Annotated in this window: 67 protein-coding genes, 1 tRNA gene and 1 pseudogene (1 of these 69 cut by a window edge); 6 read left to right on the forward strand and 63 right to left on the reverse strand. The window is 68.2% G+C overall.

Annotation, left to right across the window (positions count from 1 at the left end; genetic code table 11):
* Positions 1-168: WhiB family transcriptional regulator (locus ACNI14_RS05785; RefSeq protein ID WP_420519424.1), on the forward strand; the 168-nt coding region annotated here is incomplete at its 5' end.
* Positions 169-269: 101 nt separating this feature from the next.
* On the opposite strand, the gene groES is transcribed toward ACNI14_RS05785, so the two are convergent.
* Positions 270-563 carry a co-chaperone GroES gene (gene groES / locus ACNI14_RS05790; protein ID WP_420519013.1) on the reverse strand — a complete coding sequence of 98 codons (294 nt, stop codon included), beginning with the start codon at positions 561-563 and terminating at the stop codon, positions 270-272.
* Positions 564-760: 197 nt separating this feature from the next.
* Between groES and ACNI14_RS05795 the strand changes: the two genes are divergently transcribed.
* Positions 761-1,930 (forward strand): THUMP-like domain-containing protein, encoded by a 1,170-nt coding sequence (locus ACNI14_RS05795; protein WP_420519014.1) that lies wholly within the window; start codon positions 761-763, stop codon positions 1,928-1,930.
* Positions 1,931-1,942: 12 nt separating this feature from the next.
* On the opposite strand, the gene ACNI14_RS05800 is transcribed toward ACNI14_RS05795, so the two are convergent.
* A complete protein-coding gene (locus tag ACNI14_RS05800) occupies positions 1,943-3,634 on the reverse strand; it encodes a glycoside hydrolase family 3 N-terminal domain-containing protein (protein ID WP_420519015.1) in 1,692 nt (563 codons plus the stop codon).
* Positions 3,635-3,638: 4 nt separating this feature from the next.
* Positions 3,639-4,679, reverse strand: a complete 1,041-nt coding sequence (gene tsaD, locus ACNI14_RS05805; RefSeq protein WP_420519017.1) for a tRNA (adenosine(37)-N6)-threonylcarbamoyltransferase complex transferase subunit TsaD — start codon at positions 4,677-4,679, stop codon at positions 3,639-3,641.
* Positions 4,680-4,735: 56 nt separating this feature from the next.
* Between tsaD and ACNI14_RS05810 the strand changes: the two genes are divergently transcribed.
* Positions 4,736-5,341, forward strand: a complete 606-nt coding sequence (locus ACNI14_RS05810; protein ID WP_420519018.1) for a malonic semialdehyde reductase — start codon at positions 4,736-4,738, stop codon at positions 5,339-5,341.
* The gene (locus ACNI14_RS05815; RefSeq protein WP_420519019.1) at positions 5,338-5,667 is read left to right on the forward strand and encodes a DUF3817 domain-containing protein; all 330 of its coding nucleotides are present in this window, start codon (positions 5,338-5,340) and stop codon (positions 5,665-5,667) included. Before ACNI14_RS05810 ends, ACNI14_RS05815 begins: the two co-directional genes overlap by 4 nt.
* 261 nt (positions 5,668-5,928) lie before the next feature.
* Here ACNI14_RS05815 and rimI read toward each other — a convergent pair whose 3' ends face one another.
* Genes rimI through glmS form a run of 6 tightly spaced genes read right to left on the reverse strand, consistent with a single transcriptional unit; the run spans position 5,929 to position 10,899 of the window.
* A complete protein-coding gene (gene rimI, locus ACNI14_RS05820) occupies positions 5,929-6,432 on the reverse strand; it encodes a ribosomal protein S18-alanine N-acetyltransferase (protein WP_420519020.1) in 504 nt (167 codons plus the stop codon).
* Between the two features lie 17 nt (positions 6,433-6,449).
* Positions 6,450-7,064: a tRNA (adenosine(37)-N6)-threonylcarbamoyltransferase complex dimerization subunit type 1 TsaB gene (gene tsaB, locus ACNI14_RS05825; RefSeq protein WP_420519021.1), complete on the reverse strand. Its 615-nt coding sequence runs from the start codon at positions 7,062-7,064 to the stop codon at positions 6,450-6,452.
* Positions 7,065-7,074: 10 nt separating this feature from the next.
* Entirely contained in the window at positions 7,075-7,569 is a 495-nt protein-coding gene (gene tsaE, locus ACNI14_RS05830) for a tRNA (adenosine(37)-N6)-threonylcarbamoyltransferase complex ATPase subunit type 1 TsaE (RefSeq protein ID WP_420519022.1), read from the reverse strand.
* The gene (gene alr, locus ACNI14_RS05835) at positions 7,566-8,675 is read right to left on the reverse strand and encodes an alanine racemase (protein WP_420519023.1); all 1,110 of its coding nucleotides are present in this window, start codon (positions 8,673-8,675) and stop codon (positions 7,566-7,568) included. Before alr ends, tsaE begins: the two co-directional genes overlap by 4 nt.
* Positions 8,672-9,031, reverse strand: coding sequence for a holo-ACP synthase (locus ACNI14_RS05840; protein ID WP_420519024.1), 360 nt, complete (start codon positions 9,029-9,031; stop codon positions 8,672-8,674). Before ACNI14_RS05840 ends, alr begins: the two co-directional genes overlap by 4 nt.
* Positions 9,032-9,033: 2 nt before the next feature.
* Positions 9,034-10,899 carry a glutamine--fructose-6-phosphate transaminase (isomerizing) gene (glmS, locus tag ACNI14_RS05845; protein WP_420519025.1) on the reverse strand — a complete coding sequence of 622 codons (1,866 nt, stop codon included), beginning with the start codon at positions 10,897-10,899 and terminating at the stop codon, positions 9,034-9,036.
* Positions 10,900-10,984: 85 nt separating this feature from the next.
* Here glmS and coaA point away from each other — a divergent pair, with 85 nt between their 5' ends.
* On the forward strand, positions 10,985-11,941 hold the full coding sequence (coaA, locus tag ACNI14_RS05850; RefSeq protein ID WP_420519026.1) for a type I pantothenate kinase: 957 nt from the start codon (positions 10,985-10,987) through the stop codon (positions 11,939-11,941).
* A 19-nt stretch (positions 11,942-11,960) separates the two neighbouring features.
* Here the strand turns inward: coaA and ACNI14_RS05855 are convergent, their stop codons facing one another.
* The 54 genes and pseudogenes from ACNI14_RS05855 to ACNI14_RS06120 all read right to left on the reverse strand — a co-directional run.
* Positions 11,961-12,791, reverse strand: a complete 831-nt coding sequence (locus ACNI14_RS05855; RefSeq protein WP_420519027.1) for a DedA family protein — start codon at positions 12,789-12,791, stop codon at positions 11,961-11,963.
* Positions 12,792-12,905: 114 nt separating this feature from the next.
* Positions 12,906-14,267, reverse strand: a complete 1,362-nt coding sequence (glmM, locus tag ACNI14_RS05860) for a phosphoglucosamine mutase (protein ID WP_420519028.1) — start codon at positions 14,265-14,267, stop codon at positions 12,906-12,908.
* 10 nt (positions 14,268-14,277) lie between these two features.
* Positions 14,278-14,748 carry a 30S ribosomal protein S9 gene (gene rpsI, locus ACNI14_RS05865; protein ID WP_419390615.1) on the reverse strand — a complete coding sequence of 157 codons (471 nt, stop codon included), beginning with the start codon at positions 14,746-14,748 and terminating at the stop codon, positions 14,278-14,280.
* Between the two features lie 26 nt (positions 14,749-14,774).
* Positions 14,775-15,218, reverse strand: a complete 444-nt coding sequence (rplM, locus tag ACNI14_RS05870; RefSeq protein WP_420519030.1) for a 50S ribosomal protein L13 — start codon at positions 15,216-15,218, stop codon at positions 14,775-14,777.
* A 147-nt stretch (positions 15,219-15,365) separates the two neighbouring features.
* Positions 15,366-16,277: a tRNA pseudouridine(38-40) synthase TruA gene (gene truA, locus ACNI14_RS05875; RefSeq protein ID WP_420519031.1), complete on the reverse strand. Its 912-nt coding sequence runs from the start codon at positions 16,275-16,277 to the stop codon at positions 15,366-15,368.
* A 58-nt stretch (positions 16,278-16,335) separates the two neighbouring features.
* The gene (gene rplQ / locus ACNI14_RS05880) at positions 16,336-16,902 is read right to left on the reverse strand and encodes a 50S ribosomal protein L17 (RefSeq protein WP_420519032.1); all 567 of its coding nucleotides are present in this window, start codon (positions 16,900-16,902) and stop codon (positions 16,336-16,338) included.
* Between the two features lie 19 nt (positions 16,903-16,921).
* Positions 16,922-17,911: a DNA-directed RNA polymerase subunit alpha gene (locus tag ACNI14_RS05885; RefSeq protein ID WP_419390611.1), complete on the reverse strand. Its 990-nt coding sequence runs from the start codon at positions 17,909-17,911 to the stop codon at positions 16,922-16,924.
* Positions 17,912-18,065: 154 nt separating this feature from the next.
* Positions 18,066-18,455, reverse strand: coding sequence for a 30S ribosomal protein S11 (rpsK, locus tag ACNI14_RS05890; protein ID WP_419390610.1), 390 nt, complete (start codon positions 18,453-18,455; stop codon positions 18,066-18,068).
* 3 nt (positions 18,456-18,458) lie between these two features.
* Positions 18,459-18,827, reverse strand: coding sequence for a 30S ribosomal protein S13 (rpsM, locus tag ACNI14_RS05895; protein ID WP_419390609.1), 369 nt, complete (start codon positions 18,825-18,827; stop codon positions 18,459-18,461).
* Positions 18,828-18,954: 127 nt separating this feature from the next.
* Positions 18,955-19,068, reverse strand: a complete 114-nt coding sequence (rpmJ, locus tag ACNI14_RS05900) for a 50S ribosomal protein L36 (RefSeq protein WP_009679193.1) — start codon at positions 19,066-19,068, stop codon at positions 18,955-18,957.
* A gap of 52 nt (positions 19,069-19,120) precedes the next feature.
* Positions 19,121-19,342, reverse strand: coding sequence for a translation initiation factor IF-1 (gene infA, locus ACNI14_RS05905; protein WP_061963594.1), 222 nt, complete (start codon positions 19,340-19,342; stop codon positions 19,121-19,123).
* A gap of 129 nt (positions 19,343-19,471) precedes the next feature.
* Positions 19,472-19,810 (reverse strand): hypothetical protein, encoded by a 339-nt coding sequence (locus tag ACNI14_RS05910; RefSeq protein ID WP_420519034.1) that lies wholly within the window; start codon positions 19,808-19,810, stop codon positions 19,472-19,474.
* A gap of 70 nt (positions 19,811-19,880) precedes the next feature.
* The gene (locus tag ACNI14_RS05915) at positions 19,881-20,336 is read right to left on the reverse strand and encodes a variant leucine-rich repeat-containing protein (RefSeq protein ID WP_420519035.1); all 456 of its coding nucleotides are present in this window, start codon (positions 20,334-20,336) and stop codon (positions 19,881-19,883) included.
* A gap of 141 nt (positions 20,337-20,477) precedes the next feature.
* Positions 20,478-21,290, reverse strand: coding sequence for a type I methionyl aminopeptidase (gene map / locus ACNI14_RS05920; RefSeq protein WP_420519036.1), 813 nt, complete (start codon positions 21,288-21,290; stop codon positions 20,478-20,480).
* A 3-nt stretch (positions 21,291-21,293) separates the two neighbouring features.
* Positions 21,294-21,860: an adenylate kinase gene (locus tag ACNI14_RS05925; protein WP_420519037.1), complete on the reverse strand. Its 567-nt coding sequence runs from the start codon at positions 21,858-21,860 to the stop codon at positions 21,294-21,296.
* Positions 21,860-23,158: a preprotein translocase subunit SecY gene (gene secY, locus ACNI14_RS05930; protein WP_420519038.1), complete on the reverse strand. Its 1,299-nt coding sequence runs from the start codon at positions 23,156-23,158 to the stop codon at positions 21,860-21,862. The genes ACNI14_RS05925 and secY overlap by 1 nt, the downstream gene beginning before the upstream one ends.
* Before the next feature lie 99 nt (positions 23,159-23,257).
* The gene (gene rplO / locus ACNI14_RS05935) at positions 23,258-24,010 is read right to left on the reverse strand and encodes a 50S ribosomal protein L15 (RefSeq protein ID WP_420519039.1); all 753 of its coding nucleotides are present in this window, start codon (positions 24,008-24,010) and stop codon (positions 23,258-23,260) included.
* A complete protein-coding gene (gene rpmD / locus ACNI14_RS05940; protein ID WP_420519040.1) occupies positions 24,010-24,192 on the reverse strand; it encodes a 50S ribosomal protein L30 in 183 nt (60 codons plus the stop codon). The genes rplO and rpmD overlap by 1 nt, the downstream gene beginning before the upstream one ends.
* Complete coding sequence (gene rpsE / locus ACNI14_RS05945) at positions 24,192-24,752, reverse strand: 30S ribosomal protein S5 (RefSeq protein WP_420519041.1); 561 nt, start codon at positions 24,750-24,752, stop codon at positions 24,192-24,194. The genes rpmD and rpsE overlap by 1 nt, the downstream gene beginning before the upstream one ends.
* A 25-nt stretch (positions 24,753-24,777) precedes the next feature.
* Positions 24,778-25,149 carry a 50S ribosomal protein L18 gene (gene rplR, locus ACNI14_RS05950; protein ID WP_420519042.1) on the reverse strand — a complete coding sequence of 124 codons (372 nt, stop codon included), beginning with the start codon at positions 25,147-25,149 and terminating at the stop codon, positions 24,778-24,780.
* Positions 25,150-25,152: 3 nt separating this feature from the next.
* Complete coding sequence (rplF, locus tag ACNI14_RS05955) at positions 25,153-25,689, reverse strand: 50S ribosomal protein L6 (RefSeq protein ID WP_420519043.1); 537 nt, start codon at positions 25,687-25,689, stop codon at positions 25,153-25,155.
* Positions 25,690-25,705: 16 nt separating this feature from the next.
* Positions 25,706-26,104: a 30S ribosomal protein S8 gene (rpsH, locus tag ACNI14_RS05960; RefSeq protein WP_420519044.1), complete on the reverse strand. Its 399-nt coding sequence runs from the start codon at positions 26,102-26,104 to the stop codon at positions 25,706-25,708.
* Positions 26,105-26,164: 60 nt separating this feature from the next.
* Complete coding sequence (locus ACNI14_RS05965) at positions 26,165-26,350, reverse strand: type Z 30S ribosomal protein S14 (RefSeq protein WP_062069937.1); 186 nt, start codon at positions 26,348-26,350, stop codon at positions 26,165-26,167.
* Positions 26,351-26,353: 3 nt separating this feature from the next.
* Entirely contained in the window at positions 26,354-26,914 is a 561-nt protein-coding gene (rplE, locus tag ACNI14_RS05970) for a 50S ribosomal protein L5 (protein WP_420519046.1), read from the reverse strand.
* A complete protein-coding gene (gene rplX / locus ACNI14_RS05975; RefSeq protein ID WP_420519047.1) occupies positions 26,911-27,252 on the reverse strand; it encodes a 50S ribosomal protein L24 in 342 nt (113 codons plus the stop codon). The genes rplE and rplX overlap by 4 nt, the downstream gene beginning before the upstream one ends.
* The gene (gene rplN, locus ACNI14_RS05980; RefSeq protein ID WP_420519048.1) at positions 27,252-27,623 is read right to left on the reverse strand and encodes a 50S ribosomal protein L14; all 372 of its coding nucleotides are present in this window, start codon (positions 27,621-27,623) and stop codon (positions 27,252-27,254) included. Before rplN ends, rplX begins: the two co-directional genes overlap by 1 nt.
* A gap of 61 nt (positions 27,624-27,684) precedes the next feature.
* Positions 27,685-27,972 (reverse strand): 30S ribosomal protein S17, encoded by a 288-nt coding sequence (gene rpsQ, locus ACNI14_RS05985; protein ID WP_420519049.1) that lies wholly within the window; start codon positions 27,970-27,972, stop codon positions 27,685-27,687.
* Positions 27,973-27,983: 11 nt separating this feature from the next.
* Positions 27,984-28,226 (reverse strand): 50S ribosomal protein L29, encoded by a 243-nt coding sequence (rpmC, locus tag ACNI14_RS05990; protein ID WP_419390593.1) that lies wholly within the window; start codon positions 28,224-28,226, stop codon positions 27,984-27,986.
* Positions 28,226-28,645, reverse strand: coding sequence for a 50S ribosomal protein L16 (gene rplP / locus ACNI14_RS05995; protein WP_419390592.1), 420 nt, complete (start codon positions 28,643-28,645; stop codon positions 28,226-28,228). The genes rpmC and rplP overlap by 1 nt, the downstream gene beginning before the upstream one ends.
* Positions 28,646-28,648: 3 nt before the next feature.
* Entirely contained in the window at positions 28,649-29,458 is an 810-nt protein-coding gene (gene rpsC, locus ACNI14_RS06000) for a 30S ribosomal protein S3 (protein ID WP_420519050.1), read from the reverse strand.
* Positions 29,458-29,832, reverse strand: a complete 375-nt coding sequence (gene rplV, locus ACNI14_RS06005; protein WP_420519051.1) for a 50S ribosomal protein L22 — start codon at positions 29,830-29,832, stop codon at positions 29,458-29,460. The genes rpsC and rplV overlap by 1 nt, the downstream gene beginning before the upstream one ends.
* Before the next feature lie 32 nt (positions 29,833-29,864).
* Complete coding sequence (gene rpsS, locus ACNI14_RS06010) at positions 29,865-30,143, reverse strand: 30S ribosomal protein S19 (protein ID WP_419390589.1); 279 nt, start codon at positions 30,141-30,143, stop codon at positions 29,865-29,867.
* Positions 30,144-30,155: 12 nt separating this feature from the next.
* Positions 30,156-30,995, reverse strand: a complete 840-nt coding sequence (gene rplB / locus ACNI14_RS06015; RefSeq protein ID WP_420519053.1) for a 50S ribosomal protein L2 — start codon at positions 30,993-30,995, stop codon at positions 30,156-30,158.
* Positions 30,996-31,014: 19 nt separating this feature from the next.
* The gene (rplW, locus tag ACNI14_RS06020) at positions 31,015-31,320 is read right to left on the reverse strand and encodes a 50S ribosomal protein L23 (protein ID WP_420519054.1); all 306 of its coding nucleotides are present in this window, start codon (positions 31,318-31,320) and stop codon (positions 31,015-31,017) included.
* An 11-nt stretch (positions 31,321-31,331) separates the two neighbouring features.
* Positions 31,332-32,009, reverse strand: coding sequence for a 50S ribosomal protein L4 (rplD, locus tag ACNI14_RS06025; protein ID WP_420519055.1), 678 nt, complete (start codon positions 32,007-32,009; stop codon positions 31,332-31,334).
* A gap of 4 nt (positions 32,010-32,013) precedes the next feature.
* Complete coding sequence (gene rplC / locus ACNI14_RS06030) at positions 32,014-32,679, reverse strand: 50S ribosomal protein L3 (protein ID WP_420519056.1); 666 nt, start codon at positions 32,677-32,679, stop codon at positions 32,014-32,016.
* Positions 32,680-32,703: 24 nt separating this feature from the next.
* A complete protein-coding gene (rpsJ, locus tag ACNI14_RS06035) occupies positions 32,704-33,012 on the reverse strand; it encodes a 30S ribosomal protein S10 (protein WP_042213186.1) in 309 nt (102 codons plus the stop codon).
* 304 nt (positions 33,013-33,316) lie between these two features.
* The gene (gene tuf / locus ACNI14_RS06040; protein ID WP_420519057.1) at positions 33,317-34,507 is read right to left on the reverse strand and encodes an elongation factor Tu; all 1,191 of its coding nucleotides are present in this window, start codon (positions 34,505-34,507) and stop codon (positions 33,317-33,319) included.
* A 123-nt stretch (positions 34,508-34,630) separates the two neighbouring features.
* A complete protein-coding gene (fusA, locus tag ACNI14_RS06045; protein ID WP_420519058.1) occupies positions 34,631-36,745 on the reverse strand; it encodes an elongation factor G in 2,115 nt (704 codons plus the stop codon).
* A 44-nt stretch (positions 36,746-36,789) separates the two neighbouring features.
* Complete coding sequence (gene rpsG / locus ACNI14_RS06050) at positions 36,790-37,260, reverse strand: 30S ribosomal protein S7 (RefSeq protein WP_420519059.1); 471 nt, start codon at positions 37,258-37,260, stop codon at positions 36,790-36,792.
* Positions 37,260-37,634, reverse strand: a complete 375-nt coding sequence (gene rpsL / locus ACNI14_RS06055; protein WP_062131472.1) for a 30S ribosomal protein S12 — start codon at positions 37,632-37,634, stop codon at positions 37,260-37,262. The genes rpsG and rpsL overlap by 1 nt, the downstream gene beginning before the upstream one ends.
* A 194-nt stretch (positions 37,635-37,828) precedes the next feature.
* The gene (locus ACNI14_RS06060) at positions 37,829-41,704 is read right to left on the reverse strand and encodes a DNA-directed RNA polymerase subunit beta' (RefSeq protein ID WP_420519060.1); all 3,876 of its coding nucleotides are present in this window, start codon (positions 41,702-41,704) and stop codon (positions 37,829-37,831) included.
* A 15-nt stretch (positions 41,705-41,719) separates the two neighbouring features.
* A complete protein-coding gene (gene rpoB, locus ACNI14_RS06065) occupies positions 41,720-45,199 on the reverse strand; it encodes a DNA-directed RNA polymerase subunit beta (RefSeq protein ID WP_420519061.1) in 3,480 nt (1,159 codons plus the stop codon).
* Between the two features lie 248 nt (positions 45,200-45,447).
* Entirely contained in the window at positions 45,448-47,553 is a 2,106-nt protein-coding gene (locus ACNI14_RS06070; protein WP_420519062.1) for an acyltransferase family protein, read from the reverse strand.
* Between the two features lie 120 nt (positions 47,554-47,673).
* A complete protein-coding gene (rplL, locus tag ACNI14_RS06075) occupies positions 47,674-48,060 on the reverse strand; it encodes a 50S ribosomal protein L7/L12 (protein ID WP_420519063.1) in 387 nt (128 codons plus the stop codon).
* Between the two features lie 60 nt (positions 48,061-48,120).
* The gene (gene rplJ / locus ACNI14_RS06080; protein ID WP_420519064.1) at positions 48,121-48,642 is read right to left on the reverse strand and encodes a 50S ribosomal protein L10; all 522 of its coding nucleotides are present in this window, start codon (positions 48,640-48,642) and stop codon (positions 48,121-48,123) included.
* A gap of 309 nt (positions 48,643-48,951) precedes the next feature.
* Positions 48,952-49,782, reverse strand: a complete 831-nt coding sequence (locus tag ACNI14_RS06085) for a glycosyltransferase (RefSeq protein ID WP_420519065.1) — start codon at positions 49,780-49,782, stop codon at positions 48,952-48,954.
* A gap of 248 nt (positions 49,783-50,030) precedes the next feature.
* Positions 50,031-50,729, reverse strand: coding sequence for a 50S ribosomal protein L1 (rplA, locus tag ACNI14_RS06090; RefSeq protein ID WP_420519066.1), 699 nt, complete (start codon positions 50,727-50,729; stop codon positions 50,031-50,033).
* A gap of 61 nt (positions 50,730-50,790) precedes the next feature.
* Positions 50,791-51,222, reverse strand: a complete 432-nt coding sequence (gene rplK / locus ACNI14_RS06095; protein WP_420519067.1) for a 50S ribosomal protein L11 — start codon at positions 51,220-51,222, stop codon at positions 50,791-50,793.
* 62 nt (positions 51,223-51,284) lie between these two features.
* Complete coding sequence (nusG, locus tag ACNI14_RS06100; RefSeq protein WP_420519068.1) at positions 51,285-52,148, reverse strand: transcription termination/antitermination protein NusG; 864 nt, start codon at positions 52,146-52,148, stop codon at positions 51,285-51,287.
* 28 nt (positions 52,149-52,176) lie between these two features.
* Complete coding sequence (gene secE, locus ACNI14_RS06105; protein WP_420519069.1) at positions 52,177-52,434, reverse strand: preprotein translocase subunit SecE; 258 nt, start codon at positions 52,432-52,434, stop codon at positions 52,177-52,179.
* Positions 52,435-52,490: 56 nt separating this feature from the next.
* A tRNA-Trp gene (locus tag ACNI14_RS06110) sits at positions 52,491-52,563 on the reverse strand.
* A gap of 232 nt (positions 52,564-52,795) precedes the next feature.
* A complete protein-coding gene (locus tag ACNI14_RS06115) occupies positions 52,796-53,374 on the reverse strand; it encodes a hypothetical protein (protein WP_420519435.1) in 579 nt (192 codons plus the stop codon).
* A 129-nt stretch (positions 53,375-53,503) separates the two neighbouring features.
* A pseudogene (locus ACNI14_RS06120) lies at positions 53,504-53,956 on the reverse strand (type IV toxin-antitoxin system AbiEi family antitoxin domain-containing protein); the annotation flags it as partial.
* On the opposite strand from ACNI14_RS06120, the gene ACNI14_RS06125 reads away from it, so the two are divergent.
* Positions 53,847-54,446: the 5' end (the start) of a pyridoxal phosphate-dependent aminotransferase gene (locus ACNI14_RS06125; RefSeq protein WP_420519070.1), read on the forward strand. Its footprint extends 600 nt past the window's final position; only the first 600 of its 1,200 coding nucleotides appear in the window; the start codon lies at positions 53,847-53,849; its stop codon lies off the right edge, out of view. The pseudogene ACNI14_RS06120 and the gene ACNI14_RS06125 overlap by 110 nt on opposite strands.

Consider the following 54,446-nt stretch of genomic DNA (forward strand, 5'->3'; position numbering starts at 1 on the left):
CGGCGCCGTCGGGCCGAGGCGGCCAAGCAGTACTGCCAGCGCTGCCCCGTCCTCGAGACGTGTCGCGAGCGCTCCCTCGCGGCGCGCGAGCCGTTCGGAGTGTGGGGCGGCCTCAGCGAAGATGAGCGACACGCTATCCTTGCCGGTCGACTGAAGAAGGCCAGTTGACAAGTCCTACCCGCCCGCGCATCGGCCGGGCATGAGAAAAGGCCCCGGGGTTTCCCCGGGGCCTTCGCTCTGTGGTGTCAGTTAAGACACTGCGTCGTCGCTTAGGAGACGACACCCAGCAGGTCGCGCGCCGACAGGATGAGAACATCCTCGCCGCCGTACTTGACCTCGGTGCCGCCGTACTTGCTGTAGATGACCTTGTCACCTACCGCGACGTCGATCGGAATGCGGTTGCCGTTGTCATCGACACGACCCGGGCCCACCGCGAGGACTTCACCCTCCTGGGGCTTCTCCTTCGCGGCGTCCGGGATAACGAGGCCAGAGGCGGTGGTCTGCTCGGCTTCTGCCGGCTTCACCACGACCTTGTCCTCAAGAGGCTTGATAGAGACCGACACGCGGACCTCACCTTCCATTCATCCAAGTTCGATACGTGGATCGCGGCCCTCATCGCTCCCTGCCGTCGCGGGGGTCAAGGTGCGGTGCGGGTGCCACGTACTCCGTTCGGAGCGATCTCAGATTAGCACTCGCACTTGGCGAGTGCTAACTCTGTCGCGTTCGCCGGACGCGAAGAGCGCCATGGCAGGATCGACGCATGGACGCCGCCTCCGCACGCCTGCTCGTGTCACCCGAGGGGCGCGCGCTCGTCGACTCGCTGCCACCCTACGAAGGCGACCGCGCGATGACGCTCGCCGCCGAGCTGCGTGCGCAGGGCGCCGATGCCGCGCTGGTCTCCGCCGCCCTCACGCAGTCTCGCCTGCGGGCCGATGCACGGGCCAAGTTCGGCGACTTCGCGTCAGGGATGCTGTTCACGCAGGATGGTCTGGAGCAGGCGACCCGCCTGCAGGTCGCGGCCGAGCACGCGCGTCGCTATCGCGACGCCGGCGTGGACCGGGTGCTGGACCTGACGGCGGGAATCGGCGCTGACGCGATGGCGCTCGCCGCAGTCGGCATCGACGTGACCGCTCTCGAGATCGACGAGGCGACCGCGCTCATCGCCGACCACAACCTGCGCCACTGGGACCTCGCTCGCGTGGTGCTCGGGGACGCGATGGCGCTCGCGCCGAGGCTGGACGCCGACGGCGCGTTCGCCGACCCCGCCCGTCGCACCGCGCGTGGGCGACGCCACGATCCCCGCGACTACTCGCCCCCGCTCGACGACGTGCTGGCGCTGCGCGATCGCTTTCCTGCGCTGGGCGTCAAGGTGGGCCCCGCGATCGACCACTCGCAGATCCCGAGCGACGCCGAGGCGCAGTGGGTGAGCGTCGACGGCACCGTCGTCGAGGCGGCGCTGTGGTGCGGGCCTCTCGCCCAGCAGGTGGGGCATGCGGCACTGCTGATGGGTGCAGGCGGCGTCCACCGCCTGGCCGGGACCACCGAGCGCGCCGACGCCGGGCCGATCGGCGACTTCGTCTACGAGCCCGATGGCGCCGTGATCCGCGCGGGGCTGGTCGGCGAGCTCGCGACGCGCATGGGCGCTCGGCTGCTGGACCCGACCATCGCGTACCTGACCACCGACTCCCCCGTCGAGACGCCATTCGCCCGGGGCTATCGGGTGCTCGACACGATGCCGTTCAAGGTGAAGCCGCTCGCGGCGGCGCTGCGCTCGCGGGGCGTCGGCACGGTCGACATCAAGAAGCGCGGCGTGGACATCACCCCTGAGCAGCTGCGGCCCCAGCTGAAACTCAAGGGCGGCGGCCGCATGACGGTGATCGTCACCCGGGTCGCCGGCCAGCGGACCGCGCTGCTCGCCGAGCCGGCATAGCGACTTCGGCGCTCAACAGGTGCCGTAGGGCAGGTCGATGTCGACCGGCCACTCGCCGAGCGCCTCGGACTCCCCCACCAGCACGTCCGCGAGCCCCGCGAGGGCGCCGGGACTGCGACCGTACAGGCCCACGTACACCGTGGCCCGCGAATCGGCCAGGCCCCACGGACCGCCCATGGCGACCACCACGTCCGCGCTGCCTCGCGCATCGTCCCCGCCCATGAGGAACACGCTCGTGCCGTCGCCGCCGACCGCCACTCCGTGCGACTCGAGCGCGCGGCCGAGGGCGGCACGGTCGTCCTCCCCACCGCCGGAGATCGTCACCTCATCGCCGACCCACGGGGCGGCGCAGTCTCGCGCCGCCACCGTCGCACCCGCGGCAGCGAGCTGGCGCGCGTAGTCGCCGTCCTCATCGGCGACCGGCTCGAGCTGCCTCTGCCAGCGCGACATCAGGATCATCCGGGCCGCAGCCTCGTCCAGCCGCTCGCGGGGCACGTCGCCGGCATCGACCGCCGCCACGATCGCATCCCGCGCGACCCGTGCATCGGGAGGCATGAGCAGCAGGTCCGCGCCCGCCGCGAGAGCCGCAACTGCAGCCTCGCCCGGGCCGTGCGAGGCCTGAATCGCCCCCATGTTGAGAGCATCGGTCATCGCGACGCCTTCGAAGCCCAGCTCCTCCCGCAGGTACGCGTACGCCGCCGGCTCGAGGGTCGCGGGCCCGTCCCCCCATTCAGGGACGCTGACATGCGCCATCATCACGGCCGGAGCCCCCGCGTCGACCGCGGAGGCGAACGGCGCCAGGTCCCGGTTCTCGAGCTCGGCGATCGACACCGGCTGCAGCGGGAGCACATCGTGCGAGTCCTGCGTCACCGATCCGTGTCCCGGAAAGTGCTTCACCACGGGCACGACGCCGCCGTCCACGAACCCGGCGAGCGCCGCATCGACCGTCGCCGAGACGCGTCGCGCGTCGGAGCCCGCCGAGCGCACCCTGATGGTCGGATCCGCCATCCCCACCGTCGCATCGGCCACCGGCGCGAAGTCCACGGTGAAGCCCATCGCACGCATGTCGACCGCCGCCTGGGCGTACGCCTCGCGCACGGCGGACTTGTCGCTCGCGGCTCCGGCGGACATGAAGTTCGGCAGGTCGGGCATGAGGCCCCGCAGGCGTGAGACCACCCCGCCCTCCTGATCCACTCCCACGACGGCGCCCCAGTCGCGGTCGCCGCGGTCGGCCCCGGATTGAGCAGCGGCCGTGAGCGCACGCACGCCGTTGACGTCGGTGACGGCGCCGCCCATCACGATCACGCCGCCCAGGCCCAGTTCGGCGATCATCTCCTCCGTCGCCGCGGGCTCAGGGGACGTGACGGACGCGACGATGACCTGGCCCGCGGCCGCCTCGAGCGGCAGCGCCCGGGCGGTCGCGAGCGCGGCCCGCCAGTCGGCGACCGTCGGGCCCCACGCGAGCTCCTGGGCGGACGGCGTGGGGATCGGGACGGCCGATGCACGCAGCGGCACGGTCATCGGCGCTGCGGCTTCCGGCGCGACGATCGACGGCACGGCCTCGATGGGTGACGTGCTCCGGGCCGCAGTGCTCGCGAAGCGTTCATCCAGCTGCGCGGCGGGCCACCAGGCGACGGACACCAGCAGCGCAGCCACGAGCGCAGCCGCGCCCATCGCGAGGGGCGCGCGGCGTCGACTGGGCACGCTGCTACACGGAGACCGTGGCGAGCGGCATCGAAGAGTCGACGCCGATGCTCAGGGAACTCGGGGAGCCGCCCCGGCGCACCACGGCGGACCCCAGGGCGGCGATCATGGCGCCGTTGTCGGTGCAATAGCGGATGGGAGGGATGCGCACGTCGATGCCGGCGGCCTCGCCCCGAGATGCCGCCATCTCGCGCAGCTGCGAGTTGGCACTGAAGCCTCCGCCGATCACCAGCGTGTCAACGTCGTGCTCGCGGCACGCGGCCAGGGTCTTCATCATCAGCACGTCCCCGACCGCGTCAGCGAACGAGGCCGCCACGTCCGCCAGCGGGATCTCGCGGCCGGCGTCGCGCTCGGTCTCGACCCATCGCGCGACGGCGGTCTTGAGGCCAGAGAACGAAAAGTCGTACGCGTGAGTGGCCTTGAACTTGGGCGCCGTGAGGGCGCGCGGGAACGGGATGGCGGTGGGGTCCCCGTCACGGGCCAGGCGATCGATGTGCGGGCCGCCCGGGTAGGGCAGGCCGAGCAGGCGCCCCACCTTGTCGAAGGCTTCTCCCGCGGCATCGTCGAGCGTGTGGCCGAGCTCTCGCACGGTCACAGCCGAGCCCTCGATCAGCAGCAGCGATGTGTGACCGCCGGAGACGACCAAGGACATCACACGGTCGGGGAACTCCCCGTGCACCAGCTCGTCCACCACGGCGTGGCCGATCACGTGATTCACACCGTGCAGCGGGCGGTCCAGCGCGAGAGCGAGCGCCTTGGCGGCGGCGTTTCCGACGGTGAGCGACCCCACCAGCCCGGGCCCAGCCGCGACCGCGATCGCGTCCACGTCCGCGAGCGTGCGGTCCGCACGCGCCAGCGCCTGCTCGAGCGTGGGGATGAACGCCTCGAGATGGGCACGCGAGGCGACCTCAGGGACGATCCCGCCGTACCGCGCGTGCTCGTCCATGGAGGACGCGGTGACGTCGACCAGCAGGTCGGTGCCCTCGACGAGGGCGACCCCCGTCTCGTCGCATGTCGACTCGATTCCGAGCACCAAAGGATTCACGCGATCAGCCTAACGGCGGTCGCGGGCACCACCGGGCGTGCGAGAGAATCGAGGGCATGCCCACCACCTTCTCGATCGATGCCGACGCGCGCTCGCTGCTGTTCCTCGACGCTCGCTCCAACGTCAACTTCGCCGACCGCCCTGTGTCCACGGACGTGGTGCGCGAGGTGTGGGAGCTGGTGAAATGGGGCCCTACGGGCAACAACACGGTGCCGCTGCGCCTGCTCGTCGCCGAGTCCGACCAGGCGCGGTCAGCCGTGATCGCCCATGCCCTCGAGGGCAACCGTGCCAAGCTCGCGCAGGCGCCGCTGCTCGTGGTCGCGGCACACGACGAGCGATTCCACGACACCTTCGATGTCACCGGCGCCGGCACGTCCTCCACGTATGACCGGCTCGAGGCGGATGCGGGGCGCCGCAGCTCGATGGCGCACTCCGGAGCCATGCTGCAGGCCGGCTACCTCATCGTCGGCCTGCGCGCGGCCGGTCTCGCGGTGCGGCCCTACGGCGGCTTCGACAAGGCCGGCATGAACGATGCGCTCTTCGCGGACACGTCATGGCGGTCCGAGGTGCTGTTCGGCATCGGCTACCCGCACGAGGACGATCACGGCGCGGGCGAGCGGCGCGGCCGGCTCGGAGCCGACCAGGCGGTGAGGGTCGCGTGAGCGCGCCGATGCCGACCGACCGCATCGGCCGTGCCTTTGTCGTGGTCGCGATCGTCGAGGCGATCACATGGACGGGTCTGCTCGTGGGAATGCTGCTCGAGCACGTGCTGGACGTCACGAGATGGGGAATCACCGTCTTCGGGCCGCTCCACGGCGCGGCCTTCCTGATCTACCTGGTGATCGCGCTGCTGGCCGCCGTGAGATTCCGATGGACCTTGGGGGTGTGCGCGCTGGTGGGCCTCGCCGCCGTGCCGCCGCTCACGACCATCCCGCTCGAGCGCTGGCTGCGGCGCACCGGGCGCCTGGAGCGTCCCGCGGCTGGGTAGACCCGCGCCACCCGCTCGGCCGCACACCACGTGCGCCACCCGCTCCGGTGCACCACCTGCTCGGCCGCACCACCCGCTCGGCCCTTTCGAGCCGCCGCAAGTGTCGATATTCATGCACCTTCAGCCTCGAAAATGCACAGAAATCGACACTTGCCGGGGAAGCCTGTAACGAGGAGGCCCTTGCCGGGGAGGCCTGTACCGGGGAGGCCCTTGCCGAGGAGGCCTGCGCCGGGGAGGCATCGGCCGCGGGAGCCGCCTCCGTCAGGACCGGTCGGCGAGCCGGACGCGCATCACGAGCGCGTCCACGCCCTCGGGCTGGTAGTAGCGCCGCCGCACGCGCACGTCCTCGAAGCCGTGCCTGCGGTACAGCGCGAGCGCGGCATCGTTGGTGACCGCGACCTCGAGCCACGCCTCCGGCGTCTCCAGGCGTCGCGCCTCGGCGAGGAAGTCGCGCATCAGGGCGAGGCCAAGTCCGCGCCCACGCCAGGAGGGCTCGACCGCCAGGTTCATCAGATGGAAGGCGTCGCCCTCGAACCCGTAGACCGCGTACGCCGCGAGCGCGCCGTCGGTCGAGGAGCCGTCGTCGATGCCGCGCCAGCGCGAGGCGCCGTAGCGGAAGTCCTCTCGAATGAGCGCGAGCGACCACGCTGACGACCCGAAGATCTGCCGCTCGAGCGCGGCGACCTGCTCGAGGTCGCGCTCCTCGAGATCGCGGATCGGTACGGCCGATGCGGGGGCCGGGTCCGAGCCGGCAGTGTCAGACATGAAGTGGCCCGGTATGCCTAGGGCACCCGGACGTCCGCGTTGCCGTGCACGTCCGGCCGGCGCAGATACAGCGGCTCGACCGGCAGCTCGGTCTCCCCAGCGGCCAGGCGCTCGACGGCGACGCGGGCCAGCCACGCCGGATCGGGATCGGCGGCGACGGCCTCGGGGAACACGCTCGGATACAGCCCCGCCCCGCGGCCCACGACCGCTCCGGGCGGCACGACCGATTCGGGGGAGCCCACCTCAGGACCCTCGACACGATGCCCGGCGCGGTAGCGGGCCCAGTAGATCTCCTTGCGGCGCGCGTCCGCCACGACGGTCACGTCCCCATGCTCGGCGCCCAGCGCGTCCAGCGAGCAGACGCCGTGAACCGGCACCCCCCACGCGAAGCCGAGCGTGCGGGCCGTCACGAGTCCCACGCGCAGCCCGGTGAACGGTGCCGGACCGGTGCCCACGACGATGCCCTCGAGGTCTGATCCCGCCGCCCCCGCATCGGCCATCGCGTCGCGCACGAAGGAGCTCAGCAGCTCAGCGTGCCCTCGCGGTGCGTACTCGGCGCGGGACGCGACGGTGCGCTCGCCGTCCACCACGGCGACGGCGACGGCGGCGGAGGTGTCGATCGCGAGAATCACAGCATCCAGCCTAGAGGCCGGGGAGGGCCATGCCCTCCCAACGGTCGCCGTGCGACGTGATGCGCACCGACCGGGTCCCGCCTGCGGGGTCGTCCATGTCCACGACCCCGCCGCGCGGGCGCAGGATCGTGAGGTGCAGGCGATCCTCGGACAGCGCTGCCGCGTCCTCGCCCCACTCGACTACGGTCACGGCCCCGTCCAACGATGTGTCGAGATCCAGGTCGTCGAGCTCCGCGAGGGAGCCCAGTCGGTAGGCGTCGACGTGCACCAGATCCGGGCCGTCTCCCAGGCTGGGGTGGGTGCGCGCGATGATGAAGGTGGGGCTCGCGACGTCGCCGCGCACGCCCAGAGCACTGCCGAGCCCCTGGGTGAACGTGGTCTTGCCCGCACCCAGGTCGCCGGTGAGGATCACCAGGTCGCCTGGCCGGAGCATCGGCGCGATGACCTCCGCACCCAGAGCGCGCATCGCCTCCGCATCGGCCGCCTCGAGAGTGACGTCGATCATGCCGTGCTCTTGTCTCGCAGCGCGCCGAACCGGCACACCACCTCGTAGTCGATCGTGTCGATCGCGCGCGCCCAATCGGTGGCGCTCGGCCCGTCCGGACCGAACAGGGTGACCTGGTCGCCGACGCGCACCTCGGTGGCCGGGCCCAGATCCACGACGAACTGGTCCATGCACACGCGTCCCGCGATGCGATAGCGGCGCCCGCGGATCGAGACCTCGGCACAGTTGCCCGCCGAGCGGAACACCCCGTCGGCGTAGCCCGCGCTCACGAGTCCCAGCGTGGTCGGGTAGGGAGTCACGTACTCGTGGCCGTAGCTCACGCCGTGCCCCTGGGGCACGTCCTTGACCAGGATCACCTCGGAGCGCACCGTCATCGCGGACGCGAGACCGAAGTTCTCCCCGTACGGATCGGAGACCGGCGGCAGCCCGTAGATCGCGATCCCGGGCCGCACCAGGTCGAAGTGCAGGTCGGGCCGAGTCAACGTGCAGGCCGAGTTCGCGAGGTGGCGCACCTCGAGGCCCACGCGGCGCTCCTGCGCGAGCGAGAGCGCCTCGCGGAACACGTCCGCCTGGGCGTCGATCGTGGGGTGGCCCGGGGCGTCCGCCCACGCCAGGTGCGACCACATGCCGACGATCCGCACGAGCCCCTCCGCCTGCGCCGCGATCGCGAGGTCCAACAGCGCCGGCAGCTCAGTGGGCGTGACGCCCTCGCGCCCCAGGCCAGTGTCAACGCAGATGTGCAGGCGCGCGGGGATCTCGTTCTCGCGCGACACCGCGACGATCTCCCCCAACACCTCGGGGGACGACACCGACAGGTCGATGTCGGCGGCGATGAGCGCGCGAGCGGGCACCTCCGGGCCGTACAGCCAGGTGAGGATGCGGCCGGAGTCACCGGCTGCGCGCAGCGCGAGCGCCTCGTGGGGCTGCGCGACGCCCAGCCATGCTGCTCCTCCACGACGGGCCGCCTGGGCCGAGAGCACCAGCCCGTGACCATAGGCATCGGCCTTGACGATCGCCATCACGTCGGCGCCGGTGGCGTGGCCGCGCAGGATCTCGACATTGCGCGAGATCGCCCCGTAGTCGACGCTCACCTCGAGAGCACTCACCGCTCTCCCTCCGCCACGACGACCGCGGACGCGATCCCCGCATCGTGCGAGAGGGACAGGTGGAAGCGATCGATGCCCAGTTCGGCGGCGCGGGCGGCCACCGTGCCGCGCACCTCGAGGCCGGGGCGTCCGCCGTCGCCGCGGTGCACCTCCGCATCCTGCCAGTTCAGTCCGGCCGGCGCGCCCAGCGCCTTCGCAAGCGCCTCCTTGGCCGCCCAGCGGGCGGCGAGGCTGTGCTTGCCCAGTTCACGCTCCGCAGGCGTGAAGACGCGTTCGAGGAAGCCCGGCGAGCGCTGGATCGCCTGTTCGAAACGCTCGATCGCCACGACGTCGATTCCCAGCCCCAGGACCGCCATCGCTACTCGACCGTCACCGACTTGGCGAGGTTGCGCGGCTGGTCCACGTCGTAGCCCTTGGCAGAGGCGAGCTCGTGGGCGAAGATCTGCAGCGGGATCACGCTGAGCAGCGGAGTCATGAGCACGGGCGCCTCGGGGACGTAGAAGATCTCGTCCGCGTGCTTCGCGGCCTCCTCGTCGCCCTCGACTGCGACCACGAGGGTGCGGGCACCACGCGCGCGCACCTCCTGCACGTTGGAGAGCACCTTGGCGTGCAGGGACTCGCGGCCACGCGGGCTCGGAACGATCACGAAGACCGGCAGGTCCTGCTCGACGAGCGCGATGGGTCCGTGCTTGAGCTCGCCGGCTGCGAAGCCCTCGGCGTGGATGTAGGCGAGCTCCTTGAGCTTCAGCGCACCCTCGAGCGCCACGGGGTACCCGACGTGGCGGCCGAGGAACAGGACGGTCCGCTGGTCCGCCATCGAGCGCGCCACGTCGCGGATCGGCTCGGCGGTGTCGAGCACGCGCTGGATCTTCGCCGGCATCGCGTCGAGCTCGCTCAGCAGCGCCTCGATCTCATCCGGGAACTTGTTGCCGCGCAGCTCGGCGAGGTAGACCCCCAGCAGGAAGGAGGCGGTGATCTGCGCGAGGAAGGCCTTGGTCGAGGCGACCGCGATCTCCGGCCCGGCACGGGTGTACAGCACCGCATCGGCCTCGCGCGCGATCGTCGAGCCCTGAGCGTTGACGATGCCGATGACCGCCGCGCCCTGCGCCTGTGCGTGCCGCACCGCCATGATGGTGTCCATGGTCTCGCCCGACTGGCTGATGGCCACCACGAGAGTCTTGATGTTCACCACGGGGTCTCGGTAGCGGAACTCGTGAGCGAGCTCGACCTCCACCGGGATGCGGGTCCAGTGCTCGATCGCGTAGCGCGCCACGAGGCCGGCGTAGCTCGCCGTTCCGCACGCCACCACGATGATCTTGTCGATCGACTTGAGCACGTACTCGTCGATCAGGCCCTCGTCCAGCTTGAGCCGGCCGCGCTCGTCCACGCGGCCCCGCAGGGTGTCCGCGACGGCGACGGGCTGGTCGTGGATCTCCTTGTCCATGAACGTCGCGAAGCCGCCCTTCTCGGCAGCCTCCGCGTCCCAGTCCACGTGGTACGGCTCACGGTCGACGATGTTGCCCTTGACGTCCGTGACGACCACGGAGTCCGGCGTGATCTCGACGACCTCGTCCTGGCCGAGTTCGAGAGCGGTGCGGGTGTGCTCGATGAAGGCCACCACGTCCGAGCCCAGAAAGTTCTCCCCGTCGCCAAGCCCGACGACCAGCGGCGAGTTGCGCCGCGCTCCCACGACCGTGCGCGGCTCGCGCACGTCCACGGCGAGCAGCGTGAAGGCCCCCTCGAGTCGCGTCGCCACCGCGCGCATCGCGTCGGCCAGGCCCAGACCCCGCTCGACCTGGCTCGCCAGCAGGTGCGCCGCGACCTCGGTGTCGGTGTCGGACAGGAAGTCCCTGCCCTCCGCCGCGAGCTCGTCGCGCAGTTGGCCATGATTCTCGATGATGCCGTTGTGAATGAGGGCGACGCGGCCCCCGGCCGCGAGGTGCGGGTGCGCATTCGCATCGGTCGGCGCGCCGTGAGTGGCCCACCGGGTGTGGCCGATGGCGGCGGTGGACGGGGGCAGCGGGTGTTCCGCGATCGCCTTCGACAGCCGCTCGAGCTTTCCGGCGCGCTTGACCACCGCGACCCTGTCCGAGTGCGCCCCGACCAGCGCGATCCCGGCGGAGTCGTAGCCCCGGTACTCGAGACGGGCGAGCCCACCCATGACCACGCCCTCCGGGCGCGATCCCGCTTCGCCTGACCCCACGTATCCCACAATGCCGCACATAAGAGATGAGTCTACGGGCCGCCGCGCGCACGAAGGGCTGACCACGCTGTGCGGGCTCCCTGCATCGATGGGGTTGAATGGTTGGGTGAACGAGCGCTCATCGGAGGACGTGGCAAGTCCCTTCCTGACCTTCTCCCGTCGCGAGTGGGCCGCTCTCGCGGACACCACCCCGCTCCCGCTGAGCGAGGAGGACATCGCCCGCGTTCGCGGACTCGGAGACCCGATCGACCTGGCGGAGGTCGACACGATCTACCGGCCGCTGTCCCGGCTCCTGAACCTGTACTCGGGCGCGACGGGTGAACTGCACGCGGCGACCAGCGCGTTTCTCGGAGGACGCGCGTCCCGCACCCCGTTCGTGATCGGCATCGCCGGTTCCGTCGCCGCGGGCAAGTCCACCACCGCTCGGGTGCTGCGCGAGCTGATGGCTCGCTGGCCCGAGACGCCGCGGGTGTCCCTGGTGACGACCGACGGGTTCCTGCATTCGAACGCAGAGCTCAAGGCCCGGGGAATCCTGGACCGCAAGGGCTTCCCCGAGTCCTACGATCGGCGCGCGCTGCGCCAGTTCATCGCGGATGTGAAGTCCGGTCTGCCCGAGGTGCACGCCCCCGTGTACTCGCACATCACGTACGACATCGTTCCCGGGGAGCGGATCACGGTGTCGCAGCCCGACGTGCTCATCGTCGAGGGCCTCAACGTCCTGCAGCCCGCGACGCCGCGCGAGCTGGACGACACCGCGCTGGCCGTGTCCGACTACTTCGATGTGTCGATCTACGTCGACGCGCAGCCGCACCACGTGCGCCGGTGGTACATCGAACGGTTCCTGCAGCTGCGGGCGACCGCGTTCACGCGGCCCGAATCGTACTTCCAGTCGTACTCAGACCTCTCGGACGAGGAGGCGACGGCCCGCGCCAGCGAGATCTGGGACACCATCAACGCTCCGAACCTGGCGCGAAACATCGCGCCCACGCGCTCGCGCGCGACGATCATCCTCGCCAAGGGCGAGAATCACCAGGTCGAGTCAGTGCGCATGCGCAAGCTGTAGAAGGCGCACGCGCCGACCGTCAGCGCTGCGCTTCGTCACCGTCCCCGACGCTGCGGGACGAGGGCTCTTCGTGGTGATGGTCGCGGCGTTCGGCACGGCGCTCGGCTCGGTGGCCCTGACGCGCCTCACGCTCGGCGGCGTGGCGCTCCGCCTCTTCGCGCTGCTCGTCGGTGAGCGTCTCCTCGATCTCGGCGGCCAGGTCCGGCAGCTCCGGCTTGCTCAGCCCGAACCACGACAGCACCTTGTCCACGAACAGACCGAGCACCACGCCGGAGGCGACGCCCACGGAGATCGACAACAGCAGGTTGTCCTCGGGGAAGATCGCGCCTGCGGCGGATCCGAGGCCGATGCTCCATGCGGACCAGATGACCACCGCGATCGCGTCGACGCCCATGAACCGCCGGTGCGGGAAGCGCAGGGCTCCCGCGGACAGGTTCACCAGCACCCGGCCCATCGGCACGAACCGGGCCGCGATGATGAATGTCGGCCCGCGCCGCTCGAGCTGGTGCTCCGCCCAGTCGAGGCCGCGGCGCCACCTGTCACGCTTGAAGACCCGCCACCGTCTCACGTCGGCACGGGCGCCGATCAGATAGGCGATCTGGTCGCCGCACCACGCCCCCACGGCGCCACAGAGGAAGATCAGCACCAGGATCGGGCTGCCCGTCTGGAGGGCCGCGGTGGCCGTCGCGATGATCACGGACTCGCTGGGCACCACCGGGAAGAAGCCGTCGATCACCGACAGCGCAAAGACGCCTGGATAGATCCACAGTGACTCGCTGAGGTCCAGCACGAACTCTTCGGTGAGGGAGGAGAAGCGCGCGAACCAGTCGATGAAGGGGGTGACGTCCACGGCTTCAGTGTTCCAGCACCTGAGAGCGTGCGCGATGGGGCATCACCCTGATAGCGCACCGTGCGCGCGGCCGATGCGGTCGGCACCTGGCATCGCGCGCGTCCCAGTCATGCGCTACAGCGTCAGCCGGTCGCGCACGACGTCGGCCAGCGCATCGGCGTGACGCTGGGCGTCGTCCGCGGTCGTCGCCTCCACCATCACCCTCACCAGGTTCTCGGTGCCGGACGGACGCAACAGCACCCTGCCCGAGTCGCCGAGGGCGGCGCGAGCGTCGGCCACGGCCCGCTGAAGGGCGTCGTCGCTGTAGACGCGGGTGCGATCGGCTCCCGGCACGTTGACCAGCACCTGGGGCAGGGTGTCGATGCTGGCGCACTGGTCACGGAGGGACTCGCCGCCGGCGACCTGCGCGCCGACGAGCAGCGACGTGAGCACGCCGTCGCCGGTGGTCGCGTAGTCCGCCACGATCACGTGGCCCGACTGCTCACCGCCGAGCGAGAAGCCGCCGTCGCGCATCGCCTCGAGCACATAGCGGTCGCCCACTGCGGACTCCACGATCGCGATGCCGGCGGCCTGCATGGCCCGGTGGAGGCCGAGGTTGGACATCAGCGTGGCGACCAGGGTGTCGTGGTACAGCGCGCCGGAGCGCTGCATCGCCAGCGCAAGCAGACCCATGATGGCGTCGCCGTTGACGACGGCGCCCGTGTGGTCGACGGCGAGGCAGCGGTCCGCGTCCCCGTCGTACGCCACGCCGAGGTCCGCTCCGCGCTCGACGACGGTGACACTGAGCCCGTCGAGGTGAGTCGACCCCACGCCGTCGTTGATGTTGTGTCCGTCTGGAGCCGCGTTCATGACGTGCACGTCCGCACCCGCCGCGGCGAGCGCACGCGGGCCGATGCTGCTGGCCGCGCCGTGCGCGGCGTCGACCACGATGCTCAGGCCGGCGAGCGGGGCGTCCGTTCCCGCGAACGACCGCGCTGCGGAGACGACGTGCTGGACGTAGTCCTCCGCGAGGTCGCCGGAGGGCGAGATGGAGCCGACGGCGCTGCCCGTGGGGCGATCCCATTCGGCACCGAGGCGCTCCTCGATCGCCTGCTCGACGGCGTCGTCGAGCTTGTGGCCGCCGCGGGAGAAGAACTTGATGCCGTTGTCAGGCATCGGGTTGTGCGACGCGGAGATCACCACGCCGATGTCGGCGTCGGTCGATGCGGTGAGGTAGGCGACGCCCGGCGTGGGGATGACGCCGACGTCGAGAACGTCGACTCCCGCCGATGCGAGCCCTGCGGCAACCGCCGACGACAGGAACTGGCCGGAGACACGGGTGTCCCGCCCCAGCACCGCACGGGGCCGGTGGCCGGCGAACTCGCCGCGCTCGGCGAGGACGAAGGCTGCGGCGACGGCGAGGTCCACGGCCAGCTCAGCCGTGATGTCACGGTTGGCCAGGCCACGGACCCCGTCCGTGCCGAACAGTCGCGCCATGCGCGGCCGGTTAGCGCTTCGAGTACTGAGGGGCGCGACGGGCCTTCTTGAGACCCGCCTTCTTGCGCTCGACCACGCGAGCGTCGCGGGTGAGGAAGCCGGCCTTCTTGAGAGCGGCGCGGTTGGTCTCCTCGTCGATCTCGTTGAGGGCACGAGCCACGCCCAGGCGCAGCGCGCCGGCCTGACCCGAGGCGCCGCCGCCGGTGATGCGGGCGTGGACATCGAACTTGCCGTCGATGTCGAGCAGCGTGAAGGGGTCATTCACCAGCTGCTGGTGGACCTTGTTCGGGAAGTACGTCTCGAGGTTGCGGCCATTGATCTTCCACTCGCCGGTGCCGGGCACCAGGCGAACTCGGGCGATGGCCTGCTTGCGGCGACCCAGACCAGCGCCGGGGGCGATGGTCGATGAGCCCTTGCCGCGCTCGGGAGCGGACTCGGAGGTGTATTCGGTGGGCGTGTCGTTCTCGACGGTCTCAGTCACGTTGATTCAGTCCTTGATGCCGGGCGCTACTGCGCCACCTGCGAGATCTCGAACGCCTGCGGCTGCTGCGCGGCGTGGGGGTGCTCAGGGCCCGCATAGACCTTGAGCTTGGACAGCTGGGCACGGCCGAGCTTGGTGTGAGGGAGCATGCCCTTCACCGCGTTCTCGATGACCCGCTGGGGGTTCTTCTCGAGAAGCTCGCCGATCGGCACGGCCGACAGGCCGCCCGGGAAGCCCGAGTGGCGGTAGACCATCTTGTCGGTGGCCTTGGTGCCGGACAGCGACACCTTTTCCGCGTTGATCACGATGACGAAGTCGCCGTTGTCGACGTGGGGGGCAAAGGTCGCCTTGTGCTTGCCGCGGATCAGCGAAGCGGCCTGCGAGGCCAGACGACCGAGAACCACGTCAGCAGCATCGATGACGTACCAGTCGATGGTCACGTCACCCGGCTTGGGAGAATACGTACGCACTGTGAAGCCTTCTAACTCGTTAACGATGGGCGGAGCGTTCAGCACCGCAAGGGTTCGGTCGGCGGGTCCGGCGGAGGCGAGTGGGAGGCACCATTCCACGTGGAACGCACAACGACAGGCAAGTCTACCGGGGCGTGCGCGCCATGGTCAATTCCACTCCTCCCGCAGGTCCCCATCGCCCGCATCTCGCCGGGCGCGAGTGGCCTCGGCACGGGTCGCCAGGTGCTCGTCTGCGGGGTATTCGACACGTTCGAGGGTGAGGCCGCGAGCGGGGGCGACCTTCACCGCACCCGAGCGTCCGGACGTCGCCGCGGCGGCCGCAAGCCATGCGAGGTCTCGCCTGCCCTCCCCCACTGCGAGCAGCGCGCCCACCAGTGAGCGCACCATGGAATGGCAGAAGGCATCGGCCCTCACCGTGGCCACCACCAGGCCCGCATCCGCGCCGCTCGGCACCCGCTGCCAGGACAGCTCCGTGAGGTCGCGGATCGTCGTGGCGCCGTCGCGTGCGCGGCAGAACGGCGCGAAATCGCGCAGGCCGATGAGCGTCGCGGACGCGGCGTTCAGCTCGTCGACGTCGAGGGTGCGCCCGTGCCACGTCACGTAGCGCCGAGTGAGCGGGTCGCGCAGCGCGACGTCGTCGCAGACGCGATACGCATAGCGCCGCTCGGTCGCGGAGAACCGGGCGTCGAAGCCGTCCGGGGCGATCGACACCCCCGTGATCGCGATGTCCTCGCTCAGCACTCCGTCGAGACGGTCCCGGAAGCCCTGCTCGGGAGTCCGGCGGGACCGCCCCGGCATGCGCGCCCACGAACCGTGGGGAACGTCGATGTGGGCGACCTGGCCGCGCGCGTGGACCCCCGCATCGGTCCTGCCCGCCACCGTGGTGCGGACGGAGACCGCTGCGCCCGCATCGTCTCGCAGGATGCGGGACAGCGCGCTCTCGATGTCGCCCTGCACCGTCCGCAGGCCGGGCTGGACCGCCCAGCCCGCGAAGTCGGTGCCGTCGTAAGACAGGTCGAGGCGGACCCTCACGACCTCACTGGGAACCAGCATGGTCATGAGAGCCCGCCTCGTACGTGCACGTCGGCGCGGGCCTGTGGCCAGCGCGTCGGCGGAACTACTTGTCGTCGGCCTTGTCGGCGGAGGAGTCGTCGGCGCCTTCGGCGGGGGCCTCGGCGTGCTCCGCCTCGACCTCCTCGGGCTTGACCTCGGCCTCGGCGGCGTCGGGCTCAGTGGCCTCAGCCTTGGGCTCTTCGGCCTTCGCCTTCGGCGCCGCCTTCTTGGTGGCCTTCTCGGCCTCCTTGCTCACGGCCTTCTTGGCCGGTGCGCCGAACTCCACGAGCTCGATGACCGCCATGGGCGCGTTGTCACCCTTGCGGGTGCCAACCTTCGTGATGCGGGTGTAGCCGCCGTCACGCTCGGCGAAGCCGGGGCCGATCTCGGTGAAGAGCGCGTGAACCACGCCCTTGTCCGAGAGCAGCCCAAGCACCTTGCGGCGCGAGGCGAGGTCGCCGCGCTTCGCAAAGGTGACGATGCGCTCGGCGTACGGGCGCAGGCGCTTGGCCTTGGTGACGGTGGTCGTGATGCGGCCGTGCTCGAACAGGCTCTGCGCGAGGTTCGCCAGAATCTGGCGCTCGTGGGCAGGGCCGCCGCCGAGGCGCGCTCCCTTAGTGGGGGTAGGCATGATGCTTCAGATCTCCTTGTTACTCTTCGCTGCCCGAGAAGTACACGCCCGCTGAGGAGCCGTCGTACTCGGTGCCGCCGTCCTTGAGGGAGAAGCCGAGCTCAGCGAGCTTCTCCTTGACCTCGGTGATCGACTTCTGCCCGAAGTTGCGGATGTCCATGAGGTCCGCCTCCGAGCGAGCCGTCAGCTCGCCCACGGTGTGGATGCCCTCGCGCTTGAGGCAGTTGTACGACCGCTGCGTGAGGTTCAGCTCCTCGATGGGCTGGTTGTAGTCCTCCTCGAGCGACTCGTCGGTGTCCGACGGGCCGATCTCGATGCCCTCTGCGGCCTCATTGAGGCCCTTCGCGAGCGAGAACAGCTCGACCAGCGTCGACCCTGCAGACGCGAGCGCGTCACGAGCAGAGATCGAGGACTTGGTCTCGACGTCGATGATCAGCTCGTCGAAGTCCGTGCGCTGCGCGACTCGGGTGGCCTCGACCTTGTACGTGACCTTGAGGACCGGCGAGTAGATCGAGTCGACCGGGATCTGACCGATCTCGGCGTCGTAGCTCTTGTTCATCGCCGAGGGCACGTAGCCGCGCCCACGCTCGACCGTGAGCTCGACCTCGAACTTGGCCTTCGAGTTGAGCGTCGCGATGTGCAGATCGGGGTTGTGGACCTCCACGCCTGCGGGCGGCGCGATGTCAGCGGCCGTCACGGCGCCAGCGCCGGACTTGCGCAGGTACATCACGACCGGCTCGTCGTGCTCGGAGGAGACCACGAGGTTCTTGAGGTTGAGCATGATCTCGGTCACGTCCTCCTTCACGCCCTCGATGGTCGTGAACTCGTGGAGAACTCCCTCGAAGCGCACCGACGTGATCGCGGCGCCCGGGATGGACGACAGCAGGGTGCGGCGGAGGGAGTTGCCGAGCGTGTAGCCGAAGCCGGGCTCGAGAGGCTTGAGCGAGAACTGCGAACGGTTGTCCGAGATGACCTTCTCGGTCAGGGTGGGACGCTGTGCAATGAGCACTGTTCAATTCCTTTCCGAGCACCCGCTATTTGATGCTCGCAAGATCCGACGGTGTGGGTCCGGCGGGGTCACGGTTCTTCAGTTGGCCGTCCTCGCTCGGCACCGATGCCGGTGCCGAGCCGAGGACGTGTGGCGTCAGGACGACGCCGAGATGCTAGTTGCGGCGACGCTTGGGCGGGCGGCAACCGTTGTGCGCCTGCGGGGTGACGTCCTTGATGGAGGTCACCTCGAGGCCGGCGGCGGTCAGCGACCGGATCGCGGTGTCGCGACCCGAACCCGGGCCCTTGACGAACACGTCGACCTTGCTCATGCCGGCGTCCTGCGCGCGGCGAGCGGCCGATTCGGCGGCCATCTGCGCGGCGTAGGGCGTCGACTTGCGCGAGCCCTTGAAGCCCACCTGGCCGGACGAGGACCACGACACGACGGCACCCGCGGGGTCCGTGATCGAGATGATCGTGTTGTTGAACGTGGACTTGATGTGCGCCTGACCGTGCGCGACGGTCTTCTTGATCTTCTTGCGCGGCTTACGTGTAGGAGCTGCCATGGCTTACTTCTTCTTTCCGGCGACGGTCTTCTTGGGGCCCTTGCGCGTGCGGGCGTTGGTCTTCGTGCGCTGACCACGGACCGGCATGCCACGACGGTGGCGCAGTCCCTGGTAATTGCCGATCTCGACCTTGCGGCGAATGTCGCCCGTCACCTCGCGGCGCAGGTCGCCCTCCACCTGGAAGTTGGCCTCGATGAAGTCGCGGATCGCGACCAGGTCAGTGTCCGCCGCGTCCTTGACGCGGAGGTCCGGGCTGATCCCGGTGGCGGCGAGGATCTGAGCCGAACGGGTCCGGCCGATCCCATAGATATAGGTGAGCGCGATCTCCATGCGCTTGTCGCGCGGGAGGTCGACGCCTACGATGCGTGCCATAAGTGCTGTTTCTACTCCTCAGTAGTCGGAGGTCTGACGCTCAGGCATCCCGCGTAATGTGTGCGGGCCCCGGCCTCCGAGCCGGGGGCTACCTTTCGGTTGCCTGAACGCGTTTTCTCTGGTGTGTCTAGCCCTGACGCTGCTTGTGGCGCAGGTTGTCGCAGATGACCATCACTCGGCCATTGCGGCGGATGACCTTGCACTTCTCGCAGATCGGCTTGACGCTGGGCTTAACCTTCATTTTTCTTCCTTCGCCGTCGGCGCTGGTGACGCAGATGCGCGCCGGCGACGACTCACTTGTAGCGGTAGACGATACGGCCGCGGGACAGGTCGTATGGGCTCAACTCGACCACCACCCGGTCCTCTGGGAGGATCCGGATGTAGTGCTGTCGCATCTTGCCTGAGATATGCGCGAGGACGAGATGACCATTGGTCAGCTCCACTCGGAAGGAGGCGTTGGGAAGTGCCTCCACGACCGAGCCCTCGACCTCGATGACGCCGTCTTTCTTGGCCATGGACTCCACTCACATTGGTTGACAGTTTTCCGGGCGCGCGAAAACGCCCGACGCACCACTATACGGGAGTTCTGAGCGCTTCTCAACCGCGCCTGCGCCGGTCCCGGCACACCGGCCGTGGAGCGGCGCTCAGCGGAAGCTGTTGCGCAGACGCTGGACGGCTGAACCGGAGATCTGCACGTTGCGGCTGTCCGCGAGATTGCGGATCACCGACGACGGCGTCCGGGGATTGGCGATGAGGGCCTCGAGGACCTCGGTGGCGTGATCGTGTCCCAACGAGATGAGCGCTCCCGTCGGGCAGTCGCGGCGACTCGCCACCGCGGCGCGGACCGACGGCTCGCGGTGGACCGCGAGGCGCAGCAGGTCGGGGCCGGTGACGTTCGGGTCGAGTGCCTTCACGACGTCTTCCGGGGCCCCACGAGCAGACGAGAAGCTCACGCGCATCCCTCCTCGATCGCTGCTGTTCACTGCCGCCATCGTAGAGCGCGGCCGCACCAGTCGCGAGGCCGTGTGAACAACACGACAGGCTGACCGCCCGTCACGCCTGTGGAGGCACGGACTCCCCCACGGGCGCGGCGCGCGCGATCGGCGTGGGACGGCTGCCCCCGGCGTGTCCGTCCATGCGGCTGGCCGCGGCTGTGCGGACCTCACTCTTGCGGTGGGAGGACAGCCGTTCGGCCACGTCGGGAGGCGTCGCCGGGTTGCCGAGCAGCGCCACCAGCACGGGCACATGTCGGTCCCCTGCCAGGTGCTCGAGCACGGACGGCGCGGCGGCGGGGTTGGCCGCGAGAGCGGTCCTCACCTGCGCAGATCGATCGTGGGCCAGGGTCGCCATCTGTCCGAGGCCCAGGTCGCTGCGCGCGGCGAGCACCTCGCGCACGACGGCATTCCTGCTCTGGACCAGGGCGGCGATCCGGGAGCGCTGCAACGCGGGCGCCGCCGCCTGCTCGACATCGTCTGAAGCGCCTGGCGCATAGTTGAATCCGCGTGCCATCGCAGTGTCCCTCGTGTGGAGCGGACCCGTGCGGTCCGTCGTCGTCACCACGGTAGAGGCCGAATGTTGCCCCTACACGGCCCGCCGGTAACAACCCGGTAACCCGGCGTGCGGTCGATCACACACGGGCACCGCCGAGGGTCAATCCAGCGGTGCGGGTTCGACGCCGTACGGGGCGAGCCCCTCGCGTCCGCCATCCGTGGCGGTGAGCACCCAGATGCCGCGGTCGTGCACGGCGATCGAGTGCTCCCAGTGCGCGCCACGCGAGCCGTCGGCGGAGACCACCGTCCAGTCGTCCTCGAGCACCGTCGACTCGGACGTGCCCTGCACCAGCATGGGCTCGATCGCCACGCACAGTCCTGGCTTCACCCGAGCCAGCCGGCCTCGGGTGCGATAGTTCATGACGTCCGGGGCCTGATGCATCGCCGTGCCGATGCCGTGGCCTACATAGCCCACCAGCGGATGCAACCCGGCGGCCTCGGTGACGTCCTCGATCGCCGCGGCCACCTCATCCAGCCGCGATGCCGTGGCCAGCGCGGCGATGCCGGCCCACAGCGACCGGCGGGTGTGCTCGACCAGGTGCACATCCTGGTCCGAACGGGGGGAGCCGACGATGACGGATATCGCCGAGTCGCCGTGCCAGCCGTCCACGATCGCGCCGCAGTCGATCGACACGACGTCGCCATCGCTGACCACCCGATCACCCGGGATGCCATGGACGACCTCTTCATTGACGGACACGCATGCGGTGGCGGGAAAGCCGTAGTAGCCATAGAAATTCGAGGTGGCGCCCGCATCGGCGATCACGGCCGCGGCCGCGGCCTCGATGTCGCGCGTGGTGGCGCCGGGCACGGCCGCCGCCTTCGCGGCGGCCAGGGTGCGCTCCACGATGACGCCCGCGCGGGCCATCACCCGCATCTGGTCGCGGGTCTTGTACTCGATCCGGTCGCGCACGCGTCAGCGATCGGCGACGGCGGCGATGATCGCCTCCGTCACTGCGTCGATCTCGCTCATTCCGTCGACCTGGACGAGCAGTCCGCGACCGTCGTAGTAGGCAGCGACCGGGGCGGTCTGCTTCGCGTAGACCTCGAGGCGCTTGCGGATCACCGGCTCCGTGTCGTCCGCGCGGCCCTCGATCTCGGCTCGCTTGAGGAGTCGATCGGTGACCTCGTCGCGATCAGCGGTGATCTCGATCGCGACATCCAGCTCGACGCCGAGATCCGACAGCATGGTGTCGAGCTCGACGGCCTGGTCGGGATTGCGCGGGTACCCGTCGAGAAGGAAACCGCCGGCGACGTCGTCCTCGGCCAGCCGATCCCGCACCATCGCGTTGGTGATCTCGTCGGGAACGAGCGCCCCTGCGGACATGTACTCCTGCGCGCGACGTCCGAGCTCGGTCTTGCCCTGCACGTTCGCACGGAAGATGTCGCCCGTCGAGATCGCCGGCACCTGCCAGCGCTCCGCGAGACGCGTGGCCTGGGTGCCCTTGCCCGCTCCGGGCGGGCCGAGGAGGACGGTGCGCATTACTTCAGGAACCCTTCGTAGTGGCGCTGCTCAAGCTGGGACTGGATGCGCTTGACGGTGTCGAGACCCACTCCCACCAGGATCAGGATGGACGCGCCGCCGAACGGGATGGACGTGTCCAGCCCCAGCACGATGAAGGTGATCGTGGGGATCAGCGCGACGGCCGCCAGGTACAGCGAGCCCGCAGCGGTGATGCGGGACAGCACGTAGGCCAGGAAGTCTGCGGTGGGCTGACCCGGCCGGATGCCGGGGATGAAGCCGCCGTACTTCTTCATGTTGTCCGCGACGTCGTTCGGGTTGAACGTGATCGCGGTGTAGAAGTACGCGAAGAAGACGATCAAGAGGATGTAGAGCGCGATGTTGAGCGGAGCCGCCGGGTCCGCCACGTTGTCGCGCAGCCAGATGATCGTGTCGCTCGGGTCGTTGCCCGCGAACTGGCTGATCACTGACGGCAGCATCAGCAGCGAGGACGCGAAGATCACGGGGATGATGCCCGCCATGTTGATCTTGATCGGGATGTAGGTGGACGAGCCGCCCAGCATCCGTCGTCCCACCATGCGCTTGGCGTACTGCACGGGGATGCGGCGCTGCGACTGCTCGACGAACACGACCGCCGCGATCACGATCAGGACGATGATTCCGACGATGATCGAGTTCTGCAGGCCGTTCGACGAGTTCCAGATGGCCGAGCCGACGCCCGGGAACGAGGCCGCGATCGAGGTGAAGATCAGCAGCGACATGCCGTTGCCGACGCCGCGCTCCGTGATGCGCTCGCCGAGCCACATGATGAGCACGGTGCCCGTGGTCATCGTGAGGATCATCATGGCGATCGTGTACCAGGAGTCGTCCGGAATGATCGGCACGGCACAGCCGGGGAAGAACAGGTCGTTGCGCGCCATCGTGATGTACGAGGCGGACTGCAGGACGGCGAAGCCCACGGTGATGTAGCGCGTGTACTGCGTGAGCTTGGCCTGCCCCTCCTGGCCCTCCTTGTTGAGGGCCTCGAAGCGAGGGATCAGCACGCGCAGCAGCTGCACCATGATGGACGCCGTGATGTACGGCATGATGCCGAGCGCGAAGATCGACAGCTGAAGGAGCGCCCCTCCGGAGAAGAGGTTCAGCACCTCGAACGCGGTGTTCGTGGTGGTCTGGCCCGCACACAGCTGGACGTTGGCGTAGTCGATGCCGGGGGTGGGGATTGCCACTCCCAGGCGGTAGATCGCGAGGATGCCCAGCGTGAAGAGCAGCTTCTTCCGCAGATCGGGCGTACGGAACGCACTCAGGAAGCCACTCAGCATTGATGTTCCTCCACTTATGCGCCGACGAATCGGCGACGAACGGGTACGGCGGCGGGCAGCCGGAGCGGGCCGCACATCACGCGCGGCCCGCCCACGACTCTAGCTCTCGTTGACCGAGCCGCCTGCACCCTCGATCTTGGTCTTCGCGGACTGCGAAACCTTGTCCGCGTCCACAATCTCAACCTTGACGGAAATGTCGCCATCGCCCAGCACCTTGACGAGCTGGTTCTTGCGGACGGCTCCCTTGTCGACGAGGTCGGCCTTGGTGACCTTCCCGCCCTTGGGGAACAGCTCCGCGATCTGCGAGACGTTGACGACCTGGTACTCGGTCCTGAACGGGTTCTTGAAGCCGGGCAGCTTCGGGATCCGCATGTGGATCGGCGTCTGACCGCCCTCGAAGCGCTCGGGAACCTGGTAACGGGCGCCCGTGCCCTTGGTGCCTCGACCTGCCGTCTTGCCCTTGCGTCCACCCTCACCGCGTCCGACGCGGATCTTGCGGGCGTGGGAGCCCTCAGCGGGACGGAGGTGGTGCATCTTCAGCGTGGTCACCTTCGGCGCCGAGTCGGTGGACTCGGCGTCGTTCGCGGCGGCCTTCTTGGCCGCAGGCTTGTTCGCAGCGGTCGTCGAGGACGACGACTTCGCGGCGGGAGCCTTCTTCGCGGCCGATGCGGTACCGGAGCTTGCCGAGGCAGCCTCCGACTTCGCGGCGGGCTTCTTCGCAGGAGCCTTCTTGGCAGCAGGCTTCTTGGCAGCCGTCGTCGAGGACGACTTGGCGGCAGGAGCCTTCTTCGCCGCCGGCTTCTTGGCAGGCGTCTCGGCCTTGTCGGCCGCAGCCTTCTTCTCGTCAGCCATCATTCCACCTCCTCGACGGTAACCAGGTGGTCGACCGCCTTGACCATCCCGCGAATCTCGGGACGGTCCTCCTTCATGACGATGTCGCCGATGCGCTTGAGCCCCAGCGAGCGCAGCGTCTCGCGGTGCTGCGGCTTGGTGCCGATCGTCGACTTCTTCTGCTGGACCTTGAGGCGAGCCATCACTTCACCCCCGCTGCCTGCGCGCGGAGCATCGCGGCCGGGGCCACGTCCTCCACGGACATGCCGCGACGAGCGGCCACAGCCTCGGGCAGTTCGAGCTCCTTGAGCGCGGCGACCGTGGCGTGCACGATGTTGATCGCGTTCGAGGACCCGAGCGACTTCGACAGGATGTCGTGGACGCCGGCGCACTCGAGGACGGCGCGCACGGGTCCACCCGCGATCACACCGGTTCCCGGAGCGGCAGGACGCAGGAACACCACGCCCGCTGCGGCCTCACCCTGCACGACGTGCGGGATGGTGCCCTGGATGCGGGGGACGCGGAAGAAGTTGCGCTTCGCCTCCTCGACACCCTTCGAGATCGCGGCGGGGACCTCCTTGGCCTTGCCGTAGCCCACGCCCACGTTGCCCTCGCCATCGCCCACGACGACCAGCGCCGTGAAGCCGAAGCGACGGCCGCCCTTGACGACCTTGGACACGCGGTTGATGGTCACCACGCGCTCGATGAACTTGTTATCAGGCTCGTTGCCGCGGCGATTGTCGCGGCGGTTGTTGTCAGCCATACGAATTCCTTATCTGTGTCCCGGCCTACAGGGCCAGGCCACCCTCTCGGGCGCCCTGGGCGACCGCAGCCACACGACCGTGGTACCTGTTGCCACCGCGGTCGAACACCACGGTGTCGACGCCGGCAGCCTTCGCGCGCTCTGCTACGAGCTCGCCGATCTTGGTCGCCTTCGCGGTCTTGTCGCCGTCCAATGCTCGGATGTCGGCCTCGAGGGTCGACGCCGATGCGAGGGTCTTGCCCACCGTGTCGTCCACGATCTGCGCGACCATGTGGCGGGATGAACGGGTCACGACCAGGCGCGGACGCGCGGTCGTGCCCGAGATCTTCTTGCGCAGGCGGAAGTGACGGCGCTTGCGCTGGACCGTCTTCCCCTTGCCTTTGATTGAGATAGCCATGGCTTACTTACCCGTCTTTCCTGCCTTGCGGCGCACCTGCTCGCCCGCGTAACGAACGCCCTTGCCCTTGTAGGGCTCCGGCGGCCGCACCTTGCGGATGTTCGCGGCGGTCTCGCCGACCTGCTGCTTGTCGATGCCCGCGACCGCGAACTTGGTCGGACCCTCGACGGAGAACGTGATGCCCTCCGGCGGAGCGATGACGACCGGGTGAGAGAACCCGAGCGCGAACTCGAGGTTGTCGCCCTTGAGAGCGACGCGGTAACCCGTGCCGACGATCTCGAGCTTCTTCTCGTAGCCGTTGGTGACGCCCTCGACCATGTTGGCGATGAGGGTGCGGGTGAGCCCGTGGAGGGACTTGGCGACGCGCTCGTCGTTCGGGCGCTTCACCTCGATACCCTCATCACCCTTCGAGACGGTGATGGGCTCGGCGACACTGAGCGCCAGGGTGCCCTTGGGGCCCTTGACGCTGACGTGCGCGCCGTCGATGGTGACGTCCACTCCGGTAGGAACCGGAACGGGGTACTTGCCGATACGTGACATTGTCTCGCTCCTTTCCTTACCAGACGAACGCGACGACCTCGCCGCCGACGCCCTTCTTCTCAGCCTCGCGGTCGGTGAGCAGACCGGAGGAGGTGGACAGAATCGCCACGCCAAGACCGCCGAGAACCTTCGGCAGGTTGGTGGACTTCGCGTAGACGCGGAGGCCGGGCTTGGACACGCGGCGCACCCCCGCGAGCGAACGCTCACGGTTGGGGCCGTACTTCAGGGTCAGCGTGAGCGTCTTGCCCACTTCGGCCTCGGTGGTCTCCGAGCCAGAGATGTACCCCTGGGCCTCCAGGATCGTGGCGATGTTCGCCTTGAGCTTGGAGTGCGGCATAGACACGGTCTCGTGGTACGCCGAATTCGCATTGCGCAGACGCGTCAGCATGTCTGCGATGGGATCAGTCATCGTCATGAGTTGTGAACTCTTCCTCGCCGTGGTTTCCCCAATGGGGGGACCTGCGGCGTCGTGGATTTACCAGCTGCTCTTGGTGATGCCGGGAAGCTCACCTGCGTGAGCCATCTCCCGGAAGCACACGCGGCAGAGGCCGAACTTGCGGTACACCGAGTGCGGACGTCCGCACTTCTGGCACCGGGTGTAGGCGCGCACAGCAAACTTCTGCTTGCCGGCCGCCTTGTTCTTGAGCGCAGTCTTGGCCATGTCCTACTTCTCCTTGAAAGGGAAGCCCAGCTGCTTGAGCAGCGAGCGGCCCTCGTCGTCGGCAGACGCGGTCGTGACGATGGTGATGTCCATGCCGCGCACGCGGTCGATCCGGTCCTGGTCGATCTCGTGGAACATCGACTGCTCGTTCAGTCCGAACGTGTAGTTGCCGTTCCCATCGAACTGCTGGGGGCTCAGGCCGCGGAAGTCACGGATGCGCGGCAGCGCAAGCGACAGCAGACGGTCGAGGAACTCCCACATGCGGTCGCCGCGCAGCGTCACGTGCGCGCCGATCGGCTGGCCCTCGCGAAGCTTGAACTGCGCGATGGACTTGCGGGCCTTCGTGACCTGGGGCTTTTGCCCCGTGATGGCCGTCAGGTCCGAGATCGCGCCCTCGATGAGCTTCGAGTCCTTGGCCGCGTCGCCCACACCCATGTTCACGACAATCTTGGTGAGACCGGCGACCTGGTTGATGTTCTCGTGGCCGAACTCCTCCTGGAGCTTGGCGATGATCTCGCTGCGGTACTTCTCCTTGAGCCGCGGCTGAGCCGTTGCGGTGCTCATTCGACGTCCTTACCCGAGCGCTTGGCGACGCGCACACGCTTGATGCGAGTGCGGCCGTCCCGCTCGACCTCCTCCGTGCGGTAGCCCACACGGGTGCCCTTCTTGGTCTCCGGGTCCACGAGCATGACGTTCGAGATGTGCAGAGCAGCCTCGGTCGTCACGATGCCGCCGGACTGATTGTCACGGCTGGTACCCGGCTTGACGTGCTTGGTGACACGCTGGACGCCCTCGACGATGATCCGATCGTTCTCGGTGTTCACCTCGAGCACGCGGCCCTGCTGGCCGCGGTCGCGCCCGGCGATGACGACCACGAGGTCGCCCTTCCTAATCTTCGCCATCAGATGACCTCCGGTGCGAGCGAGATGATCTTCATGAACTTCTTGTCGCGAAGCTCGCGGCCCACGGGCCCGAAGATGCGCGTGCCGCGGGGCTCCGCGGTCTCGCCCTTCAGGATCACGGCAGCGTTCTCGTCGAACTTGATGTACGAGCCGTCGATGCGGCGGCGCTCCTTCGCGGTGCGGACGATGACCGCCTTGACGACCTCGCCCTTCTTGACATTGCCGCCCGGGATCGCGTCCTTGACAGTGGCGACAATGGTGTCGCCGATGCCGGCGTAGCGGCGCTTGGAGCCCCCGAGCACGCGAATGACAAGGATCTCCTTGGCACCCGTGTTGTCGGCGACTCTGAGCCGCGACTCCTGCTGAATCATGTGTCTCTCCTGTCGTCTGGTTCTCGCTGGGCCTTGCCGAGCGAGCCTGGTCGAACGTTAGTTACTTGGCCTTCTCGACGATTTCGACGAGTCGCCACCGCTTGGAAGCGGACAGCGGCCGGGTCTCCATGACGACGACGAGGTCGCCGATGCCGGCCGTGTTCTCCTCGTCGTGCGCCTTGATGGTGCTGTTGCGGCGCAGAACCTTGCCGTAGAGGGAGTGCTTGACGCGGTCCTCGACCGACACGGTGATCGTCTTGTCCATCTTGTCGCTGACGACGTAGCCGCGACGCGTCTTGCGATACGCGCGGTGCTCGGCCGTGGCCGTCGCGTGCTTCTTGGTCGACATTTCGTCTTTCCTTACTCGGCCGACGCCGAGGGCGCCGTCCGGATGCCGAGCTCGCGCTCGCGCAGGATCGTGTAGATGCGGGCGATGTCTCGCTTGACCGCCTTGAGGCGGCCGTGGTTCTCGAGCTGGCCGGTGGCCGACTGGAAACGCAGGTTGAACAGCTCTTCCTTGGCCTTCTTGAGCTCTTCGGCGAGGCTGTCGTTCTCCATGGCGTCCAGTTCGGTCGGCATGAGGGACTTGGTACCGATAGCCATCAGATGTCACCACCCTCACGGGTCACGAAACGGGTCTTCATGGGCAGCTTGTGCTGGGCGCGACGCAGCGCCTCGCGAGCGAGGCTCTCGTCGACGCCGGCAAGCTCGAACAGAATGCGTCCGGGCTTGACGTTGGCGACCCACCACTCGGGTGAGCCCTTACCGGAGCCCATGCGGACCTCGGCGGGCTTCTTCGTCAGCGGGCGGTCCGGGTAGATGTTGATCCACACCTTTCCACCACGCTTGATGTGACGGGTCATCGCGATACGAGCGGCCTCGATCTGACGGTTGGTGACGTAGGCGGGCTCGAGAGCCTGGATGCCATAGTCGCCGAACGAGACCTCGGTGCCGCCCTTGGCAGCGCCCGAGCGTCCCGGGTGGTGCTGCTTGCGGTGCTTGACGCGACGCGGAATAAGCATGTCTTAGCCTTCCTTCCCTGCGTCGGCCTTGGGGGCCTCGGCAGCGGCAGGCGCATCGGCCTTGGGGGCCTCAGCGGACTGACGGGGGGGACCGTCACGACGGGGTCCGCGAGCGTCGCGGCCACGGCCGCGCTGCGGACGGGGAGCCTTCGCCTGCTCGGCGGCCCACTCCTTCTCCGTCATGTCGCCCTTGTAGATCCACACCTTCACGCCGATCTGGCCGAACGTGGTGCGGGCCTCGAAGAAGCCGTAGTCGATGTTCGCGCGAAGGGTGTGCAGCGGCACGCGGCCCTCGCGGTAGAACTCGGAACGCGACATCTCGGCGCCACCGAGCCGGCCCGAGCACTGCACACGGATGCCCTTGGCACCGGCGCGCAGCGAGGACTGGATGCCCTTGCGCATGGCACGGCGGAAGGCGACTCGCGAGGTGAGCTGCTCGGCGATGCCCTGCGCGACCAGCTGGGCGTCCATCTCGGCGTTCTTCACCTCGAGGATGTTCAGCTGGACCTGCTTGCCCGTGAGCTTCTCGAGGTTGCCGCGAAGCTTGTCGGCCTCCGCGCCACGACGACCGATCACGATGCCGGGACGCGCGGTGTGAAGGTCCACCCGCACGCGCTCGCGAGTGCGCTCGATCTCAACCTTGGACACGCCTGCGCGCTCGAGTCCCTTGGACATGAGCTTGCGGATCTTCACGTCCTCGTCCACGTAGTCGCGGTAGCGCTCGCCGGCCTTGGTCGAGTCGGCGAACCAGCGCGAGCGGTGGTCGGTGGTGATTCCCAGGCGGTAGCCGTGAGGATTGATCTTCTGACCCATTACTTGGCCCCTTCCTTCACGGCACCCGTACGGGTGGCCACGGTCACGGACATGTGGCTCGTGCGCTTGAGAATGCGGTTGGCGCGCCCCTGGGCACGCGGCCGAATGCGCTTCATCGTCGGGCCCTCGTCGACCGTGATCGAGGTGATCACGAGTTCGGACTCGTCGAAGCGCTCGCCTGCGGCCTCAGCCTTGACGCGTGCGTTGGCAACGGCCGAGGCAACGAGCTTGCGCACGTCCTCCGCGGCCGCCTGCGGCTGGAACCGCAGCGTGGAGATCGCCTCGACGGCGTTCTTGCCACGGACCAGGTCCACGACACGGCGAGCCTTCTGGGCGGTCACGCGAACGTATCGCGTCTGCGCCTTGGCTTCCATCTTCAACTCCTCTTACCTTCGCTCGGGCCGCGTTAGCGGCGGCCCTTGCGGTCGTCCTTCACGTGGCCCCTGAACGTGCGCGTCGGGGCGAACTCGCCGAGCTTGTGCCCGACCATCGCCTCAGTCACGAACACGGGAACGTGCTTGCGACCGTCGTGCACTGCAAAGGTGTGTCCCAGGAAATCCGGGGTGATCACGCTACGGCGCGACCAAGTCTTGATGACGTTCTTCGTTCCCGCATCGTTCTGGGCGTCCACCTTCTTCTGCAGGTGGTCGTCGACGAAGGGGCCCTTCTTCAGACTGCGTGGCATAAGTCAGGCTCCTTAACGCTTGTTCTTGCCAGTACGACGGCGGCGGACGATGAGCTTCTCGGACTCCTTGCCCGGAGTGCGCGTGCGCCCCTCGGGCTTGCCCCAAGGCGAGACCGGGTGGCGACCACCGGAGGTCTTGCCCTCACCGCCACCATGCGGGTGGTCGACCGGGTTCATGACGACGCCACGGACGGTCGGGCGCTTGCCCTTCCAGCGGTTGCGTCCTGCCTTGCCCCAGTTGATGTTGGACTGCTCGGCGTTGCCCACCTCGCCGACGGTCGCGCGGCAGCGCGAGTCGACGTTGCGGATCTCGCCGGAGGGCATGCGCAGCTGCGCGAAGCGACCCTCCCTGGCGACGAGCTGCACGGAGGCGCCCGCCGAGCGAGCGATCTTCGCGCCGCCACCCGGCTTGAGCTCGATCGCGTGCACGACCGTACCCACCGGGATGTTGCGCAGCGGCAGGTTGTTGCCGGGCTTGATGTCAGCCTCGGCGCCTGCCTCCACGGCCGCACCCTGCGTCAGACGGTCAGGCGCGATGATGTAGCGCTTCTCGCCGTCCGCGTAGTGCAGCAGCGCGATGCGCGCCGTGCGGTTCGGGTCGTACTCGATGTGCGCCACGGTGGCGGGCACGCCGTCCTTGTCGTGACGACGGAAGTCGATCACGCGGTAGGCGCGCTTGTGGCCGCCACCCTGGTGACGGGTGGTGATGCGACCGGTGTTGTTCCGGCCACCCTTCTTGTGCAGCGGACGCGTCAGCGACTTCTCCGGCTGCGAACGGGTGACCTCGGCGAAGTCGGCGACTGACGAGCCACGGCGGCCCGGCGTCGTCGGCTTGTGCTTGCGAATAGCCATGTCGTTTCCTGTTCCTTGCCTAGCCCACGTGGCCGGAGAAGACGTCGAGTGCGTCGCCCTCGCCCACGGTGACGATCGCGCGCTTGACATCCTTGCGCTTGCCCATGCCGAAGCGGGTGCGGCGCGTCTTGCCCTTGCGGTTGATGGTGTTGACGGAGACGACCTTCACGCCGAAGATCTGCTGGACCGCGATCTTGATCTCGGTCTTGTTGGCGCGAGGGTCGACCTCGAAGGTGTACTTGCCCGCATCCATGAGCGCGTAGCTCTTCTCCGACACGATGGGCCGGATCAGGATGTCACGGGGGTTCTTGTTGAGCGTAGTCACGTCAGTTCTCCTTACGCCTCGGACTCGGTGGCGACCGCGGTCGCCGACTTGCCCTTGGCCGGGCCCGCGAGGAACGCCTCGAGGGAACCCGACGTGAAGACGAGGTCGTCGCTCACGAGCACGTCGTAGGTGTTGAGCTGGTCGACGGCGAGCAGGTGAATGCCAGCCGCATTTCGCAGCGACTTCCAGGACAGCTCGTCCGCCCGCTCCAGCACGACGAGGGCGCTGCGGCCCGACGTCGCGTGGGAGATGGCCGCCAGAGCGGTCTTGGTCGACGGCGCGTCACCGGTCACGACGTTCTTCAGCACGTGAACCCGGCCCGCGCGAGCGCGGTCCGAGAGGGCACCGCGCAGGGCGGCCGCCTTCATCTTCTTGGGCGTGCGCTGCGAGTAGTCGCGCGGCTGGGGGCCGTGCACGATTCCACCACCGGCGAACTGCGGGGCGCGGATCGAGCCCTGACGAGCCCGGCCGGTGCCCTTCTGCTTGTACGGCTTGCGGCCACCGCCCGCGACCTCGCCGCGAGTCTTGGTGGAGTGCGTGCCCTGGCGTGCGGCGGCGCGCTGCGCCACCACCACCTGGTGGATCAGGGGGACGTTGGTGACGACGTCGAAAACCTCGGCGGGAAGCTCGGCCGTGCCGGCCTTCTTGCCTGCGGCGTCGACCACGTCGACGGTCTGGGTCTCAGCCATGGTGTCACGCACCCTTCGCTGCGGAGCGGATCAGCACGACGCCGCCCTTGTTGCCGGGGACCGCGCCCTTGAGGAGCAGCAGGCCCTTGTCGGCGTCGATCGAGTGGACGGTGAGGTTCTGAACCGTCTTGCGGTCGTTACCCATGCGGCCGGCCATCTTGAGGCCGCGGAAGACGCGCGAAGGCGTCGATGCTCCACCGATGGAACCAGCCTTGCGGTGGTTGCGGTGTGCACCGTGGGAAGCGCCGACGCCGTGGAAGCCATGACGCTTCATCACACCGGCGGTGCCCTTGCCCTTGGTGGTGCCGGTGACGTCGACCTTCTGGCCAGCCTCGAACACCTCGGCGGTGAGCTCCTGGCCCAGCGAGAAGTCGGCGGCGTCCGCGGTGCGAACCTCGGCCACGTGGCGACGCGGCGTGACGCCGGCAGCCTCGAAGTGGCCCTTGAGGGGATCGGTCACGCGGCGAGGGTCAACGGTGCCGAAAGCGAGCTGGACGGCCTCGTAGCCGTCGCGTGCCGCGCTACGCACCTGGGTCACGACGTTGGTGTCTACCTGGACGACGGTCACGGGCACGATACGGCCCTCGTCGTCCCACACCTGCGTCATGCCCAGCTTCGTACCAAGCAGCGCACGCGTGGTGCGCTGGGCATTGGAAGTCGTGGGGGTCATGATGCTTATGTCCTTAACGGTTGCTTAAAGCTTGATCTCGATGTTGACGTCCGCAGGGAGGTCGAGTCGCATGAGCGAGTCGACCGCCTTGGGCGTCGGGTCCACGATGTCGATGAGGCGCTTGTGGGTGCGCATCTCGAAGTGCTCGCGGGAGTCCTTGTACTTGTGAGGAGAACGGATCACACAGAACACGTTCTTCTCCGTCGGGAGCGGCACGGGGCCGACTACCGAGGCGCCGGCGCGCGTGACCGTCTCGACGATCTTTCGCGCCGAGGAGTCGATGACCTCGTGGTCATAGCTCTTCAGCCGAATGCGGATCTTCTGTCCCGCCATCGCGTGGTTCTGCCTTATCTCTCGTACGTCTGTGGTCTCCCACCCTCCGACCCCCGCGCTCGGGCGTGTCGCATATCTGCGACGCACTGGCGCGCTTCTCGATCTCTCGAGTCGTCGTGGGTGAGTGTGCGGTCGCCCGCAATGGGCAACCTGAATAGTGTGCCAGATTTCGGCCGTCAAAGCCAACCGGGACGAACCGTCCCGGTCTGCGAGGCGGAAAAGCCCGCCCGCGCATCGGCCCCACCGCGCGGATGCGGGGCCTGGCGACGTGTGCCAGGCCCCGCATCCAGGCCGTGTGTATGAACTACTTGGTGATCTTGGTGACGGTGCCTGAGCCCACCGTGCGGCCGCCCTCGCGGATCGCGAAGCCCTGACCCTCCTCGAGGGCGATCGGCTGAATCAGCTCGACCGACATCTCGGTGGTGTCGCCGGGCATCACCATGTCGGTGCCCTCGGGCAGCGTGATGACGCCGGTCACATCCGTGGTGCGGATGTAGAACTGCGGGCGGTAGTTCGTGTAGAAGGGGTTGTGGCGGCCACCCTCATCCTTGTTGAGGATGTAGACCTTGCCCTCGAAGTTGGTGTGCGGCGTGGTGGTGCCGGGAGCAACCACGACCTGGCCGCGCTCGACGTCCTCACGCTTGGTGCCACGCAGCAGCAGACCGCAGTTCTCGCCGGCCCACGCCTCGTCCATCTGCTTGTGGAACATCTCGATACCCGTGACCGTGGTCTTCTGCGGGTCGCGGATGCCGAGGATCTCGACGTCCGAGTTGATCTTCAGCTTGCCGCGCTCGACCTTGCCGGTCACGACGGTGCCGCGGCCGGTGATCGTGAAGACGTCCTCGACGGGCATCAGGAACGGCTTGTCCATGTCGCGCTCGGGCTCGGGGACGTTCTCGTCCACGGCCTCCATGAGCTCGGCGACGGACTTCGCCCACTTCTCGTCGCCCTCGAGCGCCTTGAGCGCCGAGACCTTGATGACGGGAGCGTTGTCGCCGTCGAAGCCCTGCGAGGACAGCAGTTCGCGGACCTCCATCTCGACGAGGTCAAGGATCTCCTCGTCGTCGACCATGTCGGACTTGTTCAGCGCGACGAGCAGGTAGGGAACGCCGACCTGCTTGGCAAGCAGCACGTGCTCACGCGTCTGTGCCATCGGGCCGTCGGTCGCCGCAACCACCAGGATCGCGCCGTCCATCTGGGCGGCACCGGTGATCATGTTCTTGATGTAGTCGGCGTGACCGGGGGCGTCGACGTGTGCATAGTGACGCGCAGTCGTCTCGTACTCAATGTGCGAGATGTTGATCGTGATGCCGCGCTCGCGCTCCTCAGGGGCCTTGTCGATGTCCTCGAAAGGCGTGAAGGGGTTGAGGTCGGGGTACTGGTCGTGCAGCACCTTCGAGATCGCGGCCGTCAGCGTGGTCTTACCGTGGTCGACGTGACCGATGGTGCCGATGTTGACGTGCGGCTTGTTCCGCTCGAACTTGGCCTTAGCCATGAGGGGTTCCTCCTGATTTTTGAGACTCGGGTAAAGATACTAGTCCGTGTGGCCGGATGACGGCCATTCGGGGCTTCATCACTACTGGTCGTTGTTCTTCACTTACGTTGTCAACCGGTGGGACTACTCGCCCCGGGTCTTCGCGATGATCTCCTCGGCCACTGCCTTGGGGACCTCCGCGTAGCTGTCGAACGACATCGAGTACACCGCGCGGCCCGACGTCTTGGAACGCAGGTCGCCGACGTAGCCGAACATCTCGGACAGGGGCACGAGCGCGTCGATGACCTTGACGCCCGCGGCGTCGCTCATCTGGCGGATCTGGCCGCGGCGCGAGTTGATGTCGCCGATGACCTCGCCCATGTACTCCTCGGGAGTACGGACCTCGACGGCCATGGTCGGCTCGAGAAGGACCGGCTTCGCCAGTCGCGAGGCCTCCTTGAAGGCCATCGAACCCGCGATCTTGAACGCCATCTCGGACGAGTCGACATCGTGGTACTGGCCATCGAGAAGCGTGGCGCGCACGCCCACGACCGGGTACCCGGCCTGGATGCCCAGCTGCATCGCAGCCTGCATGCCGGCGTCCACCGACGGGATGTACTCGCGGGGGACGCGGCCACCGGTCACGGCGTTCTTGAACTCGTACTGGACCTCGGAATCGGCCTCGAGGGGCTCGAGCGAGATCTGCACCTTCGCGAACTGGCCGGAGCCACCCGTCTGCTTCTTGTGGGTGTAGTCGTACTTCTCGACCGTCTTGCGGATGGTCTCGCGGTACGCGACCTGCGGCTTGCCGACGTTGGCGTCGACCTTGAACTCGCGCTTCATGCGGTCCACGAGGATGTCGAGGTGAAGCTCGCCCATGCCGCCGATGACGGTCTGGCCGGTCTCATCGTCCAGACGCACGCGGAAGGTGGGGTCCTCCTCCGCGAGCTTCTGAATCGCGAGGGACAGCTTCTCCTGGTCACCCTTGGTCTTGGGCTCGATCGCCACGTCGATGACGGGCTCCGGGAAGGTCATGGACTCGAGCACGACCTGGTGCTCCGGGTTGCACAGCGTGTCACCCGTCGTCGTGTCCTTGAGGCCGATCACCGCGTAGATGTGACCCGCGTGGATCGTCTCGACCGGGTTCTCCTTGTTGGCGTGCATCTGGAACAGCTTCCCGATGCGCTCCTTCTTGCCCTTGGTCGAGTTCATGATCTGCGCGCCGTTCTCGAGGTGACCCGAGTACACGCGCACGTAGGTGAGGCGACCGAAGAACGGGTGCGAGACGACCTTGAACGCGAGAGCCGCGAACGGCTCCGTCGCGTCCGCGTGACGCTCGACGATGATCTCGGGGTCCTTGACGTCGTGGCCCTGGATGGCGGGGACGTCGAAGGGGGCCGGCAGGTAGTCGATGACCGCGTCGAGCATGGGCTGCACGCCGCGGTTCTTGAACGCAGAGCCGCACAGCACCGGGTAGACCTCGGACGCGATGGTGAGCTTGCGGATCGCCGCCTTGATCTCGGGGATCGTCAGCTCCTCGCCGCCGAGGTACTTCTCGATGAGCTCCTCGTCGGACTCGGCGACCGCCTCGAGCAGGGCCGCGCGGTACTCCTCGGCCTTGTCCTTGAGGTCGGCCGGGATCTCGGTGGTCTCATAGGTCGCACCCATGGTCACGTCGCCCTTGGCGTCGCCGGGCCACACCTTGGCGTTCATCTCGACCAGGTCGACGATGCCGACGAAGTCGTTCTCGGCGCCGATGGGCAGCTGGAGGACCAGCGGCTTGGCGCCGAGGCGCTTGATGATGGTGTCGACCGTGAAGTAGAAGTCCGCGCCGAGCTTGTCCATCTTGTTGACGAAGCAGATGCGGGGCACGTCGTACTTGTCGGCCTGACGCCACACGGTCTCCGACTGGGGCTCCACGCCCTCCTTGCCGTCGAACACCGCGACCGCGCCGTCGAGGACGCGCAGCGAGCGCTCGACCTCGACGGTGAAGTCCACGTGACCGGGGGTGTCGATGATGTTGATCTGGTTGTCGTCCCAGAAGCACGTGACCGCGGCGGAGGTGATGGTGATGCCGCGCTCCTGCTCCTGCTCCATCCAGTCAGTCGTCGAGGCGCCGTCGTGGGTCTCACCGATCTTGTAGTTGACACCCGTGTAGAACAGGATGCGCTCGGTGGTGGTGGTCTTGCCGGCATCGATGTGAGCCATGATGCCAATGTTGCGGACCTTGGTCAGGTCCGTCAGCACGTCCTGTGCCACGTGGTTCTCCTAGAGTCTTGGGATCCCGTCGAACGAGGCAGCGACTACCAGCGGTAGTGCGCGAACGCCTTGTTCGACTCGGCCATCTTGTGCATGTCCTCGCGACGCTTCACCGCGGCGCCAAGGCCGTTCGATGCGTCGAGGATCTCGTTCATGAGGCGCTCCGTCATGGTCTTCTCGCGACGTGCGCGCGAGAAGTCCACCAGCCAGCGCAGGGCGAGCGTGGTCGAGCGGACCGGACGCACGTCGACGGGAACCTGGTAGGTGGCGCCGCCGACGCGGCGGCTGCGCACCTCGAGCGCCGGGCGGATGTTCTCCAGTGCGCGCTTGAGGACGACCACCGGGTCCTGGCCCGACTTCTCGCCGACGCCCGCGAGGGCGCCGTAGACGATCGCCTCGGCGGTCGACTTCTTGCCGTCGAGCAGCACCTTGTTGATGAGCTGGGTGACGACGGTCGCGCCGTGCACCGGGTCGTTGATGATGGGCCGCTTGGGGGCCGGTCCCTTACGAGGCATTACTTCTTCTCCCTCTTCGCGCCGTAACGGCTGCGAGCCTGCTGACGGCCCTTCACGCCCTGCGTGTCGAGCGAGCCGCGGACGATCTTGTAGCGGACACCCGGCAGGTCCTTCACACGACCGCCACGCACGAGCACGATCGAGTGCTCCTGCAGGTTGTGGCCCTCGCCGGGGATGTACGCGGTGACCTCGATGCCCGTGGACAGGCGCACGCGGGCGACCTTCCGCAGTGCCGAGTTCGGCTTCTTGGGCGTCGTTGTGTAGACACGGGTGCACACGCCGCGCCGCTGGGGGCTCGACTTGAGCGCCGGCGTCTTGGTCTTGCTGGCCTTGGGGTGCCGGCCTTTCCTGACCAGCTGCTGAATCGTAGGCACTACATCTCCGTTTGATCGTGTGTTGCTGAAACCTGCGGGGTCCGACCCCCGCGCCCGGGCGTGTCGCACCATTTGGTGAAAACGCCCCTATAGGGCGCGCGTGAGGGCCCGACGGCGCGGGCACGAGTATCAACGATACCCGTGACCCGCGACGTCGTCAAAGCGGGGCAGGCGCGCCCCGCGGCCGAACGGGACTACTCGCGAGGGAAGTCGAACTCCTCGAGGCGCACGGCCTCGCCCGTTCCCTCGCTGAAGTACTGACCATCCCACTCTTCGTATCCGAAGGTCGGGAACAGGTTGGACTTCGCTTCTTCGGTGGGCTCGACCGTCGCGGTAGCGTAATTCTGCAGTCCGGTACCAGCGGGGATGAGCTTTCCGAGGATGACATTCTCCTTGAGGCCGACCAGGGGGTCGGACTTTCCGGACATCGCGGCCTCGGTGAGGACGCGCGTGGTCTCCTGGAAGGAGGCCGCCGACAGCCACGACTCGGTCGCGAGCGACGCCTTGGTGATTCCCATCAGCTCGGGGCGAGCCGATGCCGGCTTGCCACCGCTCGTGACGGTCTCCCTGTTGGCGTTCTCGAACCGCGCACGCTCGACGAGCTCGCCAGGAAGCAGCGGGGCCTCGCCGGCCTCGAGGACCGTGACGCGCCGCAGCATCTGCCGCACGATGACCTCGATGTGCTTGTCGTGGATCTCCACGCCCTGCGAGCGGTACACGTTCTGGACCTCGTCCACCAGGTGCTTCTGGGTGGCGCGAGGGCCGAGGATGCGCAGCACGCTCTTCGGGTCCACGGCGCCGGCCACGAGCTGCTGGCCGACCTCGACGTGCTCGCCGTCCTGCACGAGCAGGCGCGAACGCTTCGACACGGGGTACTCGAACGGCTCGTCGCCGTTGTCCGGGGTGACGACCAGGCGGCGGGTGGCCTCCGAGTCGTCGACCTTGAGACGGCCGGGCACCTCGGAGATCGGGGCCTCACCCTTGGGGGTGCGCGCCTCGAAGAGCTCCTGCACACGCGGCAGACCCTGCGTGATGTCATCCGCGGATGCCACACCACCGGTGTGGAACGTGCGCATGGTCAGCTGGGTGCCGGGCTCACCGATCGACTGGGCAGCGACGATGCCGACGGCCTCGCCGATGTCCACGAGCTCTCGGGTCGCGAGCGAGCGGCCGTAGCACTTGGCGCACGTGCCGACCGCCGATTCGCACGTCAGGACCGAGCGGACCTTGACGTCCTCGATGCCCTCCGCGATCAGCGCATCGATCAGCACGTCGCCGATGTCGGCGCCCGCCGTCCCGATGACGTTGCCCTTGGCGTCCGCGACGTCGGTGGCGAGCGTACGAGCGAAGACCGAGGTCTCCACGCGCTCGTGCTTGACCACCTCACCGTCGACGGTGCGCTCGACGATCGGCATCGTCAGACCGCGCTCGGTGCCGCAGTCGCCCTCGCGAACGATGACGTCCTGAGACACGTCCACGAGACGGCGGGTCAGGTAACCCGAGTCCGCCGTGCGCAGCGCGGTGTCCGCCAGTCCCTTACGGGCTCCGTGCGTCGCGATGAAGTACTCGAGGACGGACAGTCCCTCGCGGTAGTTCGACTTGATCGGACGCGGGATGATCTCGCCCTTCGGGTTGGCCACCAGGCCACGCATACCGGCGATCTGGCGCACCTGCATCCAGTTGCCTCGCGCTCCCGACGTCACCATGGTGTGCACGGTGTTGTACTTGGGGAACGACTCACGCATGGAACGGTCGACCTCGTTGGTCGCCTGCGTCCAGATCTCGATGAGCTCCTGACGGCGCTCGTCGTCGGTGATCAGACCCGTCTCGTACTGGACCTGGACCTTGACGGCCTGGGCCTCGTAGCGCTCGAGGATCTCCTGCTTGTTCGCGGGAGTCGCCACGTCACCGATACCGATGGTCACGCCCGAACGAGTCGCCCAGTGGAAGCCCGCGTCCTTCAGCGCATCCAGCGAGGCCGCGACCTCGACCTTCTCGTAGCGCTCGGCGAGCTCGTTGACGATGTTGCCGAGCACCTTCTTGTCGACATCGCGGTTCACGTACGGGAAGGAGATCGGCAGCAGCTCGTTGAACAGTGCACGCCCCAGGGTCGTGGTGAGCGTGAACGGCACGCCCGCGACCTGGTCCGACGCCAGTTCGTGACCCGCAGGGGGCACAGTGTCGCCGTCGACGCGAAGCCGGATCTCCGCGCTGAGCGCGAGCTGGCCCGCATCGAACGCCATGCGCGCCTCGGAAGTCGACGAGAACGCCAGGCCTTCGCCCTTCGCCCCCTCCTTCTGAAGCGTCATGTGGTACAGACCGATGATCATGTCCTGAGAGGGCATGGTCACCGGGCGGCCGTCCGACGGCTTGAGGATGTTGTTGCTCGACAGCATCAGCACGCGTGCCTCCGCCTGCGCCTCGGCGCTCAGCGGCAGGTGCACGGCCATCTGGTCACCGTCGAAGTCGGCGTTGAACGCGCCGCAGACGAGCGGGTGCAGGTGGATGGCCTTGCCCTCCACCAGCTGAGGCTCGAATGCCTGAATGCCCAGTCGGTGCAGGGTCGGAGCGCGGTTCAGCAGCACGGGGTGCTCGGTGATGACCTCTTCGAGCACGTCCCACACCTCGGAACGGCTGCGCTCGACCATGCGCTTGGCAGACTTGATGTTCTGCGCGTGGTTGAGCTCGACGAGACGCTTCATGACGAACGGCTTGAACAGCTCGAGCGCCATCTGCTTGGGCAGTCCGCACTGGTGCAGCTTGAGCTGCGGACCGACCACGATGACCGAACGGCCCGAGTAGTCCACGCGCTTGCCCAGCAGGTTCTGACGGAAACGGCCCTGCTTGCCCTTGAGCATGTCCGAGATCGACTTCAGCGGGCGGTTGCCCGGTCCGGTGACCGGGCGGCCGCGACGGCCGTTGTCGAACAGCGCGTCCACCGCCTCCTGCAGCATGCGCTTCTCGTTGTTCACGATGATCTCGGGAGCCCCGAGGTCGAGCAGGCGCTTGAGGCGGTTGTTGCGGTTGATCACGCGACGGTAGAGGTCGTTCAGGTCGGAGGTCGCGAAGCGGCCACCGTCCAGCTGCACCATGGGTCGCAGGTCCGGCGGGATCACCGGCACGGCGTCGAGCACCATGCCCGTGGGGGCGTTGGTGGTCGTGAGGAACGCGCTGACGACCTTCAGGCGCTTGAGCGCGCGGGTCTTCCGCTGCCCCTTGCCGTTGGCGATGATGTCGCGCAGGTGCACGGCCTCGCTCTCGAGGTCGAAGGTCTCGAGACGCTTCTGAATCGCCTCGGCACCCATCGAGCCCTTGAAGTAGACGCCGTAGCGGCGCGACAGCTCGCGGTAGAGGAGCTCGTCGCCCTCGAGGTCCTGGACCTTGAGGTTCACGAACCGGTCGAAGACCGCGTCGAGGCGCTCGATCTCGGCATCCGCCCGCTTGCGCAGGTTCGCCATCTCGCGCTCTGCGCCGTCCTTGACCTTGCGCTTGGCGTCAGCCTTCGCGCCCTCGGCCTCGAGCTCGCCGAGGTCCTTCTCCAGCTTCTCGGCGCGGTTGTTGATGTCCACGTCGCGCTGGTTCGCGATCTGCTTCTTCTCCGACTCGATCTCGTTGCGGAGCTTGGGCAGGTCCTCGTGACGACCGTCCTCGTCCACCTCGGTCACCATGTAGGCGGCGAAGTAGATGACCTTCTCCAGGTCCTTGGGGGCCAGGTCGAGCAGGTATCCGAGGCGCGACGGGACGCCCTTGAAGTACCAGATGTGGGTCACCGGGGCGGCGAGCTCGATGTGGCCCATCCGCTCGCGGCGCACGCGGGATCGGGTGACCTCCACGCCGCAGCGCTCGCAGACGATGCCGCGGTAGCGGACGCGCTTGTACTTGCCGCAGCCGCACTCCCAGTCCCGGGTCGGGCCGAAGATCTTCTCGCAGAAGAGTCCGTCCTTCTCCGGCTTCAGGGTGCGGTAGTTGATGGTCTCCGGCTTCTTGACCTCGCCATGGGACCACGTGCGGATGTCCTCCGCCGTGGCCAGGCCGATGCGGAGGTTGCCGAACTCATTGACGTCGAGCACAGTCACTTCCTTTGCTTAAATCTCGTCGACGCTGGAAGCGTCCGGGCGGCTGGAGAGGGAGATGCCGAGCGACTCGGCGGCCTGGTATGCGTCGTCCTCGGACTCACGCATCTCGACGACGTGACCCTCAGAGTTGAGGACCTCGACGTTCAGGCACAGCGACTGCATCTCCTTCATCAGCACCCTGAAGGACTCGGGCAGGCCCGGGTCCGGGATGTTCTGGCCCTTCACGATGGCCTCGTACACCTTCACGCGGCCCACCACGTCGTCAGACTTGATGGTCAGCAGCTCCTGCAGGGCGTAGGCGGCGCCATAGGCCTCCAGGGCCCAGACCTCCATCTCGCCGAACCGCTGGCCGCCGAACTGGGCCTTACCGCCCAGGGGCTGCTGCGTGATCATCGAGTACGGACCCGTGGAGCGGGCGTGGATCTTGTCGTCGACAAGGTGGTGGAGCTTGAGGATGTACTTGTAGCCCACCGCGACGGGCTCCGGGAACGGCTCGCCGGAGCGGCCGTCGAACAGTCGCGCCTTGCCGTCGTCGTCGACCAACCGGACGCCGTCCTGGTTCGGGTTGATCACCGAACGCAGGTGGAGCAGCGTCTGCTCGGCGAGACCGTCGAACACCGGCGTCGCCACCGGCGTGCCAGGCTCGGACTTCTCAGCGCCCTTGGGCAGGTTCTTGGCCCACTCCTCGTCGGAGCCGGTCGCGTCCCAGCCGTGCTTGGCCACCCAGCCCGTGTGGGTCTCGAGCACCTGGCCGACGTTCATGCGGCCGGGCACGCCGAGCGGGTTGAGGATGATGTCGACCGGGGTGCCGTCCTCCAGGAACGGCATGTCCTCGATCGGCAGGATCGTGGAGATGACGCCCTTGTTGCCGTGGCGTCCGGCGAGCTTGTCGCCCTCCTGGATCTTGCGGCGCTGCGCGATGTAGACGCGCACCAGCTCGTTGACCCCTGCAGGAAGGTCGTCGCCGTCCTCCTCGGTGAACACGCGGACGCCGATGACGGTGCCGGACTCGCCGTGGGGAACCTTCAGCGACGTGTCGCGCACCTCGCGCGCCTTCTCGCCGAAGATCGCGCGGAGCAGGCGCTCCTCGGGGGTGAGCTCGGTCTCGCCCTTGGGCGTGACCTTGCCGACCAGCACGTCACCAGCGCGGACCTCGGCACCGATGCGGATGATGCCGCGCTCGTCGAGGTCGGCGAGCACCTCCTCGGAGGCGTTCGGGATGTCGCGAGTGATCTCCTCGGGGCCCAGCTTGGTGTCGCGGGCGTCGACCTCGTGCTCCTCGATGTGAATCGAGGACAGGACGTCGTCCTCCACCAGGCGCTGCGACAGGATGATCGCGTCCTCGTAGTTGTGGCCCTCCCACGACATGAATGCCACGAGCAGGTTGCGGCCAAGCGCGAGCTCGCCGTTGTCCGTCGACGGACCGTCGGCGATGACCGAGCCATCGACCAGCACATCGCCCTCGCTGACGAGCACGCGCTGGTTGTAGCTCGTGCCCTGGTTGGAGCGCTCGAACTTGGCGATCCGGTAGGAACCCGTGGTGCCGTCGTCGTTCGCGACCGTGACCAGGCCAGCGCTCACCTCGGTGACCACGCCGGGCTTGGTCGCCACGACCACGTCGCCGGCGTCGATCGCCGCACGGCGCTCCATGCCGGTGCCGACCAGAGGCGACTCCGCACGCACCAGCGGGACCGCCTGGCGCTGCATGTTGGCGCCCATCAGGGCGCGGTTGGCGTCGTCGTGCTCGAGGAACGGGATCAGGGCGGTCGCCACCGACACCATCTGGCGCGGGGAGACGTCCATGTAGTCCACGGCGTCGCGCGGCACGAACTCGACCTCGCCACCCTTCGAGCGGACGAGCACGCGCTCCTCGGCGAACGAGTTGTCGTCGCTGAGCTTCGCGTTCGCCTGCGCGATCACGTAGCGGTCCTCGTCGTCTGCGGTCAGGTAGTCGACCTTGTCGGTGACCTTGCCCTTGAGCACCTTGCGGTACGGGGTCTCGACGAAGCCGAGCGGGTTCACGCGGCCGTAGGTCGCGAGCGCGCCGATCAGGCCGATGTTCGGGCCTTCAGGGGTCTCGATGGGACACATGCGTCCGTAGTGCGACGGGTGGACGTCACGGACCTCCATGCCGGCGCGGTCGCGCGACAGACCGCCGGGGCCGAGCGCCGAGAGGCGACGCTTGTTGGTGAGGCCGGCCAGCGGGTTGTTCTGGTCCATGAACTGGGACAGCTGCGACGTGCCGAAGAACTCGCGGATCGCCGCGACGACGGGACGCGTGTTGATCAGGGTCTGCGGCGTGATCGCCTCGACGTCCTGAGTCGTCATGCGCTCGCGCACCACGCGCTCCATGCGGGACAGCCCGGTACGGATCTGGTTCTGCACGAGCTCGCCCACGGCGCGGATGCGGCGGTTGCCGAAGTGGTCGATGTCGTCGGTCTCGACCTCGACCTCAGCGGAGGCGCCGGGGAACGACTGCTGCCCCGAGTGCGCCGCGGCGATGTACTTCACGGTCGCGACGATGTCATCGAGCGTGAGCGTGGACTCGCCCAGCGGCTTGCCGACCTTGAGCTTCTTGTTCAGCTTGAAGCGGCCGACCTTCGCGAGGTCGTAGCGCTTGGGGTTGAAGTAGAAGTTGTCGAGCAGGTTCTGCCCCGCCTCGACCGTGGGCGGCTCGCCCGGTCGCAGCTTGCGGTACAGGTCGACGAGCGCGTCCTCCTGAGAGTGGACGGTGTCCTTCTCGAGGGTCTCGAGGATCGCGGGGTAGTCCTTGAACTCGTCCGCGATGGCCTCGTCGGTCATGCCGAGCGCCTTGAGGAAGAGCGTGACGGGCTGCTTGCGCTTGCGGTCGACGCGGACGCCCACGGCGTCGCGCTTGTCGATCTCGAACTCGAGCCACGCCCCACGCGACGGGATCACCTTCGCGGTGTAGATGTCCTTGTCAGACGTCTTGTCCGCGGTGCGCTCGAAGTACACGCCGGGAGAGCGCACCAGCTGCGACACGACCACGCGCTCGGTGCCGTTCACGATGAAAGTGCCCTTGGGGGTCATGAGCGGGAAGTCGCCCATGAACACGGTCTGCGACTTGATCTCGCCGGTCGTGTTGTTCATGAACTCGGCCGTCACGAACAGCTGCGCGGCGTACGTGAAGTCCTTCTCCTTGCACTCCTCAGGAGTGTGACGCGGCTCCTCGAAGTACGGGTCCGAGAAGCTCAGCGACATCGTCTGGCCGAAGTCCTCGATGGGGGAGATCTCCTCGAAGATCTCCTGCAGTCCCGCGATCTCGGGGACGTCGTCGCGTCCCTCGCTCTTCGCAGTCTCCACGCGTCCCTGCCAGGTCGCGTTGCCGACGAGCCAGTCAAAGCTCTCGGTCTGAATGCCGAGGAGGTTGGGGACCTCGATCGGCTCGGAGATCTGCGCGAAGGAGATTCGCGGTGATGCGGAACGGTTGGCGATGGCAGTTGCCGAAGGGGTGCGCGAGGCAGCCAAGGGCGGGTCCTTCCCTCTTGATAGCGTGCGTGTCGCGAGTCCTCAGCCACTACTCCACCGGATCCCGGGGCCAAGCCGCGTATCTGCGGAGGCGCGCCGGGTAGGCATATGAGGGCAGGGCGATAGACAGCGCAAATCAAGAGACTACCCCGCACCGCCCAATAAGTCCACCCGAGGCCCGCGGGCCGCACGACACGCCGGGCCCGCACCCGATCGTAACCGTCCACGGCCGGCCCGGGCCGCGACCGTCAGCTCTCCGGCTGCTCCTCGGCACTCAGCGCCGCGGTGATCTGGTCGTGGAGCGCCGGTGCGAGCGTCCGCGCGTACGTCGCACCCACGTGGTGCCCATCCGGTCGATAGACCACGATGCCGCCGGCCACCGCCGCGCACTCGCTCTCCGTGCAGTAGTGGTCGGTGAGGTCGAGCGCCGTGGCGTGCGCGACGCGTTCGGCCGCGTCGCGCGCCAGGTCGGAGTACACCGCCGTGTCCCGGGGCACCGCGCACTCGTCCGCGCCGGCGGGGCCGACGCGTTCCAGGCACGCGACGAAGTCGGGGCCGATGCGCGGGTTGTCCACGAGCGCCAGCACCGGCACCCCCGGCGCCACTGCCCGCCACGCCTCCGCCATGCCCTCGATCTCGGCCTCTCGCAGGCCCTCGGGCAGGTCGGGCGGCTGGCGGCGGGTGACCAGCACGGCGTCGTAGTCACTCGCGCCGGCGGCCGCCGCGAGCGCCTGCTCGCGCCACGACTCGCAGCCGTCACGGAAGTCGGTGCCGACCCTCCCGAGGCCCCGGGTCGTGAGGTAGCAGCCGGCGCGGCCGGCGAGATCGAACTGCCATCCCACCGACTCCGCGAGGCGCTCGTAGGTCGAGATGAGCGCATTCGAATGCGAGTCGCCGAGCACGAGGATGCGCAGGCCTCCAGGAGTGGGGCTGCCGATGGCGCATTGGGAGAACTCGCTGCCGGTGAGACCGGTCCAGCACTCCGGCCGGTTGGCGTCGTCCTCCTCGAGGTCCGCGAGGGCGGGCACGAAGGCGTCCAGGCCGTCCTCGTCGCACCGGTCCGGAGCGGCGAGCGCTGCGGCGCCTGCGCAGTCCACCTCCTCGCGGGCGAGGGCCGCGCCCGCCTCCGCGGCCGCCTTGCGATCGCGATCGGCGTCCGCGTCCGCGAGGGCGAGGCCGACCCCGGCGATGGCGGCGACGGCTGCCATGCCGGCGATGGACCACGCGGCCACGACTCGCGGCGCTCTCCCGGCAAGGAGCTTCGGGGAGAATCTCACCGGCTCCTCCACCCACACCGTCGACACGGAGGCCAGCGCGATCGTGGCCGCACCGATCGCTACCTTGGTCCACGCGTCAAGCGGGCTTGCGGTGGCCAGGGGGACGAGAACGATGAGCGGCCAGTGCCACAGGTAGATCGAGTAGGACGTGCGCCCCAGGTGCGACACCGGCGGCCACTCCCCCACGCGCGCGACCGCGGTGCCGGCCCCCGCGACGATCACCAACGCCGTCCCCACGACCGGCAGCAGCGCGTGATAGCCGGGGAAGGGGGTGGAAGCGTCGAAGGTCACGGCGGCCGCCACGATCATTGCGACACCCAGGAACGCCATCCACGCGTGCCCGCGCACGCGCGGCAGCACGAGCGCCACCAGGGCCCCGAGGCCGAACTCCCACAGGCGCGTGAACGTCGAGAAGTACGCCGCAGGAGAGGCCGCGGAGAGAAACAGCCCGTACACGAACGAGGCCGCGACGGCGGCGCCGACGCCCGCGACGACCACCCGGCGTCGAGAGACGCGCAGCCGGGCGGCCACCGCCAGCGCGGCGATCATCAGCAGCGGCAGGATCACGTAGAACTGCTCTTCGACCGAGAGGGTCCAGTAGTGCTGCACGGCCGACGCCGCCTGTCCCGCGCCGAGGTAGTCCACGGATTGCGCGGACAGGTACCAGTTCTCGACGTAGAAGGTGGAGGCGAGCACCTCCCGCAGGTTGCCCTCGAGCGCTGACCGCGGCACCAGCCAGATGGTGCCGGCTGCGGTCACCGCCAGCACCAGCAGCGCCGGGGGCAGCAGCCGTCGCGCACGCCGCGCCCAGAAGTGCGCGAGCCGGATTCGGCCCGTGACGGCCGCCTCCCGCCACAGGTGAGCGGTGATGAGGAAGCCGCTGATGACGAAGAACACGTCGACGCCGACGTAGCCGCCCGTCAGCCGATCCGGCCACAGGTGATAGAGCACCACCAGCCCCACCGCGAGGGCGCGCAGCGCCTGCAGGTCGGGGCAGAACCGGTCGGCGGGCGCACGCTCCGGCCCTGCGAGGGGCGGCGCCTGAGGCTTCGCGGCCGCGCTGTCAGATCGGGGCACGCCGATCATTGTCACACGCACCAACGTGACGAATCGCCCGATTCGCCGCGTCGGCGGGTGACACGCAAAAGGCCGGGCCGCCCCGAAGGGCGACCCGGCCTCGCGTGACGGGAGGTCGTGCTACTTGAGCTCGACCGTGGCGCCGGCAGCCTCGAGCTGCTCCTTCGCCTTCTCCGCGTCTTCCTTCTTGACGCCCTCGAGGACGGCCTTGGGGGCCTCGTCCACGACAGCCTTGGCCTCGCCGAGGCCGAGCGACGTGAGCGCGCGCACCTCCTTGATGACCTGGATCTTCTTGTCGCCGACGGCGGCGAGGATGACGTCGAACTCGGTCTGCTCCTCGGCGGCCTCGGCGGCCTCGCCGCCGGCGGCGGCCGGGGCGGCAGCGGCAACGGGGGCCGCGGCGGTGACGTCGAAGGTCTCCTCGAACGCCTTCACGAACTCGGACAGCTCGATGAGCGAGAGCTCCTTGAACTGCTCGATGAGCTCCTCGGTGGAGAGCTTAGCCATGGTGTCTTCCTAACTGTTGGGTCTGCGTGAGCAGGGGTCTACTGGTGGGGGAACGCGGCTTTACGCCGCGTCTTCCTGCTTGGCACGCAGGGCGTCGACAGCACGCGCCGCCTGAGCGATCGGTGCCTGGAACAGGTATGCCGCGCCGAAGAGCGTCGCCTTCATGGCGCCCGCTGCCTTGGCGAGCAGGACCTCGCGGGACTCGAGGTCTGCGAGCTTGCCGATCTCCTCGGCCGTCAGGACGTTGCCGTCAAGCACGCCGCCCTTGATGACGAGGGAGTCGTTCTTCTTGCTGAACTCCTTCAGGCCCTTTGCAGCCTCCACCGGGTCACCGGTGACGAATGCAATGGCCGTGGGACCGACGAAGAGGTCATCCAGACCCTCGACACCGGCATCCTTGGCCGCGAGCGCCGTCAGAGTGTTCTTCGCGACACGGTAGGTCGCGGCACCGCTGAGCGTGCGGCGCAGCTCGGCGAGCTGCGGGACCGACAGGCCGCGGTACTCGGTGATCACGACAGCGTTGGAATCGCGGAAACGGTTCGCGATCTCCTCGACTGCCGCCACCTTGTCTGGCGTCGCCATAGTTGTCCTTCCATAGTGTGACCGTCGGCGCCTCCTTGCGGAGACGGCCCACCCCGGACAGCAGAAGAGCCCCGCCACAGGCGGGGCTCGCACGCATGGGGCTCACATGCGAAAGGCGGCCAGTTGGCCGCCCGTCGATGCACGCACCTGCGTGTTCGTCTCACCTGCGCTGGACTCCGCTGACGCGGAGCTTGGGTCGTTCCTGGCGAACCAGGGCCGACAACCGGCGGTCTTGGGCTCCACAAGACTACCTCACGCGGCGGGCGACGCCAACAGGCGGCCGATGCGCGCTCAAGGGCCCCTTCGCTGTCACCCCGTCGCGCGGCGCCGCGCGCGCGTGCGGGGAGTGGACCGCACGAACCTCAGGCTCGCGCCGACGCCTCCGAGCCGGGAGCGGTGACGCGCGGCGAACGCCAGCTTCACCGCCACGGCCCGGCGACCGAAGACGCGATCCAGCACGGCGGCCCGTGCGTCGAGATCCTCGCCAGTGCCCCACCGCGACCCCGAGCTCTCCACCGGATGGGCGGCGACCACCTCTGGAATCGCGTGGGCGGACAGGCCGGCGCGCAGGAGGTCGGCGATGAAGATGTACTCGTCGCCCAGATAGTTGGTGGCGCCCGCGCCGTAGCCCTCGTCGAACCACACCTCACGCTCGCGGGTGCGCTCGACGTCGACGATCATCTCGTACGTCGCGGCCTTGGCCGAGTTGAACAGCGTGAGCGGCTGCTCCCGCTCCGGGTAGCGCTTGCGCAGCGCGCCGTCGGCGCCGACCGCTCGCCCCAGCCCCAAGGCCAGCCCCTGATCCGCCATGGTGGCGACCATCCCGCGCACGCCGTCCCAGTCGACCTGGACGTCGTCGTCGCTGAACAGCACGTAGCGCGTGCGGGCCTGGCGCAGCACCTCGTTGCGGCTGCGCGCCACGCCCATCGACTCCAGGGCGACGGTGCGGGCGCCGGCTCGTTCGAGACGAGCGCGCTCGGCCGCCAGCGTGGCGGCCTGGGCCGGCGCCTGCTCTCCGGTCTGCACCACCACCACGACATCGGCGCGATCCCACCAGTCCGCTGGCTCGATGGCGCTCACGCGGTGCGGCAGCGTCGAGTATCCGACGGTCAGGTCGTGCACAGGTGTCTCATGGCGCACGGTTCCTCCTGGGCGTGGGTCCTGCGAATGGCGAGCCTGGCCACAAGGTACCAATGCGCGCGAAGCCGGCGACCGCATCGGCCGAAAGCACCCGGACATACGAGAAGGCCCGACTCCTCAGGGGGGGTGAGGAGCCGGGCCCGGTGCTGCGCGCCTGCCCTGTTGGGGCCGCTGCGCAGCACGCGCTCTCGTACATGCCGCCCGGGATCGCCGGGCGCAGTCCGAGTGCGGTCTGTGGAGTGCCGGCGCTACTTCTCGATCTTCGCGGCGGCGTCGACCGGGATGCCCGGCCCCTGCGTCGAGGAGATCGCCGCCTTGATGATGTAGCGACCCTTCGAGGCCGACGGCTTGGCGCGCTGGACCTCGTCGAGCACCGCCTGGTAGTTCTCGAGCAGCTTGTCGTCGCCGAACGAGGCCTTGCCGATCACCGTGTGGAGGTTGGCGTGCTTGTCGACGCGGAACTCGATCTTTCCGCCCTTGATGTCAGACACGGCCTTGGTGACATCCATGGTCACCGTGCCGGTCTTGGGGTTCGGCATGAGCCCACGCGGACCGAGCACGCGGCCGAGACGACCGACCTTGCCCATGAGGTCCGGGGTGGCGACGACGGCGTCGAAGTCCTGACGGCCGCCCATGACCTCTTCGATGAGCTCGTCGCCACCGACGATGTCGGCGCCCGCCTCGCGGGCCGCCTCTGCCTTGTCACCGTTCGCGAAGACCAGGACCCGAGCGGTCTTGCCGGTGCCGTGGGGCAGGATGACGGTCGAGCGGACCGACTGGTCCGCGTGACGCGGGTCGACGCCGAGCTTGAACACCACGTCGATGGTCGAGTCGGTGTTCTTCGAGGACGTCTTCTGGGCGAGGCGCACGGCCTCGATGGGGCTGTAAAGCTGGCTGCGGTCGACGAGCTGTGCTGCGTCGCGGTAAGCCTTGGAGCGCTTGGACATCTGCTTCTCTTTCCTGTGCAGTCGTGGTGCGGGGCAGCGCGCCCCCTCCCACTGGGTGGTGCTAGTTGACGGTGATGCCCATCGAACGCGCGGTGCCAGCGATGATCTTCGTGGCGGCGTCGATGTCATTGGCGTTGAGGTCGGCCATCTTCTGCTCGGCGATCTCGCGCACCTGAGCATCGGTCAGCGAGCCGACCTTCTCGGTGTGCGGAACTCCGGAGCCCTTGGCGATGCCAGCGGCCTTCTTGATGAGCTCTGCGGCCGGCGGGGTCTTCGTGATGAACGTGAAGGAACGGTCTTCGTAGACCGTGATCTCCACGGGCACCACATTGCCGCGCTGCGACTCAGTGGCCGCGTTGTAGGCCTTGCAGAACTCCATGATGTTGACGCCGTGCTGTCCGAGGGCGGGGCCCACGGGCGGCGCGGGATTGGCGGCGCCGGCCTGGATCTGGAGCTTGATCAGACCAGCGACCTTCTTCTTCGGTGCTGCCATGATGGATTCGGGTCCTTCTGTGATTCGTCGCGGCCCATGCCGCTTGGCTTGCTGACGTGCGACTAGATCTTGGTGACCTGGTTGAACGCCAGCTCGACCGGGGTCTCCCGGCCGAAGATGGAAACGAGGACGTGGAGCTTCTGGGAATCCACGCTGATCTCGGAGATGGTGCCGGGCAGAGTCGCGAACGGGCCGTCGATGACGGTGATCGACTCGCCGACAGAGAAGTCGACCTCAACCTGCTTGGGCTGAGACTCAGCGCCCTCGTCCGTCGTGGCCACTGCCTGCTCCGCCGGGGCGAGCATGCCGTAGACCTCGTCGAGCGTGAGCGGGACGGGCTGGTGAGCGTGGCCGACGAAGCCGGTGACGCCGGGGGTGTTGCGGACGGTTCCCCAGGACTCGTCGGTGAGGTGCATGCGCACCAGCACGTAGCCGGGCATGCGCACACGGTTGACGAGCTTGCGCTGTCCGCCCTTGATCTCGGCGACGTCCTCCATGGGGACCTCGACCTGGAAGATGTTGTCCTCCATGTGGAGGCTCTCGCGGCGGTGCTCGATGGCCTGCTTCACGCGCTTCTCGTGTCCCGAGTAGCTGTGCACCACGAACCAGTCGCCGTCCTGCATGCGCAGCTCGGCGCGGAACTCCTCACCGGGGTCGACCACGGCTTCGACGGGCTCGTCGGGAACGACGTCGACCGCTTCCTCCTCGGCGGCATCCTCGACCGGAGCCTCGTCGGGGACGGTGTCGTCGTCGCCCTCGACCACCGCATCGGCCGGGGCGTCCGAAAGAGCCGCCTCGTCCACCGCGGGGGTGGACTCCTCAGCGGGCTCGTCGGCCGCCGCCTGGGCGCGGTCGGTCGCCTCCGCGATGTCGGCCACGAGCTCGTCGAGCTTGTCGCCGGCGGAGTCGAGCTTGTCGTCACTCACCAGTCACCACTTCCTTTGCAGACGGCGGTCAGCCGCCGAACGTCATCGCTGAGAGCCAGTTGAACAGCAGGTCCATCAAGAACACGATCAGCATCATCACCGCGACGAAGGCCAACACGATCCAGATGTACCGGATCAGCTCTTCGCGGGTGGGTGTCACCACTCGCTTGAGTTCGGAGATCACCTGACGCACGAACAGAGCAATGCGACCGAAGATGTTGCGGTCCTCGCGGGATTCGTGCCGAGGGTCCTGTTCTCCGGAGTCCGTCACGGCAGATTCGCTCACCGGGTCATCCTTCGCTTTTGGGGGTTGGGATCACGCGGGACTTGACCCGCGCTCTGCAGGGCAGGAGGGACTCGAACCCCCAACCGTCGGTTTTGGAGACCGATGCGCTACCAATTGCGCCACTGCCCTCCGGGGGCGGTGGGGCCCCCGACCGGCGACAGCCAACAGTCACGAAGGCGCGAGCCATCATGACGTCTGTCAATCGCCGAATGGCAATAGTACGGGTTCCTGCTCGGGATTGCGAACCCGGCCCCCGCATCGGCCGCTCGCCGTGGCGTCTTCGCGCAGGGCTTGTCGCGGGGACGACCCGTGATTCTCCTTCAAAGGGAGGGTCTGCACGGGTCTTCACGCGGTACCCCCGTCAGTCTCCCATGGTCCTCATGAGGTCGAGCACGGCATCACCCACGTGAACGGCATCTGCTCCCAAGAGTTCGGAGTGTGCGAAGCGAAGCACCGGCATGCCCGCGACGACCACCTTGCGATCGCGCCGTCGATCGCGTCGGAAGGACTCAGGGTCGTCGTGAAAGGTGCGTCCATCGATCTCGACCGCGACACTGTTCGCGACCACCAGGTCAATACGCCCGGCGCCCTTCACGAATCTTTGAGGGTACACCGCCAGACCGCGCTCCACCACATCAAGTCGTGCGAGCGTCTCGCCCACGGCTTCGGAGCGCGCATCCGCGTGAGCCAGCAACCAATTGCGGCGCTCTCGCGACGTCACCGTGAACGCGGCCAACTCATCCGGCCGCACCAGGCCCTGGTGCAGCGCGGAATCGACGGCGACAAGGTGCGCCCGCGGGTCGAGGCATCGGCCGGCGACGTCGAGAGCCCGGGCCACGGGATGAACGAGCTGTTCGGCAGGCGACACCATCATGTCGGTCGAGTAGTGGAGACGAACTCCATGGATGTGGCGCCCACGCCGGCCGAAATCGTCGCGCACCGCGACATGGGGCGTCCGGGAGCGCCTCAGCAGCAGGACACCATGAAGAGCCAATGCAGTGATGCATGTCGCCGCTCCTGCAAGGTGCGCCGCCATGACGAGCGCTTCATCGGCACTGGGAAGGGCGAGAACCCCGCGACGCACGCGCCGGACGACGCCCGTAGACACGGCTGCCGCGATATCTCGCTCCGAGACCCCTGCCCGTCGGAGATCGCCCGTGCGCGCGACACCACCGCGCTGCGCGAGAGCCCTCGTGACGTCCATGGCGCGAGCCTGCCCGGAAAACGCCGGGTTGGCAGACCCTCGGGGCCATCTGTGGATAGTCCTCGCGTGGGTATTGCGGGGTCCTCGTGCGGATGGCCCTGCCCAGAGCGACGTGCGTGGCCGTTCGCAGGGCCGATGCGCGGGAGGCCCGGCAGGTTCCGGCACCTGCGGGGAGCCCGGGCCGGGCGAACATGGAAGACTAGTGACCGTGACTTCCAAGAACCGTGTCTCCGCCCGCCTCGGTGCCATCGCGCCGTCCGCCACGCTCGCCGTCGATGCCAAGGCGAAGGCCCTCAAGGCCGCCGGCCGGCCCGTCATCGGCTTCGGCGCCGGAGAGCCCGACTTCCCGACCCCGCAGTTCATCGTCGACGCCGCGATCGAGGCCGCGCAGGACCCGCGCAACCACCGCTACACCCCCGCAGCGGGACTTCCCGAACTGCGCGCGGCGATCGCCGACAAGACCTTGCGCGACTCGGGCTACGAGATCGACCCGGCCACCACGCTCGTCACCAACGGCGGCAAGCAGGCCGTGTTCCAGGCCTTCGCCGCGGTGCTCGACCCGGGCGACGAGGTGATCCTGCCCGCGCCGTACTGGACCACGTACCCGGAGGCGATCTCGCTCACCGGCGCGACCCCCGTCGAGGTCTTCGCGGGCGCCGATCAGGACTACCTGGTGACCGTCGAGCAGCTCGAGGCGGCGCGCACGGACGCGACCAAGGCGCTGCTGTTCTGCAGCCCCTCGAACCCGACCGGCGCGGTGTACTCGGCCGAGCAGACCAAGGCCATCGGCGAGTGGGCGCTCGAGCAC

Source organism: Demequina pilifera (assembly GCF_048814985.1).
Taxonomy (GTDB): Bacteria; Actinomycetota; Actinomycetes; order Actinomycetales; family Demequinaceae; genus Demequina.

What these genes read in the sequence shown, in the direction of transcription:
- ACNI14_RS05810 (WP_420519018.1), top strand. Translation starts at nt 4,736, where the DNA reads ATGCCCACCACCTTCTCGATCGATGCCGACGCGCGCTCGCTGCTGTTC.
- rpmJ (WP_009679193.1), bottom strand. Translation starts at nt 19,068, where the DNA reads ATGAAGGTTAAGCCCAGCGTCAAGCCGATCTGCGAGAAGTGCAAGGTC.
- rplO (WP_420519039.1), bottom strand. Translation starts at nt 24,010, where the DNA reads ATGGCTGACGAGAAGAAGGCTGCGGCCGACAAGGCCGAGACGCCTGCC.
- rplP (WP_419390592.1), bottom strand. Translation starts at nt 28,645, where the DNA reads ATGCTTATTCCGCGTCGCGTCAAGCACCGCAAGCAGCACCACCCGGGA.
- rplD (WP_420519055.1), bottom strand. Translation starts at nt 32,009, where the DNA reads ATGGCTGAGACCCAGACCGTCGACGTGGTCGACGCCGCAGGCAAGAAG.
- rpsS (WP_419390589.1), bottom strand. Translation starts at nt 30,143, where the DNA reads ATGCCACGCAGTCTGAAGAAGGGCCCCTTCGTCGACGACCACCTGCAG.
- rplA (WP_420519066.1), bottom strand. Translation starts at nt 50,729, where the DNA reads ATGTCCAAGCGCTCCAAGGCTTACCGCGACGCAGCACAGCTCGTCGAC.
- rplE (WP_420519046.1), bottom strand. Translation starts at nt 26,914, where the DNA reads ATGAGCACCGCAACGGCTCAGCCGCGGCTCAAGGAGAAGTACCGCAGC.
- rplK (WP_420519067.1), bottom strand. Translation starts at nt 51,222, where the DNA reads ATGGCAGCACCGAAGAAGAAGGTCGCTGGTCTGATCAAGCTCCAGATC.
- rimI (WP_420519020.1), bottom strand. Translation starts at nt 6,432, where the DNA reads ATGTCTGACACTGCCGGCTCGGACCCGGCCCCCGCATCGGCCGTACCG.
- rpsC (WP_420519050.1), bottom strand. Translation starts at nt 29,458, where the DNA reads ATGGGTCAGAAGATCAATCCTCACGGCTACCGCCTGGGAATCACCACC.
- rpsQ (WP_420519049.1), bottom strand. Translation starts at nt 27,972, where the DNA reads ATGTCGACCAAGAAGCACGCGACGGCCACGGCCGAGCACCGCGCGTAT.
- rplL (WP_420519063.1), bottom strand. Translation starts at nt 48,060, where the DNA reads ATGGCTAAGCTCTCCACCGAGGAGCTCATCGAGCAGTTCAAGGAGCTC.
- rplX (WP_420519047.1), bottom strand. Translation starts at nt 27,252, where the DNA reads ATGGCGAAGATTAGGAAGGGCGACCTCGTGGTCGTCATCGCCGGGCGC.
- ACNI14_RS05925 (WP_420519037.1), bottom strand. Translation starts at nt 21,860, where the DNA reads ATGCGCACCGTCCTCCTCGGCCCGCCCGGAGCGGGCAAGGGCACCCAG.
- glmS (WP_420519025.1), bottom strand. Translation starts at nt 10,899, where the DNA reads ATGTGCGGCATTGTGGGATACGTGGGGTCAGGCGAAGCGGGATCGCGC.
- truA (WP_420519031.1), bottom strand. Translation starts at nt 16,277, where the DNA reads ATGACCATGCTGGTTCCCAGTGAGGTCGTGAGGGTCCGCCTCGACCTG.
- ACNI14_RS05915 (WP_420519035.1), bottom strand. Translation starts at nt 20,336, where the DNA reads ATGGCACGCGGATTCAACTATGCGCCAGGCGCTTCAGACGATGTCGAG.
- rplV (WP_420519051.1), bottom strand. Translation starts at nt 29,832, where the DNA reads ATGGAAGCCAAGGCGCAGACGCGATACGTTCGCGTGACCGCCCAGAAG.
- rpmD (WP_420519040.1), bottom strand. Translation starts at nt 24,192, where the DNA reads ATGGCTCGCCTCAAGGTCCAGCAGAAGAAGTCGACGATCGGCACCAAG.
- rplJ (WP_420519064.1), bottom strand. Translation starts at nt 48,642, where the DNA reads ATGGCGACGCCAGACAAGGTGGCGGCAGTCGAGGAGATCGCGAACCGT.
- rplC (WP_420519056.1), bottom strand. Translation starts at nt 32,679, where the DNA reads ATGACCCCCACGACTTCCAATGCCCAGCGCACCACGCGTGCGCTGCTT.
- rpsM (WP_419390609.1), bottom strand. Translation starts at nt 18,827, where the DNA reads ATGGCACGCATCGTAGGCGTCGACCTCCCGCGCGACAAGCGCATGGAG.
- secY (WP_420519038.1), bottom strand. Translation starts at nt 23,158, where the DNA reads ATGCTGAGTGGCTTCCTGAGTGCGTTCCGTACGCCCGATCTGCGGAAG.
- infA (WP_061963594.1), bottom strand. Translation starts at nt 19,342, where the DNA reads ATGGCCAAGAAAGACGGCGTCATCGAGGTCGAGGGCTCGGTCGTGGAG.
- rpsK (WP_419390610.1), bottom strand. Translation starts at nt 18,455, where the DNA reads ATGGCAGCTCCTACACGTAAGCCGCGCAAGAAGATCAAGAAGACCGTC.
- rplQ (WP_420519032.1), bottom strand. Translation starts at nt 16,902, where the DNA reads ATGCCTACCCCCACTAAGGGAGCGCGCCTCGGCGGCGGCCCTGCCCAC.
- rpmC (WP_419390593.1), bottom strand. Translation starts at nt 28,226, where the DNA reads ATGGCTATCGGTACCAAGTCCCTCATGCCGACCGAACTGGACGCCATG.
- rplN (WP_420519048.1), bottom strand. Translation starts at nt 27,623, where the DNA reads ATGATTCAGCAGGAGTCGCGGCTCAGAGTCGCCGACAACACGGGTGCC.
- rpsJ (WP_042213186.1), bottom strand. Translation starts at nt 33,012, where the DNA reads ATGGCGGGACAGAAGATCCGCATTCGGCTGAAGAGCTATGACCACGAG.
- rpsH (WP_420519044.1), bottom strand. Translation starts at nt 26,104, where the DNA reads ATGACGATGACTGATCCCATCGCAGACATGCTGACGCGTCTGCGCAAT.
- rpsG (WP_420519059.1), bottom strand. Translation starts at nt 37,260, where the DNA reads ATGCCTCGTAAGGGACCGGCCCCCAAGCGGCCCATCATCAACGACCCG.
- rplR (WP_420519042.1), bottom strand. Translation starts at nt 25,149, where the DNA reads ATGGCTATCTCAATCAAAGGCAAGGGGAAGACGGTCCAGCGCAAGCGC.
- tsaE (WP_420519022.1), bottom strand. Translation starts at nt 7,569, where the DNA reads ATGATCGACGTCACTCTCGAGGCGGCCGATGCGGAGGCGATGCGCGCT.
- ACNI14_RS05795 (WP_420519014.1), top strand. Translation starts at nt 761, where the DNA reads ATGGACGCCGCCTCCGCACGCCTGCTCGTGTCACCCGAGGGGCGCGCG.
- rplF (WP_420519043.1), bottom strand. Translation starts at nt 25,689, where the DNA reads ATGTCACGTATCGGCAAGTACCCCGTTCCGGTTCCTACCGGAGTGGAC.
- glmM (WP_420519028.1), bottom strand. Translation starts at nt 14,267, where the DNA reads ATGGCGCGACTGTTCGGCACGGACGGGGTCCGTGGCCTGGCCAACCGT.
- tuf (WP_420519057.1), bottom strand. Translation starts at nt 34,507, where the DNA reads ATGGCTAAGGCCAAGTTCGAGCGGAACAAGCCGCACGTCAACATCGGC.
- ACNI14_RS05840 (WP_420519024.1), bottom strand. Translation starts at nt 9,031, where the DNA reads ATGGCGGTCCTGGGGCTGGGAATCGACGTCGTGGCGATCGAGCGTTTC.
- ACNI14_RS05965 (WP_062069937.1), bottom strand. Translation starts at nt 26,350, where the DNA reads ATGGCCAAGACTGCGCTCAAGAACAAGGCGGCCGGCAAGCAGAAGTTT.
- rpsE (WP_420519041.1), bottom strand. Translation starts at nt 24,752, where the DNA reads ATGGCTGACAACAACCGCCGCGACAATCGCCGCGGCAACGAGCCTGAT.
- rplB (WP_420519053.1), bottom strand. Translation starts at nt 30,995, where the DNA reads ATGGCTATTCGCAAGCACAAGCCGACGACGCCGGGCCGCCGTGGCTCG.